The sequence below is a fragment of the Kitasatospora sp. NPDC056800 genome, from assembly GCF_042789775.1.
Taxonomy (GTDB): domain Bacteria; phylum Actinomycetota; class Actinomycetes; order Streptomycetales; family Streptomycetaceae; genus Kitasatospora.
Genome location: NZ_JBHUAL010000039.1, coordinates 1 through 51,277 on the forward strand (window position 1 = coordinate 1; position 51,277 = coordinate 51,277).

Genomic DNA, 51,277 nt, shown 5'->3' on the forward strand with positions numbered 1-51,277 from the left:
GTGGTCTGGCCGGCGGGCGCGGTCTTTGTCCTTCCTGTCGTTCACCTACGGGTGATCAGCCACGCGCGGTCAGCTGTGGCGGCCCCGACGGCGCCGGGCGACCACCGTGAACAGCACGCCGAGGCCCAGGGCAGCGGCACCGAGAGCGGCCGGCAGCAGACCGGGCCCGCCGGTGTGCGGCAGCTCGCCGCCACCCCGGTCCGGGGACGGCCGCTGCGGATCCTGCGACGGCCCGCCGGGCTCACCCGTGCTCGGGGGCTCGCTCGACGACGGGCCGTTCGAGGGGCCGTCCGACGGACCGCCGGTGGGGCCGTCCGACGGCGAGGTCGAGTCCGTCGGTGCCGGCGAACCGGTGGGCGCACTCGTGGGCGTACCCGTGGGCGAACCGGTCGGCGTCGGCGAACCCGTGGGGGACGGCGAGTTCGTCGGAGTCGGCGACGAGGTCGGAGACGGGGAACCGGTCGGCGTCGGCGAACCCGTCGGAGTCGCAGTCGGAGTAGGCGTCGGCGTCGGCTCGTCCGCCGGCACCAGCCCCAGGTCCAGGCTCAGGTCCCGGGCCCCGCCCGACAGCCGCACGGTCTGGGTGGTCCCGGTGGCCGGGTCGGCGTCCGAGTCCCGCGCCGGGTCCTTCCCCGCGTGCCGCGTGGTGGCCCTGGCGCCCGCCGGAGCGGTCGTCAGGTCGAAGCGCACCGCGTACTCCCCGTCCGGCAACTTGTCGAACAGGTAGTTCCCGTCCGCGTCCGTCACCGTGGTGACCGGCTTGCCCAGCTTGTCCCGGACTGGCTGTCCGGTCCCGTCCAGCAGCTCGACCCGGACGCCGGGGACCCCGTTCTCGCCGGGGTCCTGGACGCCGTTGCCGTCGCGGTCGGCCCAGACGTGGTCGCCGAGCGCGTTGTCCGGCGGCGCGGGCGCCTGGACGCCGACGCCGACCTTGGCGGGCTCGGCCGGCAGCAGCGGGTTGCCGGTGGAGTCGGTGGCGGTGTAGGCGAAGCTGTTCCACGCGAAGTCGGCGTTGCCGGCGTCCACCGAGGCGACCATCGGCCAGGTCAGGGTGAACAGTCCGCCGGACGGCAGGGTGCCCGGCCGGCTGACCTTGAACCAGGTGGTGTTGCCCGGCCCGGGGAAGTCGGTGCTCCACTTGGCGTTCGCGTCGCACGGCCCGGGCACGGTGATCGGCCCGGTCGGGCAGGGGTTCGGCGAGGTGGTGTACTCGATCGCCACGGTCGGGTCGCTGGAGGTCAGCGGCCGGGTGAGCGAGGGCGTCCAGGCGGAGCCGCGCGGGACGTCCGGGCGCAGCAGGTAGGAGTCGCCGGGGGTGGGCAGCTTGTCGTACGCGACGAAGTCGGTGACCGGGTCCGGCGAGTCGTTGCGGACGGTCAGCCGGTAGGAGAGGCCGCCGCCGGGCGTGGTGGTGCCGGTGGTGGCGTAGTCCTGGTCGAGGTCGCCCTTGACCTCCTTGAAGGAGCGCAGCACGGCCGGGACCTGCACCTCGACCCGGGAGGAGGCGTGGCACATGGTCTCGGTGGTGTTGCCGTCGCCGTCGAGGTCGTGGGTGTCCGGGACGCCGCTGTCGGTGCCGAAGTAGGAGCAGGCGACGGGTTCCCCGGCGCCCTCGGTGGTGACGTACGCGTCGTTGGTGAGGGTCCCGGGCCTGGCGCTGCCGGCCACCTGGACGTCGATCAGGGTGCGGTAGGCCCGGTGGTCGTCGAGGTAGGTCATGTCGGGCGCGCCGGCCGGCCAGGTCAGCTTGAGCAACTGGCGGCCGTCCGGTCCGGGCAGCACCTGGACGGAGCTCGGGGCGACGGACTCCGGGTAGCCGGGGTCGCGCCGGGCGCTGCCGTCCTGGTAGACGAGGCCGGGCGGCAGCAGGTCGTACATCACCAGCGGGGTGCCCAGGGTGCGGCCGGTGCGGTTGTACGGGGTGAGCTGGAAGGTCGCGATGCCGCCGGGGGCGAGGACCTCGCCGGAGACGGTGGTCTTGGCGGCGCCCAGGTTGGTGGCGGCGGAGACGGTGGTGTCGGCGCAGGCGTTCGCCGAGGCGGTGGCGCCGGCCGCGTCGGTGCCGGTCACGTCCACGCAGTTGTGCAGCGGGCCGGGGGCGGTGCGGCCGTCGTGGCCGGGGGTGACCACCTGGGAGAGCACCTGGACGGCGTTGCCGGGGCTCCAGCCGGTGGGGACGGGGCCGTTCCACTCGAAGCGCAGCCCGTCGAGCCGGCGGCCGGCCGGGAGGCCGAGCACGTCGTTCGCCGGGTTCCCGGCGCCTTCGGCGAAGGTGATCCGGCGGCTGCCCGAACCGTCGAACGGCTTGCCGGGGGTGAAGGTCCGCCAGGTCGGGTCGCCGTCGAGCCGGTACTGGAGGGTGAGGCCGATGGTGGCGGGGTTCCAGGCCTCCAGCTGGATGGACTGGGGGATCAGCCAGTTGTAGAGGCCGGTGGTGGTGCCGCCGCCCGGGTCGGTCATCACCAGGCGGGTGACGGGGCCGGCGGTGTTGACGGCGTGGAGGCTGAAGGAGGCGATGTCGCCGGAGACCACCTGGTCCTGCCAGACCTTGGAGGCGGTGACCTGGATGCCGGTGGTCGGCGGCTGGAAGACCGGGGACACGGCGGTGGCGTCGGACAGGTCGCGCATGCCCTCGGGGCCGAGCGGGTCGCCCTGCAGGACCACCGAGTTGGTGGAGGTGGTGCCGCTGGGGAACGCCGGGTCGGGGTAGTTGACGACCAGGACGCCGGGGTTGCGGCAGCCGGCCTGGCCGTTGCCGGCCCGGAAGGCGCCGATGTCGAACACCCAGCGGTCGGGGTTGCCCGGGTCCTGGGTCCAGCCGGGCGAGCGGCCGGTGTCGACGACGGCGCCGGGCGGCAGGGTGTCGACCAGCCGGCTCGCGTCCAGGTCGACGTTGGGGACGCCGCTGGTGGAGCAGGCGCTGAACTGGTAGGTGACCGAGCGGCCGTCCTGGCTGCTGGTCTGGACGCCCTTGGTGACCTTGTAGTCGGGCTGGACGACGGCGCCGGTGGTGGCGGAGCCGGACTGCTCGGGCTCGCCGTCGGCGGTCAGGGTGGCCGAGTTGACGGCCTTGGTGCCGTTGGGGGTGGTGAAGTTGGGGAACCTGAGGACGACCTTGACGGTCGCGGTGGTCCCCGGGGTGAGGGTGAGGAGCCTGATGTCGAGGGTGCCGCCGACGGTGCCGGCCGCCGGGACGGTCGAGCCCGCGACGTCGACGGTGCTCGCGTCCGGGGTCCAGCCGACGAACTCCATCCCGGCCGGGAGGGTGTCGGTGATCCGGCCGTTGGCGCAGTCGGTGACGGAACAGGTGTAGCGCAGGGTGTAGGTGACGTTCTCGCCGGGCGCCGCCGTCGGCTTGTCCACCGTCTTGGTGAAGCCGACGGCCGCCTGGGCGGTCGGGACGGTGAGGGTGCCGGTGAGCAGCGTGCCCGCGAAGAGGCCCAGGGCGGTGGCCATCCGGCCCGCCTTGGACGAGGGTGAGGGTATTGATCGGAGCGTCCGCATCCTGGAATCTCACCCTCTGTTAATCCGAATGGAGGTACGGCGCGAGAGTAAATGAGGATTATTCACCCGATTGGAGCAATTCTGAACGCATCCGAGGGGCATCTGTGAGCCACCTGAGGGCCATACGGGGGCAATCCGGACGGAGCGGCACCACCCAGTGGTGACGGACCGTGATCAGCCCGTCGAGGCCGAACCGGCCGGCGCCGTGGAGGAGCGCAGCACCAGCGAGGTCGCCAGCGGCGCGACCGGCGCCACCCGCTCCCCGCGCAGCAGGGCCGCCAGCGCGGCCGCGCCCGCCCGGCCCAGCTCCTCGCCCGGCAGGTCGACGGTGGTCAGCGGCGGGGCGAGCAGCGCGGCCACCGCGACGTTGTCCATGCCGACCACCGACAGGTCCTCCGGCACCCGCAGCCCCAGCTCGGCGGCGGCCTGGTAGACCCCGGAGGCGACCACGTCGTCGTCGCAGAGCACCGCGCGCGGCCGGTCCGCCCGCTCCAGCAGCCGGCCCGCGACGGCCCGCGCGGCCCGATGTCCGTCGTTCAGGCTCACGCCCAACTCCACCACGTCCAGGCCGAGTTCGCGGACGGCCTGCTCGAAGGCGGCCTGCCGGACCCGGAAGGTGTACGCGGAGTGGCTGGAGCGCAGCCGGCCGATCCTGCGGTGGCCGAGCGCGGCCAGGTGCTCGACCGCGGCGCGCATCCCGCCGGCCACGTCGAGTTCGACGGTCGGACGCGCCCGGTCGGTGCCGGGGTCGGCGTCCAGGAAGACGGCGGGGGTGTCGGCGGGCAGCTCGCCGAGCTGGCTGTCGTCCGGGGAGCAGATCAGCAGGCCGTCGAAGCGGCCCGCGGTGGCGGCCTCGGCGAGGGTGGCGCTGCCCCAGCCGGAGCTGACCACGACGGCCAGGCCGTTGCGGCCGGCCTCCTCGTGGACGCCTTCCAGCACCCGGCCGAAGAACGGGCCCTGGAGGTTCGGCACGGCCAGCAGGATCATCCCGCTGCGGCCGAGCCGCAGCTGCCGGCCGGCCGCCTGCGGGCGGTACCCGAGGCTGCGGGCGGCCTCCCGGACCCGCTCCCGGGTCGCCTCGGAGACCCGTCGGCCGGCCTCGGCGCCGGAGAAGACCAGGGAGACGGTGGCCTGGGAGACCCCGGCGAGCCGGGCCACGTCCCGGCCGGTGGGCCGGCGGACGGGGGCCGGCCAGGTGCCGAGCGCCGCCTCGACGGACGGCTGCCCGGCGGACGGCTGCTCAGCGGAAGACGGCTCGGACGGCTCGACGGACGGCGGCTCGGCGGAAGGCGGCTCGGACGGCACGGAGTCTCGGGTGGCGGGCACGGCGGCTGCGCTCGCGGGCGGGGCCGGGGTCAGCTCTGGCCGGCGGTGGCCGCGCGGGCGGCGTCGTCGGCGGCGTCCTCCTCGGCGTTCTGCGCGGCGATCCGCTCGGCGGTACGGCTGCGCATCCCGGAGACCTTGCCGCTGATCTGCTCGGACATCGCGTCGCGCTGCCTGCCCAGCAGCGCGTAGCTGAGCGGCGCGGAGGCGACCGCGGCCAGCAGGAAGAGGAAGATCATGCCGGCCTCACCGCTGACCGGGATGACCTGGAAGTGCCCGAGCAGCAGGGCCACCAGCAGGCAGCCGAGGAAGATGCTGACCCGCATGGAGGTGTAGCGGAGCGTGGCGTGCGACTTCTCCGGGCCGTTGCTGGTCACTCGACACATCCTTCTTCGTTGCGCTGGGGCCGGTCCTCCAGTCAAGCATGCCTGACAGCCGGAACGGGGCACGGGGCACCCGGTCCGGCCCGGACGGCCCGACCGGGGCCGGCGTCAGCGCAGGTCGAGCCACATGGTGATGTCGTCCCGGTCGTCCCCGGGGGCGACCCGGATCGCGGCCGGCACCCGGCCGACCTCCCGGTAGCCGCTGCGGGCGTAGAACCGCTCCAGCCCCTGGCCCCCGCGCGCGGTGAGCCGCAGCGACTCCAGGCCCCACTCCCGGGCCACCCGCTCGGCCTCGGCGAGCAGTCGGGCGCCGTGGCCGAGGCCCTGGAAGTCGGGGTGCACCATGACCCGCTTGAGCATCCGCCAGTGCTCCATGAGGTCGAAGCGCATCGACTCGAAGAACAGCACGCCGACCAGTCGGCCCGTCCCGCTCTCGTGGGCGACCAGCAGCCGGTCCGGACCGTCCGGCGCGATCCCGGCGAACTGGTGGTCGGCGGTGTCCCAGACCTCCTCCTCGGTGACCGGCCCCACGAAGCCGACCGCCCCGCCGGCGTTGGTGACGTCGACCCACAGCCGGACGATGTCCGTCCGCAGGTCCGGGTCGGGCTTCGGGTCCAGGGTGAAGGTCAGGGCGGCCATGGACCGGAGCCTAGACCTCCGGTACGACAACCCCGCCGGGAGCACCGGCCGTCACCGGAGCCCACCGGGGCACCGGCCGTCACGGCAGCGCCGGCACCGCCCGGTCGGTCCGCCCGGTGCGCAGCGCCAGGCAGAGCCCGACCGCGACCGCGCACAGCCCGCCGGCCCCGTACCAGGTGAGGTCGTAGTTGCCGAGCGCGTCGCGGGCCAGTCCGGCCAGTCCGGCGACGACGGCCGCGCCGATCTGGTGGGCGGCGAGCACCCAGCCGAAGACGATCGGGGCGTCCCCGCCGAAGTGCCGGCGGCACAGCGCGACGGTCGGCGGCACGGTGGCCACCCAGTCCAGCCCGTAGAAGATCACGAAGGCGAGGATCGGCGGCTGGAGCGTGCCGGCCATCAGCTGCGGCAGCAGGAGCAAGGACAGACCGCGCAGCCCGTAGTAGACGGTGAGCAGCAGCCGGGAGTCGACCCGGTCGGTGAACCAGCCGCTGGCCACGGTGCCGACCACGTCGAAGACGCCGATCAGGGCGAGCAGGCTCGCGGCGGTGGTGACCGGCATGCCGTGGTCGTGCGCGGCCGGGATGAAGTGGGTGCCGACCAGGCCGGCGGTGGTGGCGCCGCAGATCGCGAAGGAGCCGGCCAGCAGCCAGAACGCCCGGGTGCGGGCGGCGTCCCGGAGCACCTTCAGCGAGCGGGTCAGGGCGCGGCCCTCGGTCACCGGCGCGGCCGGGGCCTCGGTCGCGCCGTACGGGAGCAGGCCGACGTCGGCGGGCCGCTCGCGCATCAGCAGCAGGACCGGGACGGCGACGGCGCTGGCGGCGAGCGAGACCACGACCACGGCCGAGCGCCAGCCGTGCTGCTCGACCAGCCAGGCGCCGACCGGCAGGAAGACCAGGTTCCCGGCGGCCCCGGCGGCGGTCAGCACCCCGGTGACCAGGCCCTGCCTGGCCTGGAACCAGCGGCCGGTGATGGTGGTGGCGAAGGCGCCGGCCATCGAGCCGCTGCCGAGGCCGACCAGCACGCCCCAGCAGAGCACCAGTTGCCAGGGCTCGCGCATCAGCATGGTCAGCCCGGCGCCGACCGAGATGGTCAGCAGCGCGCAGACCACCACCAGGCGCACCCCGAAACGGTCCATCAGGGCGGCGGCGAACGGGGCGGTGAGGCCGTAGAGCGTCAGGTTGACGGAGGTGGCGCTGGAGATCGTCCCGAGCGACCAGCCGAACTCGTTGTGCAGGGCGTCCATCATCAGGCTCGGCGTGGAGCGGAAGCCGGCCGAGCCGAGCAGGACGAGCAGGGAGACGGCGGCCACCACCCAGGCGTAGTGCACCCGGGGGCGCTTGGCCGGGGCGGGCGGTCCGGAGCGGGAGGCGGGGGCGAGGACACGGCGTTCGGTCACGCGAACGAGTGTTCCGGGCCGCCCGGCGCCGGACGAGTGGCCTGAATGACAGCTTTCGCAAGAATCGGGCCAAGGCCCGACGTAGGCTGGCCCGGACCCACCGACATCCGAGGGGACGGCATGGCACACCTGGTCGCGGTACTCGCCCTGGAGGGCGTGATCGCCTTCGAACTCGGCATCCCCGCCCGCATCTTCGGCGGCGCCAAGGACCCGGCCGGGCGGCCGCTGTACGAAGTGGCCACCTGCACCCTGGACGGGCGGCCGGTCGCCACCAGCGCCGACTTCCGGATCGTCGTCGACCACGGGCCCGAACTGCTGGAGCGGGCCGACACCGTGGTGATCCCGGCCTCCGCCGACTCCAGCCCGGCCGTCGCCGACGCCTGCTTCACCCCGGCACTGGCCGCCGCGCTGGCCCGGATCCGGCCCGGCACCCGGCTGATGTCGATCTGCACCGGCTCCTTCGTGCTCGCCGCCGCCGGCCTGCTGGACGGCCGCCCGGCCACCACCCACTGGCGCTACACCGAGCGCTTCGCCCAGCTGTTCCCCCGGGTGCGGCTGGATCCCGACGTGCTCTACACCGACGACGGCGACGTCCTCACCTCCGGCGGGGTGGCCGCCGGGGTGGACCTCTGCCTGCACGTGGTGCGCCGCGACCACGGCAGCGCGGTGGCCAACGCGGTGGCCCGCAGCTGCCTGGTGCCGCCGTGGCGCGAGGGCGGCCAGAAGCAGTACGTGGAGGCCCCGAGCCCGGTGGACCCCGGCGACAGCGGCACCGCCGCGGTGCGCGCCTGGGCGCTGGAGCACCTGGACCGGCCGCTGGTGCTGCGACAGCTCGCCGACCGGGCGGGGATGAGCGTACGGACCTTCACCCGGCGCTTCCGGGAGGAGACCGGGGCCAGCCCCGGCCAGTGGATCACCACCCAGCGCACCGAGCGGGCCCGCCAGTTGCTGGAGCGGACCGACCTGACGATCGACCAGGTCGCCCGGGAGTCCGGCTTCGGCACCGCCGCCTCGCTGCGGCTCCAGCTGCGCGGCCGGCTCGACGTCGCGCCGAGCGCCTACCGGCGCACCTTCCGTGCCCTCCCCGAGAGCGGCACCGGCCCCGAGAGCCCCGCCGTCGCCGAAGGTCCTACCCGACGGGCTTCCTGAGCGAAGTCTGGGAACGGGCCGCCCGGTGGCCGGATCCCGTCGCACGGGGGCGACGCATTGGATGGCGGCAGGCCGAGCGCACTGCGAGCGCGACACGGCAGGCCGCCATCCAACCGCGGCGCGCGAGCCCTGAGTCCGCGCCACACCCTCCGCACTCGCCGAGGAGCGGCCCGTGGCCGACCGTCCGCGATCCCCCCTGCTGGCACGAATCCCCTGGACAGCAGCACCGCGACGGTGGACGAACGTCCCCTCGGCGTCCCCTCGCAACGGAGCGCCGCACCCAAGAGTGATCAGTCGGATACGTCACGTCAATGGGTAGTCCGAAATTCGGAATGGTTGCGTCACCTTTCGGCCGGTGATCAGCACCGGTGATCGGCACCCGCGGACGGCCGCCGCGAAAGCCGCTATTGCGCCAAAGCCGCCCAGTCCACGTCGGCCAGCGGCTCGGTCGGCCGGGCGTCGCTGCCGATCTCGCACCAGACCCGCTTGCCCGAGCCGTCCGGGTACCAGCCCCAGCGCTCGCAGAGCAGCTCGACCAGCTCCAGGCCGCGCCCGTTGGTCGCGTCCTCGTCCGCGCCCGCGTGCCGCGGGGCCGGGGGGGCCTGGCTCGCGTCGGCGACCTCCACCCGCAGCGGGGCGGCCGGGCCGCCCTCCTGCGGGCCGTCGGCCACCGGCAGACAGAGCCGCAGCACGGCCGGACAGCCGGTGTGCACCACGGCGTTGGTCACCAGCTCCGAGACCACCAGCACCACCGTCTCGGCCATCGGCGCGTCCGGGTCCACCCCGTGGTTCAGCAGCCGCGAGCGCACCCACCGGCGGGCCCGACCGACCTCGGCGGGGTCAGCCTGCACCGCCAGCTGTACCTGAAGAACCTGCACCGCTCCACCACCCGCACTCGCAGTTCGGCTGAGTCCCGGTCGGGCCGGACCGGCCGGCGGGCCCGAGCCCGTCGCCCGGTGCCGCCCGAGCCGTGCCCGGGCGCCCGCGCGATCCGTTCGCCCGCGCCCGTTCGTCCGCGCCGTCTCGTCGGTCGGGCACCGGCCGCGACACGAATACGCCTCAGGATGGGCGGGGGGACGGAACGCAGCAAGCGCTTCGGGCATATTCCGGCGATCGGGCGACAGCGCGGTGCATACTGTCCCGCTCACGCTCGCGAGCCTCGTACCGGTGATCGTCCGACCCGGGCCGACCTGCCGGTCCCGCGGTCGGGAACCTACCGCCGCGCGCCCCGGGCGCCCCGCCCGCCACTCACGAACCACCCGTGCGGCGCGTGTCCGACGGTGCTCGTACGGCGGCGCCGACGGACGCCCCCGCCGACCCTGCCGTCACATCGACCGACCGTCGCACCATCCGACGGTCCGGTCCCGGAGGACGGCGGCCCGGTCCCGGAGGACGGCGGCCCGGTCCCGGAGGACGACGGTCCGGCCCCGGGGTCGGCGGTCCGGACCGGGGAGCACGTCCAGGAGGACGGGGATCCGTGGGGAACGGTTCCGTTCTTGCCGGAATCGCCCCCGGCGCCGCCCGGCCGCGGGATACCGTTGGGTACGCCAGCGAACCCGTCAGGAGGGTGGTTCCCGATGGCCACCCCGGAGCGGACCCCGCGCTGGGACGAGCAGTTGCAGCGCCGCCTCGCCCGCGGCGAGGAGACGGCGCTCGGCGAACTCTACGACCAGCTCGCGCCGATGGTGCACGGCCTGGCCGGGCGGATACTGGCCGACCAGGCCGCCGCCACCCAGCTCACCCGGGAGGTCTTCGCCCACGTCTGGGAGCACCCCGAGGACTTCGACCCCGCCCGGGGCTCGCTGCGCTCCTGGCTCGGCGCGCTGACCCACCACCGCGCGGTCGAACGGCTGCGGGCGCGGCGGGCCGCCGACCGCGGACCGGGCGCGGAGGCCGAGATCCGCGCCGTGGCCACCGCCGCGCGGATGCAGTACGTGGTCGACTCCCTGCCCCAACCCCTGCGTGAGACCATCGCGGTGACCTACTACGACGGTCGCACCTACCACGAGACGGCCCGGCTGCTCGGCATCAGCGAACAGGTCGCCAAGCAGCGGATGCGGCTCGGTCTGGAGCTGCTGGCCACCGAACTGGCCGAGGAGCGCGCCCGCCAGGACGGAGCCGGGGACGGAATCGGGCACGGGGACGGGCACGGGGACGGGGAGACGTGAGCAGCACTGAGGAGCAGCACGACGCCCTGCGCTCGCTGCTCGGCGCGTGGGCCCTCGGCGCCTGCCCGGCCCGCGAGGCGGCCGAGTTGGAGCAGCACCTGCGCGACTGCCGGGAGTGCGCCGAGGAGGCGGCCCGGCTGCGCGAGGCGGCCGGCTGGCTCTCCCTGGACGAGCCGCTGGACCAGCCCGGCTCGCTGCGCCAGCAGGTGCTCGACTGGTGCCTGGCCCGTCGGCCGGCCGAACTGCCCGTCCCCGCCTGGGGGATGCCGTACACGGCGGAGACCGCCAAGCTCGACGCGCTGCTGCGCGACCTCGGCCCGGAGGAGTGGCAGGAGGTGGCCGAACTGCCCTGGCACGGCGGCACCGAGTGGCTGCGCCCGGCCGAGGTGCTCGGCCACCTGACCGCGGTGGACGGCTTCCTGGCGCTGGCGCTCGGTCTGCCCGACCCGGTGCCGGCCGCCCCGGGCCTGCCCGCCGCGCGGATCGGGCGGCGGGTGCCGCCGCAGGAGCCGGCCGCCGGTCCGGCGGTGCCGCGCGTCCCGCCGCAGGGCGGTCCGTACGCCGCGATCACCGCGCGCACCGCCCGGCTGGTCGCCGACCAGCGCGGTCTGGCGCCGCAGTCGGTGCGCTCCCGCTGGCGGCGGCAGGCCCACGACCTGGTGCGCGGGGCCGCGCTCCGGCCGCAGGGCAACACCCCGGTCGACTACGGCTTCGCGGTGCTGCCGCTGCGCGACGCCTTCGTGGACCGCGCCTTCGAGTGCTTCGTGCACGGCGAGGACGTGGCCCGGGCGGTCGCCTACCCGTACGACCCGCCGGCGCCGCAGCACCTGCGGCAGATGGTGGAGCTGGTGGTCCGGCTGCTCCCCCGGGCGCTGGCCGGGCTGCGCGCGGCCCGCCCCGAGTTCGCCGGGGTGCCGGCCGCGCCGGTGGGCGGGGTCAAGGCGGCCCGGCGGGTGCGGCTGATGGTCGACGGCCCGGCGGGCGGCGAGTGGCTGGTCCCCCTCGACGGCGACGGCTTCCGCACCGACGGCTCCGACAGCACCGACGGCAGAGCCGGCAGAGACGGCACCGAGCCGGTGGCCTCGATGGTGCTGGACGGCCTGGAGCTGTGCCAGCTGGCCGCGGCGCACCGCGACCCGGACCGGCTGCCGGTCGGCACCCACGGCGACCGGGCCGCCGTCCGCGAGGTGCTGCACGCGCTCCCGCTGCTCTCCAGGCCGTAGCGGGCCGTAGCAGGCCCCAGGGGCCCCGGCCCCGGCCCCGGCCCCGCGCCTCAGGCGAAGACGACCGTCCGGGTCCCGTCCAGCAGCACCCGGTGCTCGCTGTGCCACTTCACCGCGCGGGCCAGCGCCTGGCACTCGACGTCCCGGCCGAGCGCGACCAGCTGGTCGGGGCTGACGTCGTGGGTGACCCGGGCGACCTCCTGCTCGATGATCGGGCCCTCGTCCAGGTCGGCGGTGACGTAGTGGGCGGTGGCGCCGATCAGCTTCACGCCGCGCGCGTGCGCCTGGTGGTACGGCTTGGCGCCCTTGAAGCTCGGCAGGAAGGAGTGGTGGATGTTGATCACGCGGCCGGACAGCGCGGTGCACAGCTGGTCGGAGAGTACCTGCATGTAGCGGGCCAGCACGACCAGTTCGACGTTCTCCTCGGCGACCAGGTCGAGCAGCCGCTGCTCGGCCTCGGCCTTGGTGTCCTTGGTGACCGGGATGTGGTGGAACGGGACCCCGTAGCTCTCGGTCAGGTCCTTCAGGTCGGTGTGGTTGGAGACCACCGCGGCGATCTCCACCGGCAGGGCGCCGATCCGGGTGCGGTAGAGCAGGTCGTTCAGGCAGTGCCCGAACTTGCTGACCATGAGCACGATCCGCATCCGCTGCTCGGTCGGGTGGATCTGCCAGTCCATGCCGAAGGAGGCGCCGATCGCGGCGAAGCTGGCCCGCAGCTTGTCGGCGGTGACCGGCTCGGGGGCGGAGAAGTGCACCCGCATGAAGAAGAGCCCGCTGTCGCCGTCCCCGAACTGCTGGCTGTCGATGATGTTGCAGCCGGTCATGAAGAGGTAGCTGGAGACAGCGTGGACGATGCCCTGCTTGTCGGGGCAGGACAGCGTGAGGACGTACTGGGCGCCGGCCGGCTGCTGCACTGGGGGTATCCCGTTCTAGGTCGTGACGTGCGTGGACGGTCCAGCGTGTCACATCCCGGACATGCGCCGTCCCGCTGCCCGTACTGCGGGACGGCTGCTACTGCGGGACGGCGGCTACCGCGGCACGGCGGCGCCCGGCGGTCAGACCCGGGTGAGGATGCGCAGCACGTCCAGCGACTTCGGCGGCGCGTCCGGGTCGTCCCCGTCGCCGACGGCCATCGCGACGTGCGCCTCGCGGGCGGCCCGGACGGTCTCCGGCCAGCCGGGGTGGCCGAGGTAGGCCGAGGCCGGCGCGTCCGCACCGACCTCGTGCAGCATCTGCACGGCCCGCAGCACCGCGACGTCCACCAGTGCGGCCTCGGCGGCGTCGCGGAAGATCGTCCCGACGTACTTCTCGGCCGACCAGTGGTCCAGCCAGGTGTCCTCGACCAGCCGGTAGACGGCGTCGGTCACGTCGCCGTACCCCTCCCGGCCGGTCAGCCAGGCCTCGTGCTGGAAACCGGGGTCGGACAGCATGTGCAGCGCCGAGCGCATTCGGGCTCGCCAGCGCCACCAGGGCAGGTCGTTGAGCGGCATGCCGCCCATCGTGCTGGAGCGGTGGCCCGGACGAGAAGGGTTTCGGGTGGACCGATACGAAGAATCTGTGCTGGCGGACATGGTGAACGATCGTACGTTCCCCGTCTGTTCGTGCTCCACTCGCGATCTACACGCGTACCGCCCCGGATTTCGGCGTCCGTTTGCCGTCCGTTCGCACTTCGGCCCTCTCGGCTTGCGGCGCCGGGGCTTGGCTTGCTCCGGTGCGCCGGAGGGCGCCCCAGAGAGGGAAAACCGATGACCAGCCGAAGGGACTCCTTCCAGGCCCGTCCCCCGATCGTGCGCCGCCGCCGCCGACGCCCGATCGCAGCCGCCGCCACCGCCGCGGTCCTGCTCCCCACCCTCTTCTCGGCCTCCGCGTGCGGCGGATCGGCCGATGCTTCCACCAGCGGCAGCGACCTGACCGTGATGACCTGGGCCCCGGCGGGCACCGGCTCCGCCGACCGCCCGGGCATGACGGCGCTCGCCTCCGCCATCGGCCAGGACGTCAACACCAAGGGCGGACTGAACGGCCACCGGCTGCGCGTGATCACCTGCAACGAGCACAACACCGTGGACGGTGCCCGCGCCTGCGCCCAGCAGGCGGTGGACGCCAAGGCGGTCGCCGTGATCGGCTCGTACAGCCAGTGGGGCGAGGCGTTCATGCCGGTGCTGGAGCGCGCCGGCATCCCGCTGATCGGCGGCTACGGGCTCTCCCAGCCGGAGTTCGCCAGCCCGCTGTCCTACCCGGTGGACGGCGGCATGCCGGCGCTGATCGCGGGCAACGGCCGCCAGCTGGTGGACGCCGGCTGCAAGTCCGTCGCCCTGGTCCGCCCGGACACCCCGGCCGGCGACAACCTGCTCGGCTACCTGGGCACCGCGCTGCGGCCGGCCGGGATCCGGCTGACGGACGTCAAGGCGCCCGAGCAGTCCTCCGACTACACCCCGGTGGTCCGCAAGGCGATCGGCAAGGACGAGCCGGGCACCTGCGTCACCAGCGCCCTGGCCGCCGAGCCGACCGGCAACCTGCTGGACTCCTACCGGCGGCTGAACCCGAAGAACACCCGGATCGCCTCGATCATCGGCAGCGTCCAGCAGTCGGTGGTGGACTCCACCGGCGGCGACTCCGGCCCGCTCGGCGGCGCCTACGTCACCAGCTGGTACCCGCCGGAGTCGGCGAAGATCTGGGACGGGCTGCGCGCCGTGGTGCGCACCGACACCACCAACGGGCACCCGATCGACGTCTCCGACCCGGGCGTGCAGACCACCTGGGTCGCGTACGAGGTGTTCCGGACGGCGGTGCAGAAGCTGGCGGAGGCCGGCAAGCCGGTCTCCTCGAAGGCTGTCTCCTCGCTGCTGGACGGCGGCGAGGTCATCGACGTCGGGATCACCCCGCCGCTGAACTGGGGCACCACCAACATGCTGCCCAGCAGCGGGTCGCCGCGGCTGGTGAACACCTGGGTCACCTACCAGGTGGTCAGGAACGGCCGGATGACCCTGCAGCAGCCGGGCTTCGTGGACATCCGCTGGACGCTCACCGGAGGCCGTCCGCCGGCCTGACGCGCGCCGCCCGGAGCGGAGCGGGGACGGGCCCTCGGGCCCGTCCCCTCCGGTCGTTCAGGGGCCGCCGCCGCTCAGCGGTCGCCGTCGCTCAGAGGTCGCCGTCGTTCCGGTTGGGCAGTCCGCTCTGGGCGGCGATCGTGTTCCAGAGCGTGGCGGCCTGCTTCTTCGCGGTGGTCGCGGTGCCGCTGGCCTGGACGGCGTTCTTGTAGTGCGGGTTGTCCTGCTTCTTCGCGTCGCAGGCGCCCTGGGCGTCCTGCGCCCAGGCCGCGTACTCGTCGTCGGCCTGGGCCGAGGCCGTCCAGGCCGCGTTGAGCTGGTCGACCAGCTGCTGGCCGCCGGGCAGCTTGTCGGTCTTCAGCTGGCCGAGCTTGCTCTGGAGCTCGCGCCGCTTGCCGGCCGCGGCGGTCAGCGCCTGCTGGGACTCGGGCAGCTTGTCGCACTTCTGCACCGAGGCGACCGCGGAGACCACCGAGCTGCGGCTGTCGCTCGCGGTGCCCAGCAGGTCCGACAGCGGCTGCGCCTGGGCCTTGACGTCCGGGTCGACGGCCGCGCCGGAGCCGCTCGCGCTCGCCGTCCCGGGGGCGCCGGTGCCGGTGGCGCCGGCGGTGGCGGCCACCGGGCCGGTCTTCTTGGTGTCGTCCGTGGGCTCGCTGCCGCCGTTCATCAGGACGGCGACCAGGATGCCGGCCGCCGCGCAGCCCGCCACCACACCGCCGATGATCAGCTTGTTGGACGGACGCCCGCCCCGCCTAGAGCCACCCGCCTGGGTCGCGTCGAAGCCCTGGCCGTAGTCCTGCCCCTGCTCCGGGGCGTAGCCCTGGTGGTAGTCCTGCGCCGGGTAGGCCGGCTGCGCGGCCGGCGGGTAGGCCTGGTAGCCGGGCGCGGGCTGCGGCTGCGGGTAGCCGGGCTGGGCCTGCGCCGCCGGGTAGCCGGCCGTCTGCGGGTCGCCGCCGGGGTAGGGCGGCAGGTACTGGGTCTCCGGGGCCGGATCGGGCTGCGGCGCACCGTACCCGGGCTGCGCGGCGCCGTAGCCGGGCTGCGGCGCGCCCCACGGGGCGTTCGGCGCGGGCATCGGCTGGCCCGCCATCGACTGGCCGGGCATCGGCTGCGCGGGCATGGCCTGGGTCGGCAGCGCGTGCGCGCCCTCGCCGAGGTACTCCGGCTGCCCGGAGGGCTGTCCCACCGGCGGCACCGCCGAGTGGGCCTGCGGCGGGCCCGGCTGGCCCGGCTGGCCCTGGGGCTGGCCGGGCTCGGGGCGGAACAGGTCGTCCAGGTTGAAGTCACCGGAGTTCGGGTACGAGCGGCGCTGACTCAACGCGATTCCTCACCTGTGCAGGACCGCGCACTGACGGCGGACCACATCTCGTCGGTTCTTGGGAGCATCACAGTTCCATTGGACGTCGCGCCCACGCTACCGGTTCGCCTCACCGGGTGACCACGTGGGCGGGACATCCGTCACGCTCCCTGCACAGACGATCCGCGGCGGCCCCGGGCTCAGGGCCTGTCTTCTGGATCCTCGCCGGGTCCGCCAGGATCCAGGAGACAGGCCCTGGGCCGCTGTTAGGCCGCCTCGGCGTCGGCCCGGGCGTGGAACTCCCGGACCACCCGCTGCTCCCGGTAGGGCTCCAGGCGGCGCCGGAACTCGTCCAGGTACTCCACGCCCCGGTTGGAGCGCAGCCCGCTCAGCAGCCGGACCGCCTGGGTGCCCGTCTCGCAGGCGCGTTCCAGGTCCCGCTGCTGGAGCTGGGCGGTGGCCAGCAGGACGAGGTCCACCGCGCGGCGCCGGACCCGGGTCGGCGGGTGCAGGTCGAGCGCCCGCCGGGCGTAGTGCTCGGCCGGGCCGGCCTGCTCCAGGTCCCGGTGGCAGTGGGCGAGCTCGTCCGCGAGGTAGGCGTCGTCGAAGTGGGCGATCCAGTCCGGGTCGTCCTCCGGGCGGCGCTTCTCCATCGCCTCCAGCGCCCTGGCCGACACCGTCTCGCAGGAGCGGGCGTCGCCGAGCAGGGCGTGGCCGCGGGCCTCGGCGGCGTAGAACATCGCCATCGCCGTCGGGGTGGCCACCGAGCGGGCGCCTTCCTGGGCGGCGCGGGCGAGTTGGGCGATCTCGCGCGGGTTGCCGAGGGTGGCGGCCAGGTGGCTCATCGAGGCGGCCAGCACGTAGCCGCCGTAGCCGCGGTCGTCGGCGGCCTGGGCCAGCCGCAGCGCCTGGATGTAGTAGCGCTGGGCGAGCCCGGGCTGTCCGGTGTCCACCGCCATGTAGCCGGCCAGTTCGGTCAACCTGGCCACGGCGGCGAAGAGTTGGCGCCCGGTCTCCTCCCGGTAGGCGCCGCCGAGCAGGCCGGAGACCACCGAGTTGAGGTAGTGCACCACCACCGGGCGCACGTGGCCGCTGCCGAAGCGGTGGTCCAGGTCGACCAGCATCGCGGTGGTCGCCTTGATCGCGGCCACGTCGGTCGGACCGACCCGGGGGCCGCCGGCCCGCGCCACCACCGGGTCCGGCGGGGTGATCAGCCAGTCCCGGCTGGGCTCCACCAGCGCGGACGCGGCGACCGTCGCGCCGGTCAGGAAGTCCCGCCGGCCGACGTCACTGCGCCACAGCTCGCACACCTGCTCCAGGGCGGCGCCGATGGTCGGCGCGAACTGGAGCCCGATGCCGGAGCTCAGGTTCTTGCCGTCCGCCATGCCGATCTCCTCGACCGACACACTGCGGCCGAGCTTGCGGCCGAGGGCCTCGGCGATCACGGCCGGCGCCTGCCCGCGCGGCTGCTGCCCGCGCAGCCAGCGGGCGACGGAGGTCTTGTCGTACCGAAGGTCCAGCCCGTGCTCGGCGCCGCAGAGGTTGACCCTGCGGGCCAGGCCGGCATTGGAACAGCTGGCCTCCTGGATCAGTTGCTGCAGACGCTCGTTGGGCTGTCGTGCGACGAGTGGTCTCGCGGCCATTGGGCTTCGCCTCCCCACACCCTCCGGTCCCGGCCGGCGGGCGACGATTCTGCTGATCTGTTGCCGACTGTCCGACCGTCCAAGGAATCTGACACCAGGTTAGCGATCAGCAACGCCAGCGGGATACCCACGGTGACGAACCGCACCCCCCTTGCGCCCTGGTAAATGCTCCTGTGCGCCCCCGCTGCGCCTGCCCTCGGGCCCTTCAACTCGGTCGACTAACCGGAACGGGTGACATTGCCGCGATGCACCCAACCGGGCGGCTCCGGGCCGTAACCAGCCTCACGCACGGTAGTTGAGCACCCCGTGGAAGACATCCCCGACGCGGACCGGAACGAGAAGGCCGCTCCGCCCCCCTTACTCATCGAAGCCGTCGGCTACGCCGAGACCCGCCACTGGGAGGTCGCCCCGGGCGCCTGGCTGGTCGACGACGGCGACGGCGGCGTCCGCTGCTCCTGCGGCGACCGGCGCTGCACGCTGCCGGGCGCCCACCCGCTGGACCCGGACTGGGCGCGGCAGGCGAGCGCCGGCCCCGGCGCGGTGCGGAGCTGGTGGACCGAGCGGTCGCAGGCGTCGATCCTGCTGCCCACCGGGCGCTCGTTCGACGTCCTGGACGTCCCGGAGACGGCCGGCTGCCTGGCGCTCGCCCGGATGGAGCGGATGGACCTCCAGCTCGGACCGGTGGCGGTCCAGCCCGCCGCGCCCGGGCGGATCGGGCGGCGGCTGCACTTCCTGGTGCTGCCCGGGGTCGCGGCCAGACTCCCGGAGATGCTCCGCCGGCTCGGCTGGCCGCCCGGCCGGCTGGACCTGGTCGCCCGCGGCGAGGGGGACTGGACGGTCGCCCCGCCGTCCCGGATCGGCTCCCTCGGGTACGCCCAGTGGGCCCGCTCCCCCACCGCGCTCAACCGCTGGCTGCCGGACGCCGCGGAACTGATCAGCCCGCTCGCGTACGCCTGCGGCCGCGAGGCGCCCTCGGTCCGCACCGCCGGGGCCGCCCAGCCCGCGCCGGTGGGCTGAGCCCGGGCCGCTCCCCCGACCCGCTCCGTCCGACCCACTCCGTCCGACCCGCGCCACCCGGCCTGCTCCGTTCGGCCCCGGGCGTGTCGGACGCCCCCGAGACCAGCCGCCCTCTGCCGATCGGGTGAGGGCGCGCTCCGCGCGACACCACGCGCGCGAGTGACGGGCCTTGTCCCCCACCGGGGACGGGGCCCGTCATACGCATGTCCGGATAAGGCCTCCGTGTACCCGCTGGTCAACCGGCAAAGCCCCTCGTACGAGTGACAGCACTCAAGGATTGCCATGATCGGCCGAGGGGAGGAATTGCGATGTGTGGGGACGCCGGCAGGGGCGCTCGGACGGGGAAGCCGGGCGGCGGCGACGGAGGGGAAGCGGGAGGGAACAGGAGGGGACGGAGGGGATGGGGAGGACGAAGGGGCCCGCTGCACGGGGAGCAGCGGGCCCCTTCGCCGTACCGGAGCACCCGGCGTATCGGAGTACTCAGGCGCGGTACGGGCTCAGGCCTGGGCGACGAAGACGTGCTGGGCGATGTCCTTGCCCAGCTCCGCCGCGTTGTCCCCGGTGCCGACCAGCACGCCGCCGACGCCGGCGCTCACCTTGACCGTGGAGCCCGGCCGGACGCCGGCCCGGCGCAGGGTGCTCATCAGCGCGCTGTCCGTCTGGATCGGCTCGCCGATCCGGCGGACCACGACGTCGGCCCCGGCCTCGCCCGGCTTGACGGTGTCCAGCGGGACGAGCCCGGCGTCGAAGCCCTCGCCCTCGGCCTTGGTGTCGCCCAGCTCGTCCAGGCCCGGGATCGGGTTGCCGTACGGGGACTGGGTGGGGTGGCCGAGCATGGCGAGCACCTTGCGCTCGACCGTCTCGCTCATCACGTGCTCCCAGCGGCAGGCCTCCTCGTGCACCTGCTCCCACTCCAGGCCGATCACGTCGACGAGCAGGCACTCGGCGATGCGGTGCTTGCGCATGACGCGCACCGCCAGCCGGCGGCCCTCCTCGGTCAGCTCCAGGTGGCGGTCCCCGGCGACCTGGAGCAGCCCGTCGCGCTCCATCCGGCCGACCGTCTGGCTGACCGTGGGACCGCTCTGTTCCAGGCGCTCGGCGATGCGGGCGCGCATCGGGACGATGCCCTCCTCCTCCAGCTCCAGGATGGTGCGAAGGTACATCTCAGTGGTGTCGATCAGCCCAGACATCGCCGCTGGCTCCGTTCTTCGGTGTCCTCACCGCCAATTCTGACGTACCGGACCGACAACCGGGTCCGCCCCGGGGCTCCGGGGACCCGTTTTGTTCCTGTTGACAACGATGCCGCCGGGGCGCGACCGTGCTCGCCGAAGCTTTCTCCACCGGCGGTCTGGACCACCCGGACCACCCCACCCGGCCGGATCCCCCACCGGCAGAGAGCGAAGGCAGCAGATGAACGACCTGGTCGGCCGGTACTTCGACGCGGCGATCTCCCACCTCCAGCGGGTCCGCGAGGAGGAGGCCGACACCATCGAGGCTGCCGCCGCGCTGCTGGCGGAGGCGATGACCGAAGGTCGCCGGGTGTTCACCTTCGGTGCCGGGCACTCCGCGCTGCCGGCCCAGGACGTGGTCTACCGGGCCGGCGGGCTGGTCCCGGTGAACCTGCTGAACGTGCCCGGGATGGCCGGGGTGACGGTGATGCCCGCGCCGCTGTCCAGCGCGCTGGAGCGGGTCTCCGGGCTGGCCACCGCCACCCTGGACCTGACCCCGGCGACCGCCGGGGACCTGCTGTTCGTGATCTCGCTCTCCGGCCGCCAGGTGATGCCGGTCGAGCTGGCCCGGTACGCCCGGGACCGCGGCCTCAAGGTCGTCGGTGTGACCTCGCTCGCGTACCCGCGGGAGGTGCCCTCGGCGCACCCGACCGGCACCTACCTGAAGGACCACTGCGACGTGGTGCTGGACAGCAAGATCGCGGTCGGCGACGGCGAGCTGACCCACCCCGGCGCCGAGACCACCTTCGGCCCGGTCTCCACCATCGTGACCAGCGCGCTGATGCAGGCCGTGGTCGCCTCGGCGGTCGGCCGGCTGGCCGACCGGGCGGCCGCCGGGGAGTGCCCCGCGCCGCCGCTGTTCCGCTCCGGCAACGTCCCGGGCGGCACCGAGTGGAACGCGAAGCAGATGGCCGAGAACGCCGAGCGGGTCTTCTACACCTACTGAGCCGCACTCCCGCCCGGGCGAACCCGCCGGTCCGCACCGGCAGGTCGCCCGCGCACACCCGTCGGCCGCCGCACGCCCCCACCGCCTCCCGCACGCTGGGTGCCGGACCGAACACGGGGAGTACCGGACAACCACCGGGTCTTCCCGGCCACATCCGGCCGCCCCGGCCGTCACCAGGCGTACCGGCGAGCCGCCCGGGGCAGGAGAGCGGTGCGACCGGAGCGACTGGTGGGGGCCGAACATGGCGTCTGTTGCGGGACGGACCGGGTGGGTGCGTGAGCGGGACCTGCTGCCCGAGTTCTTCTGGGCCGCCGACGCGGCCTCACTGCGCGGGCAGCGGCGCTCGGTGCTGCTCTCCGCCTGGGAGCTGGTCCTGCTGGTGGTCGCCGCGGCGACCGGCTCCGCCGACGGCGAGCCCTGGGCCTGGCCGGCGGCGGCCGCCTACCTCGGCGCGATCGCGCTGGCCGTGGTGATCAGCCGGCAGAACCCGCAGGGCCTCTGGTACGAGGGCCGGGCGGCCGCCGAGTCGGTGAAGACGCTGGCCTGGAAGTACGCCGTCCGGGCCGACGCCTACCAGCCCCCGCCGCGCCCCCTGCCGGACGCCGAGGGGCTGTACCGCTTCCAGCTCGCCCGGGTGCTCGGCGCGTTCCGGGAGACCCCGGTGGGCGTCCCGGACGCCGGGGTGGAGATCACCCCGGCGATGCGCGACCTGCGCGGGCAGCCGCTGGCGGTGCGCCGCGAGGTGTACCTGGCCGAGCGGATCCGGCTGCAGCACGACTGGTACCGCGCCAAGGCCCGCTACTGCGCCCGCGCCGGGCACTGGGCCGGGGTGCTGGGCGTGCTGCTGCCCGCGCTGGGCCTGGTGCTCGCCGTCCTGCGGGCGCTCGGCGCGTTCGGCTACGACGCGCTGGGCACGGTGTCGGCGGTGGCCGCCTCGGTCGCCGCCTGGGCGCAGCTGCGCCAGTACCGGCCGCTGGCCGCCGCGTACGCCCTGGCCGCCGAGGAGCTGGCGCAGGTCCAGCGCCAACTCGCCCAGCTGGACCTGGAGTCGATGGAGGCCGAGGAGGTCTGGGCCCGCCTGGCCCGGGACGCCGAGGACGCGATCTCCCGCGAGCACACCACCTGGCAGGCGCGCCGGGAGGTGCGCACCACCACCGACCGGGAGCACGCAACCGACCCGGAGCACTGAGGAGGCCGCAGGTGTCGTTACGGACGGTCAAGACGGCGGACGACCGCGCCCTCGCCGTGGAGTCCCTCGGCGACCCGCGCGGCCGTCCGGTCTTCCTGCTGCACGGCATGCCCGGCAGCCGGGTCGGCCCGCACCCGCGCAGCACCGTGCTGTACCGGCTGGGCGTACGGCTCATCTCGTACGACCGGCCCGGCTACGGCGACTCGACCAGGCTGTTCGGCCGCCGGGTGAGCGCGGCGGCCGCGGACGTGCGGACCATCGCGGACGAGTTCGGGCTGGAGAACTTCGCGGTGCTCGGCCGCTCCGGCGGCGGCCCGCACGCACTGGCCTGCGCGGCGCTGCTGCCGGAGCGGGTCAGCCGGGCGGCGGTGCTGGTCGGCCTGGCCCCGCGCAACGCGACCGGTCTGGACTGGTACGCGGGGATGACCCCGTCCAACGTCCGCGCCTACAAGGAGGCCGAGCGCGGGCACGGCCGGATCGCCGACGCGATGGAGTTCCGCTCCCGGCAGATCAAGGACGACCCGGTCCGGCTGCTGAACGGGCTGCGCACCGAACTCTCCGCCGCCGACCGGGAGGTGGTGGCCGACAGCGGGCTGCGGCGGATGCTCCAGAGCAACTACCGGGAGGCGTTCCGGCACGGCGCGGACGGCTGGATCGACGACGTGCTGGCCTTCACCGCCGACTGGGGGTTCGAGGTCGGGTCGGTCCGGGTGCCGACCTGGCTCTGGCACGGCGCGGACGACCAGTTCTCGCCGGTCGACCACTCCCGCTGGCTCGCCGACCACATCCCGGACGCCGAGCTGTTCCTGGAGCCCGGCGCCGCGCACTTCGGGGCGTTCCGGGTGATGACCACCGCGCTGGCCTGGGCGGCCGGCTGGGGTGCCCCGGGGGGTTCGGACCTCCACCGGCGTCCGGGGCGCTGAGCTGCCGTCAGATGAGCTGGACCACCGGCGTCAGCGGCGCCGAACCGCCGAGCACCGCCAGCACGTTGTCCACCGCCAGGCCGCCCATCGCCTGCCGGGTGCGGACGGTGGCGCTGCCCAGGTGCGGGGCGAGCACGGCGCGCTCCTGGGCGAGCAGCGCGGCCGGGACTGCCGGCTCGCGCTCGAAGTTGTCCACGGCGGCGGCGAACAGCGCGCCGGACTCCAGCGCGGCGGCCAGCGCCTCCTCGTCCACCACGCCCGCGGTCATGCTGACCACCACCGCGCCGCGTGGCAGCAGGGCGAGCCGGCGGGCGTCCAGCAGGTGCCGGGTGTCGGCGGTGAACGGGCAGGTGACGACCAGCACGGTGGAGGTGGCGAGCAGTTCCTCCAGCGGCTTCCAGTCGGCGCCCCCGGCCTGCTCGGGCGGCAGTTCGCGGCGGTTGTGGTAGCCGACCGGCATGTCGAAGGCGCGGGCCCGGCGGGCCACCGCCTGGCCGATCCGGCCCATGCCGAGCACGCCCAGCGGGGTGCCGGCCAGCTCCATGCCGAGCAGGAAGTTCGGCGCCCAGGTCCAGGGCGCGCCGGAGCGCAGCAGCCGCTCGCCCTCGCCGAGCCGGCGGGTGGCGGCCAGCAGCAGCGCCCAGGCCATGTCGGCGGTGGCGGTGGTGAGCACGCCGGGGGTGTTGGTGACCAGCACCCCGCGTTCGGCGCAGGCGGCCACGTCCACGTTGTGGTAGCCGACGGCGTGGTTGGCGACGACCGCCAGCCCCGGGCCGGCCGCGTCGAGGAACTCGGCGTCCACCCGGTCGTCCAGGGTGGTGATCACGGCCCGCCGGCCGCGGACGGCGTCCAGCAGGGCGGCCCGGTCCATCGCCAGGTCGGAGTCGTGGCAGGTGACGGCGTGGTGCGCGGTGAGCCGTTCGATGACGCCGGGGGCGAGGCGCCGGGTGACCAGGACCGGGGGCGGGGTGCTCATGGTCCGGCAGCGTACCCCGCCCCCTGCCCGGTCAGACCGGCTGCGGCTCCAGGTCCCGGTTGATCCGCTTCCAGCCGCGCGCGGCGACCGTGTTGGGGTGCTCCTCGCCGAACTGCCGGATCAGTTCGGAGATCGCCCGGGCCCGCAGTTCGGCCGCCTGGGTGTGCCGCCCGCCCGACCGCAGGGTGATCGCCAGGTTGGCCTCGCAGGCCACCGCGTCCGGGTGCTGGGCGCTGTAGCGGTCGCAGAGCCCCTGGTACGCGGCCCGGCCGAGCCGCTCGGCGCGGTCCAGCTGCCCGTCGTCGCCGTAGGCGTTGGCCAGGTTGATCATCGCGTTGAGGGTGTACGGGTGCTCGGGCCCGACCGAGCGGGTCAGCCCCTCGAAGGTGATCCGGCCGCGCTCGATGGCGCCCGGGACGTCGCCGCTGCCCCGCAGGTAGATGCCGAGGTTGTTGGCGCAGGCCAGGGTGAACGGGTGCTCGTCGCCGAACAGCCGCCGGTGGCCCTCGAAGACGGTGGAGCAGAGGTCGCGGGCGGCCTCCTTGTCGCCGGAGGCGCTGTGGTCGGCGGCCAGGTTGAGCGCGCAGGCGAGCGCGTCGGGGGCGTCGGCGCCGTAGCGCTCCAGGTAGCGCTCGTAGGTCTCCTTGGTGATCCGGCGGGCCTCGGCGAGCTGGCCGATCCGGCGCAGCGAGACGGCCAGCGACTTGGCGTTGCGCAGGTTCTCCGGCAGGTCCGGGTCGAGCACGTCGCCGAGGTCGGAGGTGACCTCCTGGAGCAGGTCCACCGAGCCGCGGTAGTCGCCGAGTTCGCGCAGGTCGCGGGCCAGGTTGGACTTGGTGGAGAGGGTGTAGGGGTGCTTGGGGCCGAGGACGGCGGTGCGCCGGTCGAGGGTCTCCTGGTCGAGTTCGCGGGCCGCCTCGCTGTCGCCGACCAGCCGGTAGTCGATCGCCAGGTTGTTCGCCATGGAGAGCGTGCGCGGGTTGTCGTCGCCGAACAACTCGCGGAACTGGTCGAGGATTTCGCGGTCGAGGTCGAGGGCGGCCTGGAACCGGCCGAGCGCCCTGCGGTCGGCGCCGAGCGAGCCGGCCGTCATCAGGGTGTACGGGTGGTGCTCGCCGAGCAGGGCCCGCTGGCGCTCCAGGGTGTCCTCGTCCAGGGCCAGCGCCTCGCCGTAGTTCCCCTGGGAGCGCAGCACGTTGGCGAGCTGGAAGCGCAGCAGCAGGGTCTGCCGGTCGTCCTCGCCCAGCTTGCCGGTCCACTCCACGTCCAGGGCGTGGCCGAGGTCGCGGGCGCGGTCGAGCTCGCCGCGCTTCCACAGGTAGCGGACCCGGTCGATGAGCAGCTGGCGGGTGTCCGCCTCGTCGCAGTTGTGCGCCTTGGACGGCGACAGGTGCGGCCAGATCTCGTCGAAGGCGGGCCAGTTGGCCGGGTCGTCGGTGTCGCCGAGGACGGGCCGGGCGCCGGTGAGGATGCGGTGCACCTCGTGGACGGCGACCTCCTGCTCGTCGGCGGTCATCCCGGCCCGGATCACCGCCTGGACGAGCCGGTGCACCTGGAAGCTGTTGCTGCCGGCGTCGACCTTGGCCAGCGCGTACCGGCCGATCGCCTGGATCACCTTGCCCAGCATGAACTTGTCGCTGAGGTCGGCGTCGAACCGCACCAGTGCCCGGATCATCTGGTCGCTGTAGAAGAGGTTCATCGAGATCGGCTCGGGCGCGAAGAAGGCGCAGAGCTGGAGCAGCCGGACGGCCGCCGGGGACTGCTGGCGCAGCCGTCCGATCGACACGTTCCAGGTCGCGGCGACCGGGGTCGGGTAGTCGGCCGGGCGGCCGACGGCCAGCGCGCGGGCGGCCTCGGCGTGCAGCTGGGAGACGTAGGTCTCCACCGGGGTGCCGGTGGTGTCCAGCCAGGCGGCGGCCACCTCGACGGCCAGCGGCAGGTCGCCGACCGCCTCGGCGACCCGGTCGGCGTCCGGGCGGGAGAGGCTGCGGGCGCGCCGGCACAGGTGCTCGACGCTCTCCCCGCGGGTGAAGACGTCGACCTCCAGCGCCTCGGCGTGCCCGGTCCAGGCCTGGTTCCGGGAGGTGACCAGGATGTGGCCGGAGCCGCCGGGGAAGAACCGGCGGATCTCGGCGGGCTCGTCGGCGTTGTCGAAGATCAGCAGCCAGCGCGAGGTGGGCACGCCGCGCCGCAGCGCCTCCCGGGCCGCCTCGGCCGCCTCGGTGACCGAGTCGCCGACCCGCAGGCCGAGCCGGCGGGCGAGTTCGGCGAGCGCCGGGGCGACCAGCTCGATCTGCTCGGCGTCGATCCACCAGACCAGGTCGTAGTCGGACATGAAGCGGTGGGCGTACTCCAGGGCCACCTGGGTCTTGCCGACGCCGCCGAGCCCGTACAGGGTCTGCGGGGTGGGCAGCACGGCCGCCATGCCGCCGCGCAGCTGGTTGCGCAGCTGCTCCAGGACGGCGGCGCGGCCGGTGAAGGAGGGGTTGCGCGGCGGGACGTCCCACACCGAGGGCTTGCTGCCGGGGAAGCGCGGGCCGCCGCTGGGCGCTTCGTCGAGCGGGGAGTCGCCGCGGCCGAGCGCGCGCAGCAGGCTCTGGATCGACTGGGTCTCGTCGCGGCCGACCAGGTCGACCGGGTTGCGGTTGCTGAACGGCGCGGTGAGCCGGACGTCGCCGACCCGGACCGGCAGCAGCTGGCGCCGGGTGCCGGAGGGGTCGGAGCTGACCACCGACTCCCACAGCGCCCGCGCCTGCGGGGAGCGCTGGTAGGCGGGCGAGAGCACGGCGACCGTCCGGTACGCGGAGTCGATGCCGCGCTCGGTCTCCTCGCGCGGGTCGGTGCCGGCGCTGAGGTCGCGCGGCAGCACCCGGAAGCCGGCCCTGGTCAGGACGGACTCGATCCAGTCCGCCCACATCCGGTCCTCGGGGACGTAGGAGAGGTAGAGGTCGGCGGGCACGGACGGGCGGCGGCGGGTGAACGCGTCCACGTAGCGCAGCCGCACCTCCTCGTCCATCGGCGGCAGGCCGGCCGCCCGGCCCTCGGTGATCATGGAGGTGAGCCGCTCGCAGGCGGCCAGCATCGAGGTGGGCGTGCCGGTCTGGTCGCCGAAGGTCGCGAGGATCTCCTCGTAGGCGTAGAACGGCCGGTACGGGATCTCCACCGAGCCCCAGTACTGGGCGAGTTCCTCGCCCTCGAAGCCGGTCGGCAGCCCGTCGAAGCGGACCCGGGCGAGGGCGCGGCCGGCGTCCGCCTTCTCCTTCTCGCCCTCGTCGATGCGCATCGGGACGGGCAGGATGCGGATGCCGCGCTCGCGGTAGCGGTCGTGGATGTGCTGGGCGATCCGGGAGGCGCCGTCGATGGACTGGTCGCTGAGGGTGAAGCAGACCACCAGGTCGTCGGGCATCTGGACGGTGCAGATCTCGGCGATGTCGGACAGGCCGGTGCGGGAGTCGATCAGCACGTAGTCGTAGCGCTTGGCCATGTCGGCCTTGAGGGCGTCGAAGAACTGCCCGCCGTCGAAGCGGTCGTAGAAGATGTCCCAGTCGAGGTGGGTGACGGCCTCGGAGTAGTCGCGGTTGAACTGGCCCGCGGAGAGGAAGTCCAGGCTGCCGCCGGCCGGGAAGTGCGGCCAGATGAGCGAGAGCGCGTGCGGGTGCACCCGGGCGAAGTCCAGGTGCCAGCCCTCGGCGTGCTCGACCGGGCGCAGCGCCTCCTCCCGGTACTCGGCGATCAGGTCCATCATGCCGGTGGTGCCGGCCAGCGAGGCCTGGTCGAGGAACGGGTGGAAGAACTTGGCGAGGCCGGGCGCCTCCAGGTCCCAGTCCACGGTGAGCACCCGGAACCCGTTGGCGGCCAGGATCCAGGCGGTGTTGGCGAGCGCCATGGTGCGGCCGGTGCCGCCCTTGTACGAGTAGAAGGTGATGATCCGGCCGTTGCGGTCCTGCTCCGCCGCCTGCCGCTGGGCGGCCAGGTCGGCGGCGGTGAGCCCGCCGAGGCGCAGGTTCCTGGTGACGTTATCGCTCATCGTGGTCCTCGTCCTCCCAAGGGCGCCATCCCGTCATCGGGTTCATCGCCGTCGTCGCGGTACGGTGCGTGCTCGCGGTGCGGGTCGTTGCCGTTGTTCCGACTCCGGTGCTGGGTGCGGCCGTTGCCGTTGCTTCTGCTGTCGGCGGGATCGTCCCCCTGGTCGTCCCCGAAGGGGTCCGCCGGGGCTCCGTCCGACCCGTACCCGCCTCCTGGGCGCCGGAACGCGTCCCGCAGGCTCGGCCGCGGTGGCGGCGGTTCCTCCGGTTCGGCCCGGGTGCGGCCCTCGAAGGCGTACTTGGCCTTCATCGCCGCCCGGGGCAGCGCGTCGTCGAAGTCCTCCAGCGTGTGCAGCCCGGTCGGGCCGGTCGCGCCGAGGAAGCTCGGCCGGCTCGCCCGCCGGGTGATGCGCAGCGCATCGTCGCTCAAGTCGCCGAGTTCGTCGGAGCGTTCGGCGCACTCGGGGTCGTCGCCGTTGAACGGCTCCAGGATGCTCACCCAGGTGGCGTCCGAGCGGTCGAAGCGCCGGACCAGTTCGCGCCGGCGCGGGTCGCGCAGCGCCCAGCGGTCGAGCAGCAGCAGGCCGGGTGCCTCGGCGTTGCCGTCGATGATCGACTCGACCTCGTCGTCGAACTCGTGCACGGTCGGCTGGAACCCCAACTGCCGGGCGAGACGGGCCGCGTGCTGGGCGATCGGCGAGCCGACCGGCCGGTACGGGTGCCAGTCGGTGCGCCGTTCGCCGTAGTAGTCGGGGCTGCGGTCGGCGGGCAACTCGTTCTGGTGGTAGGAGAGTACGGAGATCCGCAGCTGCTTGGTCGGGGCGGTGACGTTGAAGGCGCTCGGGAGGGTGTTGAACTCCAGCCGCCGCCCGACCGGGATCACCGTCTCCTCGGCGACCTGGACGATCCGGGCCGCCAGCCGGTGCACGGCCAGCTCGTAGGAGGAGCGGAAGTAGCTGAGCTTCATCAGCGCGTAGAGCCCCTCGGTGGCGTACTCGGGTCCGAAGCTCGTGTGGTTGAACTGGAGTTCACTGGCCACGTTCGGCAGCCGGTAGCGGCTCATCGGTGCCCACAGCACCGGCACGATGCCGCTGGTGCGCTCGGAGTCGAGGTTCGCCGGGTAGACCGGCCGGCGGGTGAAGGCGTGCCACTCCTGGCCGCACGGGACGCTGTTGAAGTACCTCGGGGAGTACAGGGGTACGAAGACCCGGCACGTCGCCAACTCGTCGGACAGCCGTTCGGCCCACAACTCGCCCTGGTGCATGGACTCGTCCATGAAGCCGACCGCGACCCCGTCCGGGACGGTGGTGAGCTGCAGCACCGCCTCGCAGAGGTCCCGGTACAACTGCCTGACCCAGTGGTTCGGGTCGCTCGCGCCCCGCGCACCGGCCTTGGGGGTGTGCGCGTAGGAGAGGAAGAAGTACGGCCGGGCGTCGTCCTCGTCCCAGCCCCGGTCAGTCACACGCGCCTCCCCCGGGCCCGTCGGCAAACCTGCCTCCCGCAGCCCCCGTGCGGCGGGGCTTCAGTGTAGGAACGACTGACACCCCAATGGAATAGCACAACGTCTCGCACGAATTGACATGACCGAAACGATGCCGCCACCCGTGCACAGGGAGCAGTACCCTCGTTCCGGCCGCCACGCACCACCAGGAGGGCATCCGTGGACCACCTCGACTGGCAGAGGTCCAGCACCAGCAGCGACAAGGATGACTGGATCGAGATCGCCTCCGCGGGCGACCACGTCTACATCCGGCAGTCCAACGACCCCACCCTCGTCGTCACCACCACCCGCATCAAGTTCAACGCCTGGGTCCGCGGCGCCAAGGCCGGCGAGTTCGACCACTTCGTCGCCTGACCCCGTCGGGCCCCTGAGGCGGGAACGGGAAAGCCGGACAATTCAGCGCCTTTCCCGATTTCTCCCGCGAGCTTCCGCACCGCCGCGGACCCGGCCGGTTCCGCGGTGCGGAATGGGCCGGGCCCGCGGTCGACCGGCTATTCGCCGGGCCGCGCGTGCGAAGAAATCATTTCCACAATGTTTCGGCCGGTTGCACCGCACCGGAACGACGCCCTGATCCCGTACGATCGCGCGCCCGGCGCCCCGGTCAGCCGACGGCGGCCAGTTCGAGGTCCGCGTACGCCTGGCGCGCCCGCTCGATGTCCTCGCCGTACAGTTCCGACCAGGCGACGATGCCCTCGACCAGTCGCAACAGGCTCTCCCCCATGGGCGTGAGCTCGTACATCACGGCCGGCGGACGGCTCCCGACGACCCGGCGCCCGATGAAGCCGTCCCGCTCCAGGCGGACCAGCGTCTCGGACAGCACCTTGCCCGAAACGCCCTCCATGCCGGATTTCAGATCGCAGAATCGTCGCGCACCGGCGGAAATCTGCTGACAGGCGAGCATCGTCCACCGCTCGCCAATGCGGTCCATTACCAGACGCGCAAGACAGTCACCATTCATTTCGGTCTCCCCCCGTGGACCGGCTGTTACTTCGGGGTAACCATAACTCCCCGGGGTGCGGTCGTCACGGTGAAGTGGATCACGGTCCTGATCTATAACTGGGGACCTCCTCGATCACCACTTCCCAGGGGTTCCCCATGACCATTTCGCCCGAGAAGACCGTCACGGCCCTCGCCGCGGCCGCCCAGGCCGCGCCCGAGTGGGCCGCCGCGGGGGCCACCGTCCGCTTCGTCCTCAGCGACCCCGACACCGAGGTGACCCTCGACCCGCAGGGCCGGACCACCGACGACGCTCCGACCCACGTGCTGCGGATCAGCTGGGCCGACCTGCTGGACATCACCTCCGGCCGACGCACCTTCATGCGCTCCGTCACCGGCCGCCGGCTGTCCTCGCACGGCCCGGTGATGCAGACCTTCGCTTTCGGCCAGGCCCTGGCGGCCTTCGGCCTCGGCCGCTGAGCACCCGGAGTCCGGAATCCCGGACTCCAAGCCCTCCGGACGTCCACCACCCCAGACAAGGAGCACCCATGTCCACCCTCCACTCCCCCGCCGACCACCCGCTGCTCGCCGCCCACGAGGCGGACGCCCTGCGCACCGTGGTCGCGTTCGCCAAGGACCAGGTGGCCCCCGGCGCCGCCGAGCGCGACGCCGTCGAGAAGGGCCAGGTGGACTGGGACACCGTCCGCGCCGGTCACCAGGTCGGCCTGCTGCGGATGGCGATCCCCCGGGAGCTGGGCGGCCTCGGGCTGAGCCAGATCGCCGTCTCGCTCGTCCTGGAGGAGCTGGCCGCCGCCGACCCCGGCATGGCCGTGGTCTTCGGCGCGACCGGCCTGTTCCAGACCCCGATCCTGATCTCTGGCGACACCCGCCTCCAGGAGCGCTACCTGCCGAAGTTCCTCGGCCCCGACCCGGTCCTGGCGTGCAACGCCGTGGCCGAGGAGCGCAACGGCACCGACCTGGTGCTCCCGCAGAACGCACCGCACGCCCAGGAGATGACCAGCGCGAGGCGTTCCGGCGGCGGGTTCCTGCTGAACGGCACCAAGCGGTACATCACCAACGCCCCGGTGGCGACGTACGCGACGGTCATGGCCAACCTGGAGGGCGAGCCCGGATCGACCGGCCTGACCTGCTTCGTCACGGACCTGGAGCAGGACGGCGTCACCCGCGGCGAGATCCACGACAAGGTCGGCTACCGGACCGCGCCGGCGGGCGAGCTGGTCTTCACCGACGCCCGGGTCCCCGAGGAGAACGTCCTCAACGGCCTGGCCGGCGGGTGGGACCTCAACGTGGCGATCGGCAACGTGACCCGGGTGACCTGCGCGGCACTGGCCACCGGCATCGCCCGGCACGCCCTGGAGCGGGCCGTCGCCTGGAGCGGCAGCCGCCGGCAGGGCGGCCGGCTGCTGTACGAGCACCAGATGTCCGCGCGCAAGCTCGCCGACATGGCCGCGCGCGTCTCCGCCTCCCGGGCCCTGTACCTGGACGCCGCGGTGAAGGCCGACAACGTCATCCCGACCCCCGCGTACGAGCCGGCCGTCGCCAAGCTGGTCGCCGACCGTGCCGCCATCGACAACGCCGACGCCGCCATGGCCCTGATCGGCGCCCAGGCCTTCCAGCGCGGGGACGGCATGGACCGGGTCCTGCGGGACGCCTACGGGCCGCGGATCTACGAGGGCTCCCCCGAGGCGCTCGCGCTCGTGATCACCGGTGAGCTGTTCTCCGTCCCGGAGATCCGATGACCACCGCCCTCGCCGACCGCCACCGCGACGACCTCCTGCGCGACGGCGCCGACATCACCCTGCCGGGCCTGGAGGAGTCGCTCACCGGGGACCCGCTCTTCCACGCGGTGAGCCCCGAGGGGCTGCTGGTCCTGACCGTCGCCGGCGCGCGGCTGCCGGCCGCCGCGCTGGAACAGGTCTACCGCTTCCGCCTGGTGCAGTACCTCCAGCGCGGGTGGGTCGACGCGGCCGCGGTGGCCGCCCGCGGTCTGCGCGCCGAACCGTACGACGAGTTCGCGCTGCGGGACTTCCACACCCTCGTCGTGGAACGGTCCACCGGGCGCCTGCGCGGCTACGGAACCCTGGCCGCGGCCCGCGACCACGCCGACACCCCGCTCGGCGACCCCGGCCACCGGCCGTTCGTCGTCGAGCGGGACTACGCCCTCCCGCTGGCCGAGCACCTCGGCCCGCGGACCCCCTCGCACCTGGTGCGGGAGGGCAAGCGCCTGGTCCGCGACTACGCGATGCCCCGCTCGCAGGCCGCGGTCAGCGTCCCCTGGTGGGTCTACCTGGCCTGGGCGGCCGGCTGCCTGGAGGTGCTGGACAGCGACCCGGCCGCCGCGATCGTGGGCGACGGCAAGCTCGAAGGGGCCGTCAACCAGCTGCGCCTGCTGGGCTTCGCGGTGCGGACGCTGGATGTCGCACCCGTCCCGCCCGACCCCACCGACCTCTTCGCCCCCATGTGGGACCAGCAGGAGCGCTCGTACCCCTTCGTCCTCACGGACGACGGGGCGCTGCGGCCGACGCTGGAACACCTGCGGACCGTGCTCGGCTCCGGCCGGGAGGGCTCGGTGCGCTCCCGACTCGTCGACTTCCTGGAGGCCCGGTCATGACCGCGATCGACGTGGAGACCCCCGAACAGGCCCGTGAGCTGGACGAGGCGCAGTTCTACGCGTGCCTGACCCAGCGCAACCAGGGCCTGATCCCGGACGAACTCCAGGAACGGATCGGCCGGACGCGCCTGCTGATCGCCGGCTGCGGCTCCATCGGCGGGGCCACCGTCCAGCCGCTCGGACGGATGGGGTACCGGCACTTCGTCCTGGCCGACGTGGGCACGTACGAGCTCAACAACCTGAACCGGCAGAACGCCACGGTGGACGACCTGGGCCGGAACAAGGCCTCCGTCGGCGTCGATCTGCTGCGCGGGATCAACCCGCACGTCGACGCCCGGGTCGTCCCGGACGGCATCACCGCGGCCAACGTCCGGGCGCTGGTGGAGCAGGCGGACGTGATCGTCGACGGTGTCGACGTCACCACCCCCTCGGGCCTCGCGGCCAAGATCCGCCTGCACCAGGAGGCCTGCCGCCAGCGCAAGCCGCTGGTGACGGCCTGGGACATGGCGGGGATGCTCGCCGCCCAGTGCTTCGACTACCGGGTGGTCCGGGAGATCTTCGACGGCCAGATCGCCCCGGGCGACGAGGAGCGTCTGGACACCTGGGAGGTGGTCTTCCGGATCGCGCCCCGGGCGCACATCCCCGGCGAGATGTACCGGGAGCTGCGCCGCGGCCTGGCCCGGCCGGACTACAGCGTTCCCCAACTCACGGAGGCGGCGACCCAGTTCGGCGCGCTCGCGGTGCACATGGTCAACGTCCTGGTCTCCGGGCGTCCCCTGCCCCGCACCGTCGCGGTGGACGTCCACCACGTCGCGATGACCAGGGGCCGGCGCCTCGTCGACCGCCTCCACCGCCACCTGGAGCGGGCCCGTTTCCTCGCCTGGCTGCCGCCGGAGCAGGCCTGGAACGGCTTCGCCCCCGCACCGGTCTACCGGGCCCGCCGCCAGTGGGCCCTGCGCGCGGCCGGCCCGTCGAGAGAGAGGACAGCACCATGACCAGTGACTTCACCTACACCGACATCCGCAGCGCCGGCATCCGGCTGACCGCAGAGGAGTCGGAGCAGATCGCCCGGGCCGCGCTGGCCGTCGCCCTCGACTTCCGCGGGCACTCGCTGCACGACGCCGGTCTGCTGCACGCGGTCGAGCTGGCGGCCGCCGCACTGCCGGCCCCGGTCCGGCGGGCGCTCATCGCGTTCCGCGACCGCAGCAACGCCGGCGGCTGCCTCCTGCTCGCCGGCCTGCCGGTCGGAACGCTGCCCGCCACCCCGGACCGGCCGGAGTCGGAGCCGACCTGGTCGGAGGTCCCGGTGGCGACGATCAGCCAGCTCATGGTCATGTCGATGCTCGGCCGCTCCATCTCCTACAGCGACGAGAAGGACGGCCGGCTGGTCCAGGACGTCTGCCCGAAGCGCGGCGCCGAGCAGCGCCAGGAGAACAGCGGCTCCGTCCTGCTGGAGCTCCACACGGAGGACGGCTTCCACCCCAACCCGCCGCACTTCCTCAGCCTGGTCTGCCTGCGCGCGGACCACGACCAGGTCGCCGCCACCGTCAGCGGCGGGATCGGCGACGCCCTGCCGCTGCTGGACGCCGAGACGGTGGCGGCCCTGCGGCGGCCGGAGTTCCGGACCAGGTTCAGCTCCTCCTTCGTCCCGGACGCCTCGGTGGGGGTGCTGACCGCGCCCATGCCGGTCCTCTCCGGCGAGGAGGACTGCCCGGACCTCATGGTGGACTTCCACGCCACCGTCGCGACCACGCCGCGGGCGCGGACCGCGCTGGAGCGGCTGGAGGAGGCCGTGCGCCGCACGCTCAAGGGGCTGGTGCTCCGGCCGGGCGACCTGATCATCCTGGACAACCGCCGTGCGGTGCACGGGCGCACCGACTTCACCCCGCGCTACGACGGGAACGACCGCTGGCTGCGGCGCTCCTTCGTGGTCACCGACCTGCGGCCGCTCAACGGCCACCTCGGCCAGGGCGGTCAGGGCCGCAGCCACCGGCCGGTGACCCCGGTGGCGGCCGGCGCCGAGCGCGTGCTGGTGGGCACGGCCGGCGTCTGACGCCCCGGGCTCAGGCCATCCACACCCGGGCGTCGGCGTTCTCGTCGGTGATCCGCTTCAGTTCCCCGTCGACGGTCGCGGCCGCCCGCCGGAAGACCTCCCGCCCCGCTTCGGTGAGTCGGATCTGGTAGCCGCGGCCGTCGCCCGGGGAGGGCCTGCGGTCCACGTACTCCGCGTCGACCATCTGCGTCAGCATCCGGGAGACCTGGGGCTGGCTGCGCGAGGTGCGGGTACTGACCTCTCCCGGGCGGACCCAGTCCCCCTCCGCCCACAGCACCTCCATGATCTCGTACGCGGTCACGCAGAGGTCGAACTCGTCGGACAGGGTGTGCTCGATCCTCTGGTTCATCTGCGCGCAGACGCGCACCAGGGACAGCCACCGATCGGCAAGAGGAGTGTTCGCCACGCTCCGCAGTCTAGATCCGACCCCCCTTCCATGTCGATTCATGCGCATGTATCTTGTTGCCCCGGAAAGGAGAACCGATGACTGAGGCAATCTCACTCGTGGACGCCAAGCAGGAGAACGACCGAGGAACCGAGCAGGGGCAGGAGCGGCAACCCGCCAAGACCTCCTGGATGCCGATGGCCGCCGTCGGCGTCGCCCAGCTGATGGTCATGCTGGACTCGACGGTCGTGAACGTGGCGCTGCCCTCGATCGGCTCCGAGCTCCCCGCCGACCAGACCGCCCTCCAGTGGACGATCAGCGCCTACATCCTCATGTACGGCAGCCTGCTGCTGTTCGGCGGCCGCGTCGCCGACGTCGTCGGACGGCGCCGGTCCTTCCTGGCCGGCCTGACCACCTTCGCCGTCGCGTCCGTCCTGTGCGGCCTCGCCGGCAACCAGGAACTGCTGATCGCCGGCCGCGTGCTCCAGGGCCTGGGAGCCGCGGTGCTCTCCGCCGCCGCCCTGTCGATCGTGGTGACGGTGTACCAGAACGAGGACCAGCGCAAGGCCGCCCTCGCCACCTGGAGCGGCCTCGGCGTGATCGGGGCCATCCTCGGCGCCGTCCTCGGCGGGCTCGTCGTCTCGGCCGTCAGCTGGCGCTGGGCCTTCCTGATCAACATCCCGATCAGCCTCGCCTCCGGGATCATCGGCCTGCGCAGCCTGCCGGCCATGCGCGCCGACGGCCGCCGCCCGCTGCGCCTGCCCACCGCGTTCTTCGCCACCGCCGGCCTGGCCTGCCTGTCCTTCGGCCTGATCCGGCTGCACGACGGCATGACCTCCGTCACCGCGTGGGCCAGCATGGGCCTGTCCGTACTCCTGCTCGCCGGCGTCGCCCGGGCCGAACTGGGCAAGTCCGACCCGCTGCTCCCGCTGCACCTCCTGCGCATCCCCACCTACTGGCTCAGCAGCCTCGGGCTGCTGCTCGCCGCGATCGTGATGATGGGCAGCTCCTACCTGGCCAGCAACTACTTCCAGGGCGCGCACGACATGAGCGCCTTCGCCACCGGCCTCTCCATGCTCCCCATGGGCCTGGCCGCGCTGGTCTTCGCCTCCGTCGTGCCCAACCTCATCGGCGCCGTCGGCCCGGGCCTGACCTACCTGATCGGCGCACTCACCCAGATCGCCGGCGCCGCCGTCCTGGTCACCGGACCGTCCAGCACCGTCGTCGCCATCGTCGCGCTGACCGTCATCGGGGCCGGCCTGCCCACCTGCTTCGTCCCGCTGTACGGGGTCGGCACCTCCCACGTGCTCCCCGAGGAGTCCGGCGTCGGCTCCGGCCTGCTGAACACCTTCAACGAGAGCGGCGCCGCCCTCGGCATCGCGGTGATCGGCACCATCCTGGCCACCTCCACCGACGGCGAGCTGGCCTCCGGCGCCACCGCCCCGGACGCCATGACCACCGGCGTCGGCAACGGCTTCCTCGCCGTCGTGATCTGCGCGGCCCTCGCCGCCTGCATCGCCCTGGGCCTGCACCGGCTGACCCGTGCCGCCGGGCAGACCGCGACCACGGAGTCCTGAAACCACCCCCTCCCCGGGCCGAACCGGCCCCCCGGAACCGCCCGACCGGCCCCCCGCCGGTCGGGCGTTCCGCTGTCCGGGCCCGGGGGTCACCCCCCGTAGCGGGCGGCCAGGGTCCGGACCGTTGCGGCGATGCGGGCGCGGAGTTCGGCCGGTTCCAGGACCTCGACGTCGGCGCCCAGCCGCAGGAACTCCCCGTGCGCGTGGTCCAGCGACTCGATCGGCACCCGGGCCTCCGTCCAGCCGTCGGCCGCGGCGGCGACCCCGAGGCGCCGGGCGCCCTCCGGGGTGAGCCGGAGCAACGCCTCCCCGGTGTGCAGCCGGGCCCGGAAGTCGGCGAGGTAGTCCGCCCAGTACGCGCCCAGGCCGAAGCCGTCCGGCACCGCGAACTCCTCGTCCAGCTCGCGCAGTTCGACGACCTGGTCGACCCGGTACGTGCGCATCCCGGTCGGCCCGGCGGCGACCAGGTACCAGCGCCCCGCCTTGAGCACCAGCCCGTACGGCTCCACCCGCCGCTCGATCTCCTCCGGCGCCCGCCAGCGCCGGTACCGCAGCACCACCGCCCGGCGCTCCCACACCGCGGCGGCCACGGCGGCCAGGTGCGGGGTCTCGTCCGCCGCGCCGTACCAGCCGGGCGCGTCGAGCAGGAAGCGCTCCTGGATCCGCCCGGCGTGCTCGCGCAGTTCGGCCGGCAGGGCCGCCCGCAGCTTGAGCTGGGCGGCGGCGAGCGCCTCGCCGAGGCCCAACTGGGCTGCGGCGCCCGGGAGTGCGGCGAGGAAGGCGGCCTGGGCCTCGTCGGCGGTCAGCCCGGTGAGGCGGGTCCGGTAGCCGTCGACCAGCCGGTACCCGCCGGCGTGCCCGGCGTCGCCGTACAGCGGGACACCGGCGGCGGCGAGCGCCTGGACGTCCCGGTAGACCGTACGGACGGAGACCTCCAGCTCCGCCGCCAGCTGCTCGGCGGTCAGCCGGCCCCGGTTCTGGAGCAGCAGGAGCAGGGCGACCAGCCGACTCGCGCGCATGCCGCCCAGTATCCACTGACAGGGGATGTCAGGGGAGCGCTCCTACGCTGCGGCCCATGAACGACTTCACCCGCACCGGGGCGGCCGCCGCATGAGCCCCGTCGTCGAACTCCGCCGGTACACCCTGCACCCCGGCGCCCGGGAGACCCTGATCGAGCTGTTCGAGCGCGAGTTCGTGACCGGCCAGCAGGCGGTCGGCATCACCGTCGGCGGCCGCTTCCGCGACCTGGACGACCCGGACCGCTTCGTCTGGCTGCGCGCCTTCCCCGACATGGCCGGCCGGCGGCGCGCCCTGGAGGCCTTCTACGGCGGCCCGGTCTGGCGGGAGCACCGCGACGCGGCCAACGCCACCATGGTCGACAGCGACGACGTCCTGCTGCTGCGCGGCCCCGGCTTCACCCCGCCCGCGGGCGCCCGCGAGGTCCTCGCCACCGTCTGCCACCCGGCCGACGCCGCCGCCTTCGACGCCTTCGCCACCGAACACCTGCTCCCGGCCCACGCGTTGCACCGCACCGAGCACGCCGAGAACGACTTCCCCCGGCTGCCCGTCCGCACCGGCGAGGACGTCCGCGTCTGGTTCGGCCCCGCCGAGCCGGCCCCCTGGCCGTCCCGGCGACTTCGGCTGGAACCCGTCACGCCGTAGCCCCCGGACGCACCCCGCCGCACCCGCTCCGTCAGGGGCCGACGAACCCCGCCAGCTCGTCGGCCGACTCCGGTGCCAGGCGGTAGAACCCCTGGAGGCCGACCGCCCGTTCGAGGCGGCCGTCCACCACGTGCTTCAGGTTCCGCGTCCGGTTGCGGCGGTTGCGCCAGGTGAGCCGCTCCAGCAGCTCGCCCGGCACCGGCCGGTCGAAGCGCACCGGCGTCGCGTCCACGTGCACCGCCGAGGCGCCGCAGCCGCCGGCGCCGAGCATCGACCAGGCCTCGTGCCCGGGGAACGCCGGGTCGTCCCAGCTCGCGGCGGCGGCGCCGCAGCAGTCGCCCCGCTCCCGGTCGACCACCCGCATCCGGCTCACCACGAACACCTCGCACCGGCTGACGTGCAGCGCGTACACCTCGTCCCCGGCCCGGGCCCCCGACCAGGCGGGCAGCGAGGTGTGCACCCCGCTGAAGGCGACCGGGGGCCGGGCACCCACGTGGCCGGCCTTGCGCAGGGCGCGGCAGGTCGGCTGGGTCCACAGGACGGTGAAGGCGTCGGGCATGCGGCGATCGTAGGAGCGGGCACGGACAACGGCGGGGTGCGCGTTCCCTGCGCGCGCCGGGCACGTGCCCTACGCGCCCGCTCCTGCTGCCGCCCCTACGCGCCGGCCCCGGAGAGCCAGCCGTCGACGGGGACCCGGCAGGAGTTGAGGATTCCGGCCACCATCCGGTACGTCCCGACCAGCGCCAGCAGCTCCAGCAGCCGCGGCGCGGAGTAGCTGTCCGCCAGCGCCTCCCAGGTGGCCGGGGAGAGCGCGTGCCCGTCGTGCAGCTCGTCGACGGCCCGCAGCAGGACGCGGTCGGTCTCGGCCCAGTCGGGGTGGTCCGGCCCCTCCGGGACGCGGGCGATCTCGGGCCCGCTCAGCCCGGCGAGGCCGCCGAGCCGGACGTGGTGCTGCCACTCGTACGTCGAACCGGTGCGGTGTGCGGTGCGCAGAACGGCCAACTCCCGTTCGCGGGGCGGGATCGTGCCCTGATTGAGCAGGGCGAGCAGCGGCGCCAGGCTGGTCAGCAGGTCGGGGTGGTGCCCGATGGTGGCCAGCACGTTGGGCACCGGGAAGCCCTCCAGCGGCCCGGCTCCCTCAGCCGGGAACAGCTGCCGGACGATGCCCGGCAGGCCCGCGGCCAGCGCGGTGACCTCGGCGGCGACCTCGGCCCCGGCCCGCGGGGCCAGCAGCGGGGCGGGCTCGTACGCGTCCAGGAGGCCCAGGAGTTCCATCTCGCCCGGGGTTCCGTCGCCGTTGAGTTCGCGGTGGACGGCGCCGATGTTGAGGACCAGCCGCTCGGGGTCGGCCAGGTCGGCGAGGCCGATCAGGTCCATCTCCCGTGCGGCGCGCAGCACCGGCACGCCCGCCCGGTGGGTGCGCTCGGCATGGTCGCGGACCCGCTCCAGGTAGTCGCGGAAGGAGCGGACCTCGGGCTTGCCGACGACCGGCCCGTGCCCGGGCACGATCGTATCGACGTCCAGGTCGAGGATGCGGTCGCAGACGGCGATCCAGTTGCCGATCGGGCCGCTGTGGATCACCGGGTGGCCGCCGATGAACAGCAGGTCCCCGGCGAACAGCACACCGGTGTCGGGCAGTTGGACCAGGATGTCGCCCTGGGTGTGGGCGGGGCCGACCTCGATCAGCCGGACGGTGCGCCGCCCGACAGCCACGTCCAGCTCGCCGGTGAAGGTCCGGTTCGGCGGGGTCGGGGTGATGCCGCCGAAGTCGAAGGTCTCCCGCATCCGCTGGACGACCTTCGGCAGCCGGAGGTCACCCGGCGCGGCGACCACCGCGTGCAGGTGGTCGGCGCGCATCTCGGCCGCGGCGGACTCGGAGGCGATGGTCACGACGTCCGGGAGGAGCTGGTTGCCCCACCAGTGGTCGCCGTCGCTGTGGCTGTTGACCAGCGTGCCGATGGTGACGTGCGGCAGGGCGCGCGCGACGGCGTCGAGCAGCTCGCGGGTCTGCGGGACGGTGAACAGGGTGTCGACGAGCAGGGCCTCGTCGCCGGAGGCGATCAGCCCGGCGTTGCTGAGGCCCCAGGAGCCGTTGGGCTGCAGGTAGGCGTAGGTGTCCGGGGCGATCTCGTGCAGGCCGAGGGTGTACGGGACGGCCATGAGTGGGCCTCCTCACTGATTGGACTGGAGTACCAACATGTACTCCAGTCCATCAATGGATTCAAGTACGCTCCCCTTGTGACCTCTCCTCCCAACCGACACAACCAGCGCCGCACCGCGACCCGGGAACGGCTCCTGACGGCAGCCCTGGAGCTGTTCGCCACCCAGGGGTACGCGGCCACCACCTACGACCACATCGCCGAACGCGCGGACGTGGGACGCCAGACGGCCTTCAACCACTTCCGCCGCAAGGAGGACTTCGTCACCGCCTGGGTCCAGCAGCGGCACGAGGTGCTGAACCGGCGGGACGAGGCCAGCGCATCCACCGGCGACTCCGTCATCGATGCGCTCGCCGACACCCTGCGCACCCTCGCGGAGCTCAACGAGCGGGAGTACGCGCTGGCCAAGGACCTGCACGACAGCGGAGTCCTCCACGCCGCCTTCGCCCTCGGCGCCACGACGCCGCGGGCGTTCGTCACCGCCACCACCCGGGGAGCCGAACGGGGCGAGATCCGGCCGGACTTCGACCCGGCAGCCGTCGCCGACCTGGTGTTCGACACCTACATCACGACCCTCGGCCGCTGGCTCGCCGCCGACGCGGACCGCCCGCTCGCCGACGCCCTGCTGGCCAGGCTCGACATCCTCGCCACCGGCTTCACGGCCGGCTACTGACCGCACGGGCGCGGGCCCCGCCCGACGGACGGAGCCCGCGTGCGCCCGCTACCGGTACTACCTGAACTCGCGGACGAGCGCGAGCAGGTTGATCAGAGTGCTGGCCGGAACATTGCCGAGCGAGACCAGGACCTGCCCGTTCAGGACGGTCTCCCCGGGCTGGGCGGACGGCCAGAGCAGGCCGAACTCGCGCCCCTCGGCGCGGAGTTCCACGATCAGGCCGGCGATCTGCCGACTGGTGAGGCGCCGGATCGCGGGATCGGCCGGCCGGATGGGATAGAGGGCGTTCACGCGACCAGGTCCAGCTCGAACCAGACCCGCTTCCCGAGCTTCTGCGGCTCGACACCCCACCGGTGCATGAGCCCCTCGATCAGCTGCAACCCCCGCCCCGACTCGGCAAGCAGACCGAACTTCTGATGCTTCGGCAGCTCCGAACTGCGGTCGGCGACGGTGACGCGGAGGGTGCTGCCGGAGTAGACGACCGTGACGACCGGCGAGGCGGTCAGCCCGTGCCGCCACGCGTTCACGACCAGCTCCATGAGTGCGAGTTCGGCGTCCCCGATGACCGGGTCGGGGTACCCGGCGCGCTCCATCGCGTCGCGCAACACCTCGCGGGACACGGTGAGGGAGGGGGAGTTGAGGTTGGGGTCACACATGGGGAATCTCCCAGCGGTGTAGAGGAAGCACACCGGAACTGCCCACGGTGCGCAGCGTGTTAACACTTTAAGTGGATCCACCAGAAATTTGCAACACGCTCCGCGCATGCATCTACACTCTCCGTAGGTCACGGTCTGCGAGAAGGGCACGCCCATGGGCTTCAGGAGCGGAATCAACGAGCGGCAGCGCCGTCTTGGCGAGGAGCTTCGCCGAGTTCGCGATGCCGCTGGGCTCTCAGCCGCAGAGGTGGGAGAGGCCCTCGGCGTGAAGGGGCCGAACATCAGCCACGTCGAAGCTGGCAGGATCGGCCTCACACTTGTGCGCCTGACGACCTGGCTCAATCTGTGCGGGGTGACGGACCCCGAGTACCGAGCCGGTCTCACATCCATGAGCGAGAGCACCGGGAAGGGCTGGTGGACCGAGTTCAAGCCCCATGTCGTCCCGAGCGCACTCGATCTCGCGGAGTTTGAAGCCAGTGCAACCGCCCTGGACAGCTACCAGACGCTCCTGATCCCCGGGCTCCTACAAACCAAGGCGTACAGCGAGGTGATCCACGACTACGCGGAGAAGAAGGTCGAGTTCCGCCAGCGTCGCCAGGAAATACTGACCGTCGAGAACGCTCCACCGTTCCGCACCGTGATCCATGAGGCAGCCCTGCACATGATGTACGGGGGACCGACCATCATGCGCGACCAACTGAACCATCTCATCGAAGTCAGCAGGCTGCCGCATGTGACGGTCCAGATCCTCCCGTTCGACTGCACCACCTACTCATCGACCGAGACGTCGTTCGTCCTGATGCATGGAGCTCACGCGCGCCTTGACACCGTTCTGCTGGAACAGCCACACAGCTCGTACTTCTTGGGAGACCCTGAGGACGTGGCGGCATTCCGTAGGAAGTTCGATCGAATCCGGGGCCTTGCCCTGTCTCCCCTGCACGCCGCCTCACCTTCCCCGTCAGCCACCCACCGTGATTCGCTGGGCTTGATCCAGCACGTTCGCTACAAGGTCCAGGGAAGATAGCCATGAGCCAACTCAACTGGCAGAAGTCCAGCTTCAGCGGCGACAAGGCCGACTGCGTAGAGCTCGCCTCCGAAGGTGACCGCATCTACCTCCGTGAGTCGGACGACCCCACCACCATCGTCACCACCACCCCCACCAAGCTCGCCGCCTGGCTCCACAGCGCCAAGACCGGCGAGTTCGACCACCTCACCGAAGCCTGACTCTCCTCCCCCGTGCCCCGGCGCCGGGCCGGGGCACGGGCATCCGTTACGCAGCGCCGGGAAGGTAGGGCATGGAACAGCTCAACTGGCAGAAGTCCAGCTTCAGCAGCGACCAGGCCAACTGCGTCGAAATCGCTTCCGCCGGTGAGCTGGTCTACATCCGCGAGTCGGACGACCCCACCACCATCGTCACCACCACCCCCACCAAGCTCGCCGCCTGGCTCCACAGCGCCAAGGCCGGCGAGTTCGACCACTTCATCGAAGCCTGACTTCCCTCCCCCGTGCCCCCGGCGCCGGGCCGGGGCACGGGGCCTCCGGGTCAGCTCACGCGTCGGGGTGTGCGGACAAGGCGAGCCAGTCAGTCCACGAGATCCCCCGGCCGAGGAAGCGCGGCTGCTCGAACGGCCAGTCCGCGGCGATCCACTGCGGCACCAGCCCGTCCAGGGCCCGCTCGACCTCGCTGCCCACCAGGTCGTCCACCACCCACCAGGCGATCTCGCCGTCGGCGCCGGCCTTCGCGGGCGGGTCGATGTAGACGCAGCCGAGCAGGGCCGTCTCCGCCTCGTCGAGCAGCGCGTAGTTGAACGACTGGTGGGCGGCGATCTCCTTCTCGTGCCGCAACAGGTCGGCCTGGTTGGCCTCGAAGGTCATGGTGGCCGCGGGCCAGCCCCAGGCCGGACCGAAGACGGTCCACAGCCGCTCGCGCGAACCCATCACGGCCGGATAGTCGAGCGGCGCGTCCGCCTCCCGGACCGGCCGCAGGTGGTGGCGCCCGCCGGGCAGCGGCACGTGGACGGGGTGGACGAAGTCATCGGGAAGCCAGCTCATGGCGCCCGACCGTAGCACCGTGCCGGCGCCCGCCCCCCTGGTTTTCTCCCCACCAACCGGACGATCCCGCCGCCCCGGCGCAAGGCTCGTCTCCACACCTTCCGCATCGAGCGCCCGGCCAGGTCCCGGAACCGCTCGAAGACGCCAGCCATCTCCCCACCCACCCCCAGATCAACAACCGCCTAAAGCCTCGCGCGGGAAGTCGACAGGGCCGACTTCCCACGCACGAGGCCCACGAAGCGGCTCCGCCGGCTGCGGGGCCGAGGGGCATTCCAGGTCCTGCCAGCCCGTGTGGGCACCATCGGGGAACGGGCCGTCACCCGACCCTGTGGCCTCTTGCTCCACGCAAGAGGCCACAGGCGAAAGGCCACCCGATCCGGTGAGTTCGCAGCGGTTTCCTGTTCTCTCAACTGCCAAGCCTTGACCCGCAAGTCACCACTTCGCCAGCATCAGACAGGAGGCCGGACCCTAGGAAGGGAAGCGTAGTGAAACTGACACGTCTTGCCGGGGAGTGCGAGAAGGGCACCTGCCCGACGGTGTACGCCGTGGACGGCACGGGTGATCTCATCATCCAGGGGCACATCGTGGACGACCCCGAGGCCCTGACGACGCTCCGGCTCCCCACCGGAGAGGACGCGGTCCGCATTCCCGCTTCGCTGATTCGGAGGATCCCCAGTGAGTATCTCGGGTGAAGACTTCGAGAACCTCTTCTCGACGTTTCAGCGGGAGGCATTCAGACTGGAGACGCTGGACGACTACAGCGGATCGTCGAACGCGGACAGCATCCGCTCGTTCCTCAACGGTGAGCCGCAGCCGAGCGACTACAACCAGGAATGGGTGGAGGAGGTCCGGGCGAATACCATCAGCGGGAAGCGCATGTACCGGGTCCACATCCTCTCCCGTCCGCTGACCCCCTACCTCCGGTTCGAACTCGGCTGGGGATACACCAAGAACGCCACCGCCGGAGAGGAGTTCTTCATCCTCGACACCACCGAGCAGTCGAATCCGCTCGACGGCGTTCCCGATTTCTGGGCTTTCGACGAGTCCACCATCGTCACCATGCGCTACGGCGACAGCGGATCCTTCCTCGGCGCCGACGAGGAACCGACCCCCGAGAAGTGGCTGGGGTACCGCGACCTCGCCCTCAGCCACGCCACGCCGTTCGCCGAGTGGTGGGAGCAGCACGGAAGCGCGTGAAAGGGACAGATCTCGGAAAAGCGCTGCGGGAACTGCGACTGGCCGCCGGCAAGGAGGCCAAGGCGGTTTCCCGCAGCGCTGCCATGTCTCCGAGTAAGCTGAGCAAGATCGAGAACGGTCGTCTCGCCCCCAGCGTCATCGATGTGGAGCGCATCCTCGCAGCCCTTGGCGTACCCGAGGACATGAAGTCCCACCTGACCGAGGCCGCACGTGCCGTTGCCACGGAGGCCACCGCTTGGCGCATCCTTCGCCGCGCCGGCCTGCACAAGCACCAGGAGGACATCCGGGCGATAGAGGCACAGACGCAGGAACTCCGCGTCTTCCAGCACTCCTGCATTCCGGGCCTACTTCAGACGCCGGAATACGTTCGAGCGGTCCAGCAGCATTCCGAGCTCACAGACGAAGCGCTGGAAAAGATGATCAGCGCCCGGTTGCGCCGCCAGGAGGTCCTCTTCGATCAGGCCCGACGATTCCATTTCCTGATCACCGAGCCCGTCTTGAGATGGGAGCTCATTCCGCGCCTCATGATGGCAGCACAATTGGACAGGCTTGTGGCAGCGTCACGCCTACCCAATGTGACCATCGGAATCGTTCCCCTACCCGCGCCGAAATCCCAACTTCCTACCTGCTCGTTCGTCATATTCGATTCGCGCCTGGTCATCGTGGAGATTCCGCATGCGGAAATCACCACGAGCGAGCCGAAGGATATCGAACAGTATGTGCTCAAGTTTCACGCCTTCGAACGCGCGGCCGCCACTGGGGGCGAGATGCGGGGCCTGGTCGAAAGCATTCGGGATGATTTCTTGAGATAACAGGAAATCGCTCCCCTGGAATCCCCGACCACCGCTACGTTGCTTGCCGTACAGCACAGGAACGCTACGGGAGGACGGCCAGGTGATCGGCTGGGAGTTCGTGAAGGGCAGAACGGCTACCCGGGGCGCGGTCTGGAGATCAGCCGATGGCTTGTTCTACAAGCGGACCGGCGGCGAGGACCTCCGGGTGGAAGCCGAGTTCCAGCAACTGGCAGCCACCCTGGGCTACCCCGTCCCGGAGATCGTCGACAGTGGGTCCGACGACGGAGGCTACTTCGTCATCGAACGGGCCATCGGCAAAGCCTCGCTGCACGAGGAGGCACTGGCACACGCCAACCGCGACGGGCACATCGGCGACCAGGTCATCAGCACGGCGGCTGCTGTCGCCTCGAAGCTGCTCCAGGCCCAGGCACGCCACCCCCTGCCCTCAACACCATGGTTCGAGAAGGCGGCCTTCGCGACCGAAGTCCTCACGGAGAACCCGGACTTCGACACCCCGCGAGTCCACGACGCGGTCGACCGCGCCCTCGACCGGCTGGCCCGACTCCCCGTGGTGCACGGGCACTTGGACTACGGCCTGCCCAACATCCTCCCGGCCGGGGTCATCGACTGGCAGCACCACGGCCCGGTCCCGCTCGGCTACGACGTCTACCCCGCGCTCGACATCGTGGCCTTCAAGGGCGGCGACAAGGGCTACTCGATCACCGCGGAACAGCGCGCCGCCTACATCTCCGCGCTCGACGGGACCACCGCGTCCCTGATCGGCCGGCGGGTAAGCGAGCACTTGGGCGACTTCCTGCTCGTCAAGTGCTTCTTCTTCCTCGCACTCATGCGACCCACCGACCCCACGCGGCACGACAAGCACACCAAGTGGCAGTACCGCCGCGCCCTGTTCACGATGGGACTCGATCAGTATGAGTCGTCCGGCACGATCGACACCGGCACCTTCCCCACCTTCGAACGGTTCACCGCCGAACACCGGTAGTCCGTTGCCCTCCGTCCGTGACCGCGACTACCTGATGGACCACCACGGGGTCGTCTTCAAGGTCATCGGCGACAGCCACCCGGGCAGCCACTACCTCGGTTACGTCAAGTACCACCCCGACGAGAAGGGCGACCGCCGGCTCCTCGGCCGGACCTACCGGCAGAACAGCGTGGTGTCGAAGTCCTTCGGCATCCTGGCCGGCCGGCCCGAGTGCTACGTCTACTCCGACACCCTCGGCTGCGTCATCACCGGCATCCCCCGCGAGGACGTGGCCGTCCACTACCCCTGCCGCCAAGCCCTCGCCGCCATCCACGAGGCGCCCGGCGCGGTCGCCGACAATCCGGCGGGCAAGGACCTCCTGGCGATCACCGAGTGGATCACCTCGACCGACGCCCGGGGTCTGCTCGGCGTCACGGGCTCCTTCCTCGTCGGCTGCTTCAACAAACGCTCGGACATCGACCTCGTCTGCTACGGACCGGAGGGCTACCAGGCCGCCCAGGAACTGTTCCAGCGGACCGACCTGATCCGGCCGTACGACGGCGAGGACCTGACCAGGCTGTACCTCCGCCGGGCCAAGTACCTGGAGGGCAGTTCCTTCGACACGCTCATCAAGCAGGAACGCCGCAAGCTCCAAGGGATCACCGCGGGGACCGGCGCGCACGTCAACTGCGAGCCCCTCCGCTCCGACCACGACCGGACCTTCGCCCGCCTGTCCTCCAAGGAGATCGGCGAGATCTCCCTCCTCGCGAAGATCACCGACCACACCGAGGGCCTCACCACCCCGGCCGTCTACGGGATCAAGGTCAGGACCATCCTCAGCTCGACCATCGACGAGCCCGACTCCTTCGCCCGCCGGATCACCCACATGCGCTCGTACCTCGGCGCCTACACCGGTGCCTTCCGGTCCGGCGACACCGTGCACCTGTCCGGCAAGCTCGTCCACACCCAGGACGGTGATCACAGCGGCTTCGGCATCGAACTCACCCCCTGGACCGTCAACGGCTCCTACGTCGCCAACCTCGCCGGATAGGACCCGCACCATGACTCTGCTCGTCATCCGGCACGCCGAGTCCGTCGAGAACGCCGACAAGTACCGCGGCTTCTACCAGGACCCCCGCCCGTACAGCGGAGCCGCCGCACACACCATCTCCCGCACCGTCGTCGGCCTGACCCCGCGCGGCTTCCGCCAGGCCCAGTGGCTGGCCGGCGTCCTACCGCAGATCGCCGGCCCGGAACCGCACGTCTACACCTCGACCTACCGCAGGGCGGTCGACACCGCCGCGATCGCCCTGCCCGGCCCCCCCGACGGGTGGCCTCGGCAGACCGCGCTCCTGGACGAACAGCACTACGGCGACGCCACCTACATGACCAAGCGCGAGCTCTACGACAGCTATCCCGAACTCGCCGAGGACCGCCGCCTGCGCAAACACGTCTGGACCGCGCCGGGCGGAGGGGAGTCGCTCGCTGCGGGTGTACTCGACCGCGCCGCCGAGTTCGCCGCCCTCGCCCAGGCCGATCTCCAGGAACCACGCACCGTCATCGCCTTCACCCACCAGACCACCGTGGTGGCGCTCCGTTCCCTGCTCGAAGCCCGCATGCTGCCCGAGATCCTCGCCGAGGAGCGAAAGGGCAAGCTGCCCAACGCCGCGATCCTCCACTACGCGCTACGGGGCGGCCGGTTCACCCGGACGGGCACCACCACCCCGCCGATCTAGGAGGCACCTGTGCGGCACCTGTTCCTCAACGGGCCCGTCCAGAACGGCCCCTTCACCTTCGACACCCGCCCCGGCAAGGCCGTGGGCATCCACCTGGCCGCCGCCCTCAACGCCATCCTCGGCTCGCCGCCCGCGCCCCACCTGTGGAACACCGTCACCCTCGCCGGAGACCTCCGGCACCGCGAAGCCGCCGGGCCGAGGATCCCCCGTCAGCGGTTCGAAGCCGACCTGATCGAGGCCAAGTACAGCCACGGTCGATCCCCGTCCGGCGGGATCACGACCGATGCCGACGCCGAAGTCGCCGCCCTCGCACTGGAAATGATCGAGACGAACCTTCGCGCGGGCACCCTGACCATCAGCCCCGAGACCGTCCCCGTCTGCCGCACCTGCGGACACATGACCGGCAGCGGCAGCCACCCCTGCAAGGCCTGCGGCGGCACCGACACCCTGAACCGCACCGGTCTCCAGCTCGTCGCCGAACCCGCCAAGGACCGCCCCGTCCTCGACCGCTCGGACATCCACGCCAACCACCGCCAGCAGCCCAGGCACCTCCTGCACACCGCCGCCAACCTCCCGGAGCGGCTGATCCTCTCCCGAACCCGCGACCACGGCATCGACCTCTCGCCCCTCGGCCTCGACGGCCTGGTCCTCGACCCACGGGTCGGCGTCCACACCACCGTCCTCGCCGCAGCCCGAAGGCACCGGGCAGAGGTGGCCGTCATGACCATCACCCAGAACGCCGCCAACCACATCGCCGCCCACGGCCGGCGCTTCCGCCAACACGACGGCACCCGCCTCCAGTACACCCTCCACGGCCACCTCCCGTACGACCACATCGCGAGTCTCCAACCGCTGTACGAGGCGTACCGATCCACGCGAGCGCTCAGGGCGGGCTTCGAATCGTGGTTCCTGCCGCTCTTCTCCCTCCGGGCCAGGACCGTGACCCGGCCGGACCAGCTCCCGGCGCTCTTCAAGCACTACATGCGCGCACACCTGGCCCAACCCGTGGAGGTCGACGAGGAGATCATTGAGGCCGTACGACGCTCGGTGGAGACCGGTGACACGGAATGGATCACTCGCAGGCCTGCACTGGCCAACGCGATGGCTGTCGGCGCAGGGCACCACGAGTAGAACGCGGGCTTCCGCAGCCCTTCATCGTGTGCGTGAGAAGTCGGCAGGGCCGACTTCTCACGCACGCGAGGGGGTTGGGCCCCGACGCGGGCGGGGTAGGGCGGAGGGGTGGGTGTGGGGGCGGGGGGTGGGAAACAGCGGGATCACTTGTCAGCGGTGGGAACAAGGAGCGGGGTTCAGGGGCGGCAGGTCGAGCTGGCGTGCGCGACCGCCACGGAAGCCGCCGATCTCGCGGCAGTGATCGAGTCCCCCCGAGTGGTCGCCCACCTCCAGGAGTTCCGCCACCTGCTCAGGCCCTACCGGGCCAATGCCTCAGTAGCGACGTTGGCCGACCGGATCACCAGTGCGGCCGGCTGATCAAAGGTCAGCCTCGTCCAGCAGCAGGTGGAGCACGCCCACGAGCGTGCCACTGCTGACGATCTCGCGACGGTTGATCATGCCGCGCAGATCGGACAGGGGAATCCACTCGATCCGGTCGGACTCGTTGCGCTCGGTCGGCGGTCCCACGTACTCCGCGGCGTCGGCCCGGAAGACGAAGTGCTCCGAGTCGGTGATCCCGTTCGCCGGCTGCGCGTAGATCAGCGGCTTCACGTCCGAGACCTTCCAGCCGGTCTCCTCCAGTGCTTCACGGGCAGCAGCCTCCGCCGGGGTCTCATCCGGCTCGACCAGGCCCATCGGGAGTTCCCAGGCCCAGGTGTCGGTGATGAAGCGGTGCCGCCACATCATGAGGACCTGCTTCTCGCTGTTCACGATGGCGGCCACGGCCAGGTGCCGCAGCTTGACCACGTGGTACTCCCAGCGGCGCCCGTCAGGCTGCTCGACGTCGACCAACCACAGGTTCACCCAAGGGTTCTCGTAGATCGGACGTTCCCCGTGGATCTTCCACTGCATCGCTGCGACCCCTCTCGACGGACCATCAGCATGTCAGACGCCGCAGGCTGGGCAAGCGGCTTCCAACCCGTTTGCGTCACACTGACGAATAGGGGCACCTTGCTCGCAGCCGGACCAAACGGAAGGTCATTGTGTGCGTGAGAAGTCGGCCGGGCCGGCTTCTCACGCACACCCGGGGGCGGG

Annotated in this window: 50 protein-coding genes; 27 read left to right on the plus strand and 23 right to left on the minus strand. The window is 72.6% G+C overall.

The window, feature by feature from the left end; all coding sequences use genetic code 11:
- Positions 1–69 precede the first annotated feature (69 nt).
- The 5 genes from ACFRQN_RS11805 to ACFRQN_RS11825 form a co-directional block, all read right to left on the minus strand.
- Positions 70–3,456, minus strand: a complete 3,387-nt coding sequence (locus ACFRQN_RS11805) for an SdrD B-like domain-containing protein (protein ID WP_380739995.1) — start codon at positions 3,454–3,456, stop codon at positions 70–72.
- A gap of 222 nt (positions 3,457–3,678) precedes the next feature.
- A complete protein-coding gene (locus tag ACFRQN_RS11810) occupies positions 3,679–4,830 on the minus strand; it encodes a LacI family DNA-binding transcriptional regulator (protein ID WP_380739997.1) in 1,152 nt (383 codons plus the stop codon).
- A gap of 29 nt (positions 4,831–4,859) precedes the next feature.
- Positions 4,860–5,204, minus strand: a complete 345-nt coding sequence (locus ACFRQN_RS11815) for a DUF4229 domain-containing protein (RefSeq protein ID WP_369808350.1) — start codon at positions 5,202–5,204, stop codon at positions 4,860–4,862.
- Positions 5,205–5,318: 114 nt separating this feature from the next.
- Positions 5,319–5,849: a GNAT family N-acetyltransferase gene (locus ACFRQN_RS11820; RefSeq protein ID WP_117489154.1), complete on the minus strand. Its 531-nt coding sequence runs from the start codon at positions 5,847–5,849 to the stop codon at positions 5,319–5,321.
- A 79-nt stretch (positions 5,850–5,928) separates the two neighbouring features.
- Positions 5,929–7,245, minus strand: a complete 1,317-nt coding sequence (locus tag ACFRQN_RS11825; protein WP_380740000.1) for an MFS transporter — start codon at positions 7,243–7,245, stop codon at positions 5,929–5,931.
- Between the two features lie 120 nt (positions 7,246–7,365).
- On the opposite strand from ACFRQN_RS11825, the gene ACFRQN_RS11830 reads away from it, so the two are divergent.
- Positions 7,366–8,394: a GlxA family transcriptional regulator gene (locus tag ACFRQN_RS11830; RefSeq protein WP_380740002.1), complete on the plus strand. Its 1,029-nt coding sequence runs from the start codon at positions 7,366–7,368 to the stop codon at positions 8,392–8,394.
- Between the two features lie 404 nt (positions 8,395–8,798).
- On the opposite strand, the gene ACFRQN_RS11835 is transcribed toward ACFRQN_RS11830, so the two are convergent.
- Positions 8,799–9,272 (minus strand): anti-sigma regulatory factor, encoded by a 474-nt coding sequence (locus tag ACFRQN_RS11835; RefSeq protein ID WP_049658191.1) that lies wholly within the window; start codon positions 9,270–9,272, stop codon positions 8,799–8,801.
- A gap of 699 nt (positions 9,273–9,971) precedes the next feature.
- On the opposite strand from ACFRQN_RS11835, the gene ACFRQN_RS11840 reads away from it, so the two are divergent.
- Together ACFRQN_RS11840 and ACFRQN_RS11845 are read left to right on the plus strand one after the other, a co-directional pair.
- Positions 9,972–10,562, plus strand: a complete 591-nt coding sequence (locus ACFRQN_RS11840) for an RNA polymerase sigma factor (protein WP_063780343.1) — start codon at positions 9,972–9,974, stop codon at positions 10,560–10,562.
- The gene (locus ACFRQN_RS11845) at positions 10,559–11,785 is read left to right on the plus strand and encodes a zf-HC2 domain-containing protein (protein WP_375876386.1); all 1,227 of its coding nucleotides are present in this window, start codon (positions 10,559–10,561) and stop codon (positions 11,783–11,785) included. The genes ACFRQN_RS11840 and ACFRQN_RS11845 overlap by 4 nt, the downstream gene beginning before the upstream one ends.
- A gap of 50 nt (positions 11,786–11,835) precedes the next feature.
- Here the strand turns inward: ACFRQN_RS11845 and purU are convergent, their stop codons facing one another.
- Positions 11,836–12,699 (minus strand): formyltetrahydrofolate deformylase, encoded by an 864-nt coding sequence (gene purU / locus ACFRQN_RS11850; RefSeq protein WP_181970649.1) that lies wholly within the window; start codon positions 12,697–12,699, stop codon positions 11,836–11,838.
- A gap of 141 nt (positions 12,700–12,840) precedes the next feature.
- Positions 12,841–13,356 (minus strand): hypothetical protein, encoded by a 516-nt coding sequence (locus ACFRQN_RS11855; protein ID WP_074005503.1) that lies wholly within the window; start codon positions 13,354–13,356, stop codon positions 12,841–12,843.
- A 174-nt stretch (positions 13,357–13,530) separates the two neighbouring features.
- Between ACFRQN_RS11855 and ACFRQN_RS11860 the strand changes: the two genes are divergently transcribed.
- Positions 13,531–14,832, plus strand: coding sequence for an ABC transporter substrate-binding protein (locus ACFRQN_RS11860; protein ID WP_049649970.1), 1,302 nt, complete (start codon positions 13,531–13,533; stop codon positions 14,830–14,832).
- Between the two features lie 91 nt (positions 14,833–14,923).
- Here the strand turns inward: ACFRQN_RS11860 and ACFRQN_RS11865 are convergent, their stop codons facing one another.
- Positions 14,924–16,150, minus strand: a complete 1,227-nt coding sequence (locus tag ACFRQN_RS11865) for a hypothetical protein (protein WP_380740005.1) — start codon at positions 16,148–16,150, stop codon at positions 14,924–14,926.
- Positions 16,151–16,395: 245 nt separating this feature from the next.
- The gene (locus ACFRQN_RS11870; protein WP_049649968.1) at positions 16,396–17,772 is read right to left on the minus strand and encodes a hypothetical protein; all 1,377 of its coding nucleotides are present in this window, start codon (positions 17,770–17,772) and stop codon (positions 16,396–16,398) included.
- 306 nt (positions 17,773–18,078) lie between these two features.
- Here ACFRQN_RS11870 and ACFRQN_RS11875 point away from each other — a divergent pair, with 306 nt between their 5' ends.
- Positions 18,079–18,789, plus strand: a complete 711-nt coding sequence (locus ACFRQN_RS11875; RefSeq protein ID WP_053111970.1) for a bifunctional DNA primase/polymerase — start codon at positions 18,079–18,081, stop codon at positions 18,787–18,789.
- A 497-nt stretch (positions 18,790–19,286) separates the two neighbouring features.
- On the opposite strand, the gene ACFRQN_RS11880 is transcribed toward ACFRQN_RS11875, so the two are convergent.
- A complete protein-coding gene (locus ACFRQN_RS11880; RefSeq protein WP_049649967.1) occupies positions 19,287–19,979 on the minus strand; it encodes a metal-dependent transcriptional regulator in 693 nt (230 codons plus the stop codon).
- A gap of 220 nt (positions 19,980–20,199) precedes the next feature.
- On the opposite strand from ACFRQN_RS11880, the gene ACFRQN_RS11885 reads away from it, so the two are divergent.
- The 3 genes from ACFRQN_RS11885 to ACFRQN_RS11895 all read left to right on the plus strand — a co-directional run bounded on the left by ACFRQN_RS11885 (position 20,200) and on the right by ACFRQN_RS11895 (position 23,076).
- Positions 20,200–20,964, plus strand: a complete 765-nt coding sequence (locus ACFRQN_RS11885) for a sugar isomerase domain-containing protein (protein ID WP_049649966.1) — start codon at positions 20,200–20,202, stop codon at positions 20,962–20,964.
- 271 nt (positions 20,965–21,235) lie between these two features.
- Positions 21,236–22,153: a DUF4231 domain-containing protein gene (locus ACFRQN_RS11890; RefSeq protein WP_049649965.1), complete on the plus strand. Its 918-nt coding sequence runs from the start codon at positions 21,236–21,238 to the stop codon at positions 22,151–22,153.
- A gap of 11 nt (positions 22,154–22,164) precedes the next feature.
- Entirely contained in the window at positions 22,165–23,076 is a 912-nt protein-coding gene (locus ACFRQN_RS11895) for an alpha/beta fold hydrolase (RefSeq protein WP_049649964.1), read from the plus strand.
- A 7-nt stretch (positions 23,077–23,083) separates the two neighbouring features.
- Here the strand turns inward: ACFRQN_RS11895 and ACFRQN_RS11900 are convergent, their stop codons facing one another.
- Genes ACFRQN_RS11900 through ACFRQN_RS11910 form a run of 3 tightly spaced genes read right to left on the minus strand, consistent with a single transcriptional unit; the run spans position 23,084 to position 29,539 of the window.
- Positions 23,084–24,052, minus strand: a complete 969-nt coding sequence (locus ACFRQN_RS11900) for a 2-hydroxyacid dehydrogenase (RefSeq protein ID WP_380740008.1) — start codon at positions 24,050–24,052, stop codon at positions 23,084–23,086.
- A gap of 31 nt (positions 24,053–24,083) precedes the next feature.
- Positions 24,084–28,079, minus strand: a complete 3,996-nt coding sequence (fxsT, locus tag ACFRQN_RS11905) for an FxSxx-COOH system tetratricopeptide repeat protein (RefSeq protein WP_375876388.1) — start codon at positions 28,077–28,079, stop codon at positions 24,084–24,086.
- Positions 28,076–29,539: a TIR-like protein FxsC gene (locus tag ACFRQN_RS11910; RefSeq protein ID WP_375876389.1), complete on the minus strand. Its 1,464-nt coding sequence runs from the start codon at positions 29,537–29,539 to the stop codon at positions 28,076–28,078. Before ACFRQN_RS11910 ends, fxsT begins: the two co-directional genes overlap by 4 nt.
- A gap of 198 nt (positions 29,540–29,737) precedes the next feature.
- Here ACFRQN_RS11910 and ACFRQN_RS11915 point away from each other — a divergent pair, with 198 nt between their 5' ends.
- Positions 29,738–29,932 (plus strand): DUF397 domain-containing protein, encoded by a 195-nt coding sequence (locus ACFRQN_RS11915; RefSeq protein ID WP_074005498.1) that lies wholly within the window; start codon positions 29,738–29,740, stop codon positions 29,930–29,932.
- 247 nt (positions 29,933–30,179) lie between these two features.
- Here ACFRQN_RS11915 and ACFRQN_RS11920 read toward each other — a convergent pair whose 3' ends face one another.
- The gene (locus tag ACFRQN_RS11920) at positions 30,180–30,536 is read right to left on the minus strand and encodes a helix-turn-helix domain-containing protein (protein ID WP_063780062.1); all 357 of its coding nucleotides are present in this window, start codon (positions 30,534–30,536) and stop codon (positions 30,180–30,182) included.
- 137 nt (positions 30,537–30,673) lie between these two features.
- Between ACFRQN_RS11920 and ACFRQN_RS11925 the strand changes: the two genes are divergently transcribed.
- The 5 genes from ACFRQN_RS11925 (at position 30,674) to ACFRQN_RS11945 (ending at position 35,199) form a co-directional block, all read left to right on the plus strand.
- Positions 30,674–30,994 carry a hypothetical protein gene (locus ACFRQN_RS11925; protein ID WP_074005497.1) on the plus strand — a complete coding sequence of 107 codons (321 nt, stop codon included), beginning with the start codon at positions 30,674–30,676 and terminating at the stop codon, positions 30,992–30,994.
- Positions 30,995–31,062: 68 nt separating this feature from the next.
- Positions 31,063–32,274 carry an acyl-CoA dehydrogenase family protein gene (locus tag ACFRQN_RS11930; protein WP_053111968.1) on the plus strand — a complete coding sequence of 404 codons (1,212 nt, stop codon included), beginning with the start codon at positions 31,063–31,065 and terminating at the stop codon, positions 32,272–32,274.
- Entirely contained in the window at positions 32,271–33,146 is an 876-nt protein-coding gene (locus ACFRQN_RS11935) for a hypothetical protein (protein ID WP_049649959.1), read from the plus strand. The genes ACFRQN_RS11930 and ACFRQN_RS11935 overlap by 4 nt, the downstream gene beginning before the upstream one ends.
- Complete coding sequence (locus tag ACFRQN_RS11940) at positions 33,143–34,141, plus strand: ThiF family adenylyltransferase (protein ID WP_053111967.1); 999 nt, start codon at positions 33,143–33,145, stop codon at positions 34,139–34,141. The genes ACFRQN_RS11935 and ACFRQN_RS11940 overlap by 4 nt, the downstream gene beginning before the upstream one ends.
- Positions 34,138–35,199, plus strand: a complete 1,062-nt coding sequence (locus ACFRQN_RS11945; protein ID WP_380740013.1) for a TauD/TfdA family dioxygenase — start codon at positions 34,138–34,140, stop codon at positions 35,197–35,199. The genes ACFRQN_RS11940 and ACFRQN_RS11945 overlap by 4 nt, the downstream gene beginning before the upstream one ends.
- A gap of 10 nt (positions 35,200–35,209) precedes the next feature.
- On the opposite strand, the gene ACFRQN_RS11950 is transcribed toward ACFRQN_RS11945, so the two are convergent.
- Positions 35,210–35,605 carry a MarR family winged helix-turn-helix transcriptional regulator gene (locus ACFRQN_RS11950; protein WP_158077779.1) on the minus strand — a complete coding sequence of 132 codons (396 nt, stop codon included), beginning with the start codon at positions 35,603–35,605 and terminating at the stop codon, positions 35,210–35,212.
- 77 nt (positions 35,606–35,682) lie between these two features.
- Between ACFRQN_RS11950 and ACFRQN_RS11955 the strand changes: the two genes are divergently transcribed.
- Positions 35,683–37,161 (plus strand): MFS transporter, encoded by a 1,479-nt coding sequence (locus ACFRQN_RS11955; protein WP_074005493.1) that lies wholly within the window; start codon positions 35,683–35,685, stop codon positions 37,159–37,161.
- An 89-nt stretch (positions 37,162–37,250) separates the two neighbouring features.
- Here ACFRQN_RS11955 and ACFRQN_RS11960 read toward each other — a convergent pair whose 3' ends face one another.
- Positions 37,251–38,180: a helix-turn-helix transcriptional regulator gene (locus ACFRQN_RS11960; RefSeq protein WP_380740015.1), complete on the minus strand. Its 930-nt coding sequence runs from the start codon at positions 38,178–38,180 to the stop codon at positions 37,251–37,253.
- 91 nt (positions 38,181–38,271) lie between these two features.
- Between ACFRQN_RS11960 and ACFRQN_RS11965 the strand changes: the two genes are divergently transcribed.
- Positions 38,272–38,823: an NIPSNAP family protein gene (locus ACFRQN_RS11965; protein ID WP_049649952.1), complete on the plus strand. Its 552-nt coding sequence runs from the start codon at positions 38,272–38,274 to the stop codon at positions 38,821–38,823.
- A 31-nt stretch (positions 38,824–38,854) separates the two neighbouring features.
- On the opposite strand, the gene ACFRQN_RS11970 is transcribed toward ACFRQN_RS11965, so the two are convergent.
- Complete coding sequence (locus ACFRQN_RS11970; RefSeq protein ID WP_380740017.1) at positions 38,855–39,382, minus strand: hypothetical protein; 528 nt, start codon at positions 39,380–39,382, stop codon at positions 38,855–38,857.
- A gap of 95 nt (positions 39,383–39,477) precedes the next feature.
- The gene (locus ACFRQN_RS11975) at positions 39,478–40,983 is read right to left on the minus strand and encodes an MBL fold metallo-hydrolase (RefSeq protein WP_380740019.1); all 1,506 of its coding nucleotides are present in this window, start codon (positions 40,981–40,983) and stop codon (positions 39,478–39,480) included.
- Positions 40,984–41,061: 78 nt separating this feature from the next.
- On the opposite strand from ACFRQN_RS11975, the gene ACFRQN_RS11980 reads away from it, so the two are divergent.
- Entirely contained in the window at positions 41,062–41,655 is a 594-nt protein-coding gene (locus tag ACFRQN_RS11980; protein ID WP_380740021.1) for a TetR/AcrR family transcriptional regulator, read from the plus strand.
- Positions 41,656–41,712: 57 nt separating this feature from the next.
- Here ACFRQN_RS11980 and ACFRQN_RS11985 read toward each other — a convergent pair whose 3' ends face one another.
- Together ACFRQN_RS11985 and ACFRQN_RS11990 are read right to left on the minus strand one after the other, a co-directional pair.
- A complete protein-coding gene (locus ACFRQN_RS11985; RefSeq protein WP_380740023.1) occupies positions 41,713–41,946 on the minus strand; it encodes a hypothetical protein in 234 nt (77 codons plus the stop codon).
- Positions 41,943–42,311, minus strand: a complete 369-nt coding sequence (locus ACFRQN_RS11990; protein WP_074005487.1) for an ATP-binding protein — start codon at positions 42,309–42,311, stop codon at positions 41,943–41,945. Before ACFRQN_RS11990 ends, ACFRQN_RS11985 begins: the two co-directional genes overlap by 4 nt.
- Positions 42,312–42,465: 154 nt before the next feature.
- On the opposite strand from ACFRQN_RS11990, the gene ACFRQN_RS11995 reads away from it, so the two are divergent.
- From ACFRQN_RS11995 to ACFRQN_RS12005, 3 genes are all read left to right on the plus strand, one after another.
- On the plus strand, positions 42,466–43,335 hold the full coding sequence (locus ACFRQN_RS11995; RefSeq protein WP_063780061.1) for a helix-turn-helix transcriptional regulator: 870 nt from the start codon (positions 42,466–42,468) through the stop codon (positions 43,333–43,335).
- Between the two features lie 2 nt (positions 43,336–43,337).
- Positions 43,338–43,535: a DUF397 domain-containing protein gene (locus tag ACFRQN_RS12000; protein WP_380740026.1), complete on the plus strand. Its 198-nt coding sequence runs from the start codon at positions 43,338–43,340 to the stop codon at positions 43,533–43,535.
- Between the two features lie 71 nt (positions 43,536–43,606).
- Complete coding sequence (locus ACFRQN_RS12005) at positions 43,607–43,804, plus strand: DUF397 domain-containing protein (protein WP_380740028.1); 198 nt, start codon at positions 43,607–43,609, stop codon at positions 43,802–43,804.
- A gap of 55 nt (positions 43,805–43,859) precedes the next feature.
- Here the strand turns inward: ACFRQN_RS12005 and ACFRQN_RS12010 are convergent, their stop codons facing one another.
- Positions 43,860–44,363 carry a GNAT family N-acetyltransferase gene (locus ACFRQN_RS12010; protein ID WP_380740030.1) on the minus strand — a complete coding sequence of 168 codons (504 nt, stop codon included), beginning with the start codon at positions 44,361–44,363 and terminating at the stop codon, positions 43,860–43,862.
- A 485-nt stretch (positions 44,364–44,848) separates the two neighbouring features.
- On the opposite strand from ACFRQN_RS12010, the gene ACFRQN_RS12015 reads away from it, so the two are divergent.
- The 7 genes from ACFRQN_RS12015 (at position 44,849) to ACFRQN_RS12045 (ending at position 50,203) form a co-directional block, all read left to right on the plus strand.
- The gene (locus tag ACFRQN_RS12015) at positions 44,849–45,055 is read left to right on the plus strand and encodes a hypothetical protein (RefSeq protein WP_380740032.1); all 207 of its coding nucleotides are present in this window, start codon (positions 44,849–44,851) and stop codon (positions 45,053–45,055) included.
- Positions 45,039–45,560, plus strand: coding sequence for a DUF6879 family protein (locus ACFRQN_RS12020; protein WP_380740034.1), 522 nt, complete (start codon positions 45,039–45,041; stop codon positions 45,558–45,560). The genes ACFRQN_RS12015 and ACFRQN_RS12020 overlap by 17 nt, the downstream gene beginning before the upstream one ends.
- Positions 45,557–46,372 carry a helix-turn-helix domain-containing protein gene (locus tag ACFRQN_RS12025; RefSeq protein WP_380740036.1) on the plus strand — a complete coding sequence of 272 codons (816 nt, stop codon included), beginning with the start codon at positions 45,557–45,559 and terminating at the stop codon, positions 46,370–46,372. Before ACFRQN_RS12020 ends, ACFRQN_RS12025 begins: the two co-directional genes overlap by 4 nt.
- 151 nt (positions 46,373–46,523) lie before the next feature.
- Positions 46,524–47,357 (plus strand): phosphotransferase, encoded by an 834-nt coding sequence (locus tag ACFRQN_RS12030; RefSeq protein WP_380740038.1) that lies wholly within the window; start codon positions 46,524–46,526, stop codon positions 47,355–47,357.
- Between the two features lie 4 nt (positions 47,358–47,361).
- Positions 47,362–48,387 (plus strand): hypothetical protein, encoded by a 1,026-nt coding sequence (locus ACFRQN_RS12035; RefSeq protein ID WP_380740040.1) that lies wholly within the window; start codon positions 47,362–47,364, stop codon positions 48,385–48,387.
- Between the two features lie 10 nt (positions 48,388–48,397).
- Positions 48,398–49,072: a histidine phosphatase family protein gene (locus ACFRQN_RS12040; protein ID WP_380740042.1), complete on the plus strand. Its 675-nt coding sequence runs from the start codon at positions 48,398–48,400 to the stop codon at positions 49,070–49,072.
- 9 nt (positions 49,073–49,081) lie between these two features.
- A complete protein-coding gene (locus ACFRQN_RS12045) occupies positions 49,082–50,203 on the plus strand; it encodes a hypothetical protein (RefSeq protein WP_380740044.1) in 1,122 nt (373 codons plus the stop codon).
- A 357-nt stretch (positions 50,204–50,560) separates the two neighbouring features.
- On the opposite strand, the gene ACFRQN_RS12050 is transcribed toward ACFRQN_RS12045, so the two are convergent.
- A complete protein-coding gene (locus ACFRQN_RS12050) occupies positions 50,561–51,094 on the minus strand; it encodes an NUDIX domain-containing protein (protein WP_380740046.1) in 534 nt (177 codons plus the stop codon).
- Positions 51,095–51,277: the final 183 nt, after the last annotated feature.

Excerpts from the sequence above, each read along its gene's own strand:
- ACFRQN_RS11805 (WP_380739995.1), bottom strand. The coding sequence starts at position 3,456 with ATGGCCACCGCCCTGGGCCTCTTCGCGGGCACGCTGCTCACCGGCACC.
- ACFRQN_RS11820 (WP_117489154.1), bottom strand. The coding sequence starts at position 5,849 with ATGGCCGCCCTGACCTTCACCCTGGACCCGAAGCCCGACCCGGACCTG.
- ACFRQN_RS11830 (WP_380740002.1), top strand. The coding sequence starts at position 7,366 with ATGGCACACCTGGTCGCGGTACTCGCCCTGGAGGGCGTGATCGCCTTC.
- ACFRQN_RS11840 (WP_063780343.1), top strand. The coding sequence starts at position 9,972 with ATGGCCACCCCGGAGCGGACCCCGCGCTGGGACGAGCAGTTGCAGCGC.
- ACFRQN_RS11855 (WP_074005503.1), bottom strand. The coding sequence starts at position 13,356 with ATGTCCGCCAGCACAGATTCTTCGTATCGGTCCACCCGAAACCCTTCT.
- ACFRQN_RS11860 (WP_049649970.1), top strand. The coding sequence starts at position 13,531 with ATGACCAGCCGAAGGGACTCCTTCCAGGCCCGTCCCCCGATCGTGCGC.
- ACFRQN_RS11870 (WP_049649968.1), bottom strand. The coding sequence starts at position 17,772 with ATGGCCGCGAGACCACTCGTCGCACGACAGCCCAACGAGCGTCTGCAG.
- ACFRQN_RS11880 (WP_049649967.1), bottom strand. The coding sequence starts at position 19,979 with ATGTCTGGGCTGATCGACACCACTGAGATGTACCTTCGCACCATCCTG.
- ACFRQN_RS11885 (WP_049649966.1), top strand. The coding sequence starts at position 20,200 with ATGAACGACCTGGTCGGCCGGTACTTCGACGCGGCGATCTCCCACCTC.
- ACFRQN_RS11900 (WP_380740008.1), bottom strand. The coding sequence starts at position 24,052 with ATGAGCACCCCGCCCCCGGTCCTGGTCACCCGGCGCCTCGCCCCCGGC.
- fxsT (WP_375876388.1), bottom strand. The coding sequence starts at position 28,079 with ATGAGCGATAACGTCACCAGGAACCTGCGCCTCGGCGGGCTCACCGCC.
- ACFRQN_RS11920 (WP_063780062.1), bottom strand. The coding sequence starts at position 30,536 with ATGAATGGTGACTGTCTTGCGCGTCTGGTAATGGACCGCATTGGCGAG.
- ACFRQN_RS11925 (WP_074005497.1), top strand. The coding sequence starts at position 30,674 with ATGACCATTTCGCCCGAGAAGACCGTCACGGCCCTCGCCGCGGCCGCC.
- ACFRQN_RS11930 (WP_053111968.1), top strand. The coding sequence starts at position 31,063 with ATGTCCACCCTCCACTCCCCCGCCGACCACCCGCTGCTCGCCGCCCAC.
- ACFRQN_RS11935 (WP_049649959.1), top strand. The coding sequence starts at position 32,271 with ATGACCACCGCCCTCGCCGACCGCCACCGCGACGACCTCCTGCGCGAC.
- ACFRQN_RS11940 (WP_053111967.1), top strand. The coding sequence starts at position 33,143 with ATGACCGCGATCGACGTGGAGACCCCCGAACAGGCCCGTGAGCTGGAC.
- ACFRQN_RS11945 (WP_380740013.1), top strand. The coding sequence starts at position 34,138 with ATGACCAGTGACTTCACCTACACCGACATCCGCAGCGCCGGCATCCGG.
- ACFRQN_RS11955 (WP_074005493.1), top strand. The coding sequence starts at position 35,683 with ATGACTGAGGCAATCTCACTCGTGGACGCCAAGCAGGAGAACGACCGA.
- ACFRQN_RS11960 (WP_380740015.1), bottom strand. The coding sequence starts at position 38,180 with ATGCGCGCGAGTCGGCTGGTCGCCCTGCTCCTGCTGCTCCAGAACCGG.
- ACFRQN_RS11965 (WP_049649952.1), top strand. The coding sequence starts at position 38,272 with ATGAGCCCCGTCGTCGAACTCCGCCGGTACACCCTGCACCCCGGCGCC.
- ACFRQN_RS11970 (WP_380740017.1), bottom strand. The coding sequence starts at position 39,382 with ATGCCCGACGCCTTCACCGTCCTGTGGACCCAGCCGACCTGCCGCGCC.
- ACFRQN_RS11975 (WP_380740019.1), bottom strand. The coding sequence starts at position 40,983 with ATGGCCGTCCCGTACACCCTCGGCCTGCACGAGATCGCCCCGGACACC.
- ACFRQN_RS11990 (WP_074005487.1), bottom strand. The coding sequence starts at position 42,311 with ATGTGTGACCCCAACCTCAACTCCCCCTCCCTCACCGTGTCCCGCGAG.
- ACFRQN_RS11995 (WP_063780061.1), top strand. The coding sequence starts at position 42,466 with ATGGGCTTCAGGAGCGGAATCAACGAGCGGCAGCGCCGTCTTGGCGAG.
- ACFRQN_RS12000 (WP_380740026.1), top strand. The coding sequence starts at position 43,338 with ATGAGCCAACTCAACTGGCAGAAGTCCAGCTTCAGCGGCGACAAGGCC.
- ACFRQN_RS12005 (WP_380740028.1), top strand. The coding sequence starts at position 43,607 with ATGGAACAGCTCAACTGGCAGAAGTCCAGCTTCAGCAGCGACCAGGCC.
- ACFRQN_RS12010 (WP_380740030.1), bottom strand. The coding sequence starts at position 44,363 with ATGAGCTGGCTTCCCGATGACTTCGTCCACCCCGTCCACGTGCCGCTG.
- ACFRQN_RS12040 (WP_380740042.1), top strand. The coding sequence starts at position 48,398 with ATGACTCTGCTCGTCATCCGGCACGCCGAGTCCGTCGAGAACGCCGAC.
- ACFRQN_RS12050 (WP_380740046.1), bottom strand. The coding sequence starts at position 51,094 with ATGCAGTGGAAGATCCACGGGGAACGTCCGATCTACGAGAACCCTTGG.